We start from the raw sequence: 57,671 nt of genomic DNA on the forward strand, positions 1-57,671 counted from the left end.
AAAAAGAAGCAGAGGGGCTACTATGAGCAGCCACCATGTACTAGAACGAATCGAGTGAAACATTAGGGATTAACTGCAGCGCTAAGGTGAACTAAGACACTCATTCCGGCGCGAAGATTATCAAGTTCCTCGACGGGTTCTAGCTCCACTTCAAAGGTTCTCATATCATAACCCTGACGACTATCAGTGGCCCGCCACATTGCATAATCCCCCATCACCGCTACATGCCGCACTGTAAACTCCTGCTGCGTTAGCCCTAACGCTGGAATATCAGCACTGACCCTAGCGCCACTAACAAATTGGGGAAGCTGATCTTCGCGGACAGCGAGTACCGCATAAGCCTGACTCATATCAATCAAAGTCACTACTGGGAATCCCGGTGGAACGATTTCACCCGGGCGCATGATGATTTCACTCACCTCCCCTGTCATCCAGCTAAATATTCGGGTATCAGCCTGAAACGCACTCACCTCAGCGACCGCTGCATCAGCCATCGAGAGCTCCGCTCTGGCGGCATCAACAATCTCTTCGCGCGTGCCCTCTTGGACCATGTCGTAAAATGCAGCCGCCGAGGTCGCCGTGAGCTTCGCGGCTTGCCACTGTGCATGAGCTTCGTCACGAAGTTGCAGTGCGACCACGCCGCTATCATATAAAGACTGGATTCGAAGGTACGTGTTATGGAACAGTTCTTCCGCTACCTTGGATTTCTCCCACTGTTCCCGTGCTATCGCAATTTCCTGCTCACGAGCCCCCACCTCTGCTTGGCGAGCTAATGCCCCTACGGCGTCTCGCCCGGCCTCGGCCTGTTGCATTTTCGCATCAAGTTCGGGGCTAACGATAGTGAATATAAGGTCATCAACCGCGACCATCTGCCCCTTCTCTACTAGGACCGAACCTATTCGGCCAGGTACTTTGGAGCTGACAATAAATTCACGCGCCTCAATATGTCCCTGTAAAATTGACTCTGTCGGCTGGAGGAAACTCCAAAGGCTGCGCATTACTAACAATAGAACTAACGCGGCTACGACGATTAGTAACGCTCTTACTGGCTTAGTCATCGAGAGTCTCCACTAGTCCTGATAAACTGATCAATTGACGAACTTAGCGCACATAGCTGCGCATACTGAAAAACGAATGCATAAGCTGCCGCGGCTCTGCGCATTTCTACCACGGTTTTGTAGGTGGTGGCGTCCACGAGATCTCTACTGGTTCCCAAGCCCTCTCTGAATGCCTTTTCGCGGAGCTTTATATTCTCGGCAGCTAATTCAAGCGCCGTGGCTAAACGCTGATATTCAAGTTGTGCCTGTTGGGCTTGCTCATAGGCATGGTTGACCAGCAATTGAAGGTCAGTGCGAGTTTGGCGAGACAAATTCTGCACTTCTAGCTGCACATTATGCGCAGCCTGAACTCTAGCTGATCGCCCACTATTGCTTATCAAGGGTACCGATACCCCCACTCCCACTTGCCAATCTGGCGTTATATCAGCGAGTAAACTATCCCCCTCGTAAGCTTGATAATCGCCGAAGAGAAAGACCGTTGGAGCATATTCACTTTTCTGGAGATCGATCGCTGCGCCGCTTTGCGCAAGTTTTGCATCCAACACATCTAAAGCAGGAAAGGTATTCAATGTTGTTTCGATATAATGCGCAGCAGGGGCTAACTCTACGTCAATAAAAAGGTGAGATTGTAGATTGACGAGATCGCTATTGATCAACTGGTGAAGCGCTAATTCAGCCATCGTTACTTGGCTTTCGGCACGAGCGAGCGCAACCTTGGCATCATCCAACGCAACCAAAGCTTGTAGCGTTTCAACTCGGGCGATCTGCCCCTGCTGCTCCAGCAATGCGGCCGCATCCGCATGCCCCTGGATACTTGCAACTACCTGCTCCTGAAGCTGTTGATTATGGCGTGCCAATTGAAGACCGTAGTAACGCTCCACCAGCACCCCAAAACGTTCGGAAACCTTTAGCTGGAATTCGGCCCGAGACTCATCGTATTGAGAATTGATAATATCCTGAGAGGCCGATATTTTCCCACCGGTATAGATAGGCCACATGGCTTGTAATGAGACGGTGGATAGATTGTCGTCAGTAAAGTCGGTAACCGTAGGTATACCCACTAAGCCAGGCAACGAGGTAATTGCGCCGGGTGCCGACGCAAGCGGTTCAAGATCAAGGATATCTAATTGAATAGGGTCGGCCATCTGAACGTAGGCCATGTTCAGATCTAGTCTCGGCCAATTCAAATCATCAGCTACCTCATTGAGGCTAGTTCTACTATCCAGTTTGGCTCGTTCGGCAGCCAAGACACTGTCATTGGCAAGCACTTCTTGCCAGGCGGCACTGAATGATTGAGCTGAAATAGTTGGCGTCCAAGACATAGTTGCCAAGGTTAGGAATACGCCAACAGCAAGTCGTCGAGCGCCAAAGTTAACGAAGGCAGCGATAGCAGGTACCTCACTCTGATTAAATTGCATGGTCTACTGTTTCAGTATAGACCGTTAATTTTTCGAGGAGAGAGGTATTTCTAATCACCCTTTGCCGCTTAGAGCAGATGCTTTAGTCCAAAACTAATTGGAAATAATCCGCGAGACAACGAATTTCAAAAATCTCATGGAGCCCAGTGAACGACGCCTCAGACCTAGACTCCGAAAAATTGTGAGCAGCTCATTCGGAATATCGGACTCATCAGAGCGAAGCGAAGGAGCGTTCATTCACCTTTTAAATGTAATTGAAACCACTCCAAAGCGGCTTGTCGGCTGCTACCGAGGTTTTCGCCATGATACATGTCGTAATGCCCGCCCGGGAAAGTGACGTATCGTGCATCAGCCTTTTTCTCAACCGCTTCGAATAACAATACTCCATTCAGCTGTCGATCAAACATCGTCTCATCTTCGGCATCAATCACAAGTGTTGGCGTAGCGAGGTGATTAACATATGGCATTAAGTTGAAGCGCTTCAACGCCGGCCAGTCTGGAAAACCCGCTAGCGAAGGATCAATTCTGCTCACTGGTCCTGGGAAGGCAGGTAGTTCACCTCGCGCGGTAAGTGTTTCGATCTGCCACATGCCATCCGCTGGGAGCGCCTGAAGATTGTGAGCGTAATTCACCGGCCCCATCTGACTCACAAACGCTTTCACACGTGGGTCCGTTGCTGCGGGAATCAATCCCAAGCCACCGCCCATGCTGGTGCCCCAAACACCCAAATTATTTGGCATTACCTGGGGCTCACCTCCTAGGAAATAGAGCGCCGCTCTCACATCCGCAGACATTGAGTACGGATCTATAATCCCTCGAACATGTTGCGCTTCCAACATAAAGGTTTGGCTTTCGTCAGCAGCGCCCATAACGGTTGACGCTACCAGCGGACCATCGCTTTCACCCCATCCCTTAAAGTCAAAGGTGAGCACCACGAAACCTTCGGCTGCAATCGCTTCCGCGTAATTACGACCAACGTTAGATTTATTACCTCCCCAACCGGCGATCATAAGAACCCCCGGCAGACGTTGTCCTTCCTCAATAGACTTCGGGGTATAAACGTCACCGGCTAAGCGAACACCCTCGCTCCAAATGGTGACACTGCGCCTATCCACATCGCTGGCATGAGAGATTGAAACGATCCCAACTATAGCCGCAACTAAGCCGACAATTAGGGTGCGCGAAAGTACGGTAAGCTTCTGAGCTGACATAGCTATTTCCTTGTTATTATTAGTTATTGTTCTAGATCGTCAATAACTTCTAGAATCTTTAAACTCAACATTAGCATGTCACCTCTGCGACTATTGTCACCTTTGAGTCAACGTTCTAAGCGTAACAAGCTAGATAGATTTGATTGCTCGCTTTACCAGCAATCTCGCCTTACTAGCAATAGAGGTGGGGATACGCCAAATCCAAGAATTTTGAAAAGATTCAATCTTCGTGTTACTCTCGGTCTGTCGCTACGAACTCTGTGGCCAATATTTTAATTGATGCAGGACGCATGCCATGAAAAAATTTGCCGTTATCTCTGCTGTACTTATTACCCTATCCGCTGGGTGCTCTATGGCGCCACAGTATGCAGTTCAACAATTAGACACTTCAACATTTAGTGTCACATCACCTTATACTGCAATGCCAACACAGCTGGAGCGATTCACCGAGAAAGCCTATTCGGTCGCAACTAACTACTGCGTAGCTCAACAGTCTGCCTTGTCCATAAACGACACTGTCAAGCAGACCACAACAAGTAGCTCAGGTAGCCACAGCAGTTGCGGCGCATCAGCCTGTCCAAGCGGCATGTCTAGCTATGATTTAACTCGAGTTCGAGTGGAATTTAACTGTAGCGAAAGCGCCTAATCTTAACGATTCAGTTCGTGGTTAGCGCTTACCATAGAAGTAGAGGGCGGCTTGATTAATCATGCCGCCCTTTTTGCTTTGATTGAAGGTCTAATTTTCACGCTATGTTTCTCTGCCAGCACCCAATTAAGTATGCAAACTCTCTGAATAGTTGAATGAACGAACGATTCGAATAGTGAGAAATTTCGCCCCATAAATGAAAAAAGCCCCAGCTCTAAGAACTGGGGCTTTCGAGTTTCAGCGCTACAACTTAGAAGTTGTAGTTAACACTCACGCCTGCTGTACGCGGGTTACTCCAGTTAGCCTGAAGACTCGCAATTGACGGGCTCTGGCTTGGGTTGAACACCACTACGCGATTTAACTGCGCTTCGTTCTCCAAGTTCATCACGTAACCCTGTACTTCCCAAGTTGCATCAGGAGAAGCCCAGATTAAACGCAGATCAGTACGTGTGAACGAATCTTGCTTAGCGCCATCTACGTTGATGTCGTAAGCATAGTAGTCACCCGAGTAATAGGTTTGCGCGTACGGAGTAAGCGTACCCATATCACCTAGGTAAATATCATAGCTAGCCTGAAGACCTAAAGTCAGCTCTGGTGCCAGCGCCGGACGGAAGCCCTCAAGATTTAGTAGTGACGACGGGTCGTTAAGGTCCTGACGGCCACCCATATCACCTAAGCCCTGAACCTTAGAAACTTCATACTTACCAAACTCTGCCTGCATAATTGACAGGGAGCCAGAGAGGCTCAACTGGTCAGTTGGGTTCCAGCTCAATTCCGCTTCGAAACCCATGCTATCCAGCTCGCCACCGTTTTCGGTGAACTCTGTGACGCCGGTACCCTGAACCACGAAAGACTGAGCCTGCATGTCACGATATTGGTTTAGGTATAGAGCCGCGTTGAAGACCATAGTGCGATCTAACCACGTAGACTTATAACCCACTTCCCATGCGGTCACCGTCTCTGGGTCATAGGTTAGCGGAACAACTGGGTCAACGAAGTTGATACCACCAGCACGATAACCGGTAGACACCTGGCCATAGATCATTTGATCATCATTTAGATCATGTTCAAGCGCGGCTTTGTACAACACATCGTTCCACTCGCCCTTGCTGCCCTGTCCCTTCATAGGAACCGGCGGCCAAACACTCCAATCAAGTGGGTCGCGCTGTTGTTTGGTGTCTTCAGCGTAGCGAATACCACCCACTAGGCGCATTGCTTCGCTAAGGTGTAGCGTACCGTTAGCAAACACACCGAGTGAGGTACTGACGTAATCACCCTGGTTATCCCAATGTGGGACTTCGGTAACACCGCCCACTCGCTCTAACCAGTTCCAACCAGCGGCTTGTTCGAAGTAATAGGCGCCGCCTAACCACTCAAAGGTATCATTAGCCGGAGAAGTGAACTGAATTTCATGCGACGAGGTATCTTGATCGGAATTCCAACCAACGAAGCCAGAGTCCGTTAAACTACCACCGTCACTGTAATCTGGGTCATAGGTCTGTGAACCTTCAAAATTCGTCTGGTTACCGGTGTACTTGATAACCATCCAATCTGCATCCCACTCTGCTTGAAGAGTAAAGAATGAGCTTTCAAGATCTACGCTCGAAGGCATGTTGCGCGAAACCTTCCACGGCCCTTGATCCGTTGCGGAGGTCGCATCGGAAGGGAGGAACTGGTGACCTGGAAGGAAATTACCGTTGTCGTAGGCACCAATCTGCTGGTAGCCCCAAATTGCCGAACCGTTACCCTCTTGAGTTCCCTGGCCTGCGCGAACAATTACATCCAGAGAGTCAGTTGGTTGCCAACGTAAGCTTCCACGGAAATAGGTGTTGTCTGCGTCGTTGAGGTCATCACTTGGACCATCAACGTAGGTATTCTCAATATAGCCATCACGCTGATCCGTCAAACCTGCTAGACGAACCGCAAGCGTATCGGAAATTGGCAGGTTTACCGCGCCTTCCACCTTACGACGGTCATAGGTACCCGCTAGTGCTTGAACGTAGCCGCTAACCTCATCAAATTCTGGAGCACGGGTATGGATGTTGATGGTACCACCGAAGGTGTTACGACCGTAAAGTGTGCCCTGAGGACCACGAAGTACTTCGATTCGCTCAAGATCCACGTAGGAGCCCAAAGCTTGAGTAGTGGTAGGGACGTAAACGCCATCCTCAAAAATACCAACTACCTGTTCGGCTTCAGAACCAACGTTGTTAGTTCGCGTACCACGAATCGCCAAACGGACTTCGCTACCAGACTGACCGTAGCTCATACCAGGAACGAGGTTCTCGATTCGGCTAACATCTTCAATGCCGCCCTTCGCGATATCTTCAGCGCCCAGAGCGGTAACCGCAACGGAAACACTCTGAATGTCCTGAGATCGCTTCGTCGCCGTAACAATAATTTCTTCGACTTGACGATTGTTAGTTGATTCTTGATCAGTCGCTTCAGCTTCCTGCTGAGCTACTACTGAGCCCGACAGGGCCAACGAGACCCCTAGATAAAGTGCATTACGCTTTACTTCCATTTTTTCGCTCTCCGTATACAGATGTTTATTTTTGTTGTCTTGACACCTTATTCTTAATATAAAACCAAAAGTACTTCGGATGCAAAACTTTTTACTGCGAATGCAAACAGGTTAGTTCTAAGGTCAAAAATACGCTTTATCGTTTAGATAAACTCATTGATTGCAAGGCTAAGTTGGGCGTAACATCATTCTAAACAAACCGATATTTCAGAGTAACGATGATGCCCAGTGAAGCTTTAAAACACACCCAACGACTCCTATCTCAAGGCGACACCCTGGGTGCTATTGATTCACTCGAAGCTATCATTAAGGCAGATCAACAGGATCAGGAGTCTCTCGAGCTACTATGCGGGCTACTGCTGAAGTCAGCCCAAATTACCAAAGCTCAGCGCTACTTAAGTTCACTTAATCCTACCGAGATAAAGTCAGCTAATCTCGCCCGAATGGCGGGCTATATCGCCATCCAATTCGGTGATGCACTGCGTTCAATTGAATGTTATCGACTGGCTTCCGAGGGGCTGCCCGCCAACCTTGAAGTGCAAGTTGAATTTGTCACGGCGCTTCGTATTGGCGGTAAATTCGGCTGGGCGAAACAACAGCTACAGCAACTACTCGCCGTCGCCCCAAACAATTCCTTAGTGTTGGATGAAGCGGGATGGCTGGCACTAGCGCAAGCTAAGTTCAAGGTGGCTATTCAGGCGTTTACCAAAAGTATCTCAACGGATGGTCCTACCGAGCAACGACTCAATGGAATCATCCGCGCCTACCTAGAAATTGATGATCTAAAAAACGCCGGCGACCTATTATTAAAAGCTCGCCAAGAATTCCCCAATAGCACTGATCTGTTGCACCTTGAGGCGGTACTACTCACCAAACTAAAGGAGTTCGAAGCCGCCTATGACTGCTATCAGGCTATTCTAGCGGCCACCCCTGATAAGCGTGATAGCCAACTCAATTTGGGCGTACTTGCGGCAAAACGAGGCGAGCTAGATCTTGCTGAATCATTATTTACTCGCATCATTGAACTCAATCCCTCTGATTTTGAGGCATGGTATCAACTCTCGACGATTGATCCAGCTAACAGTCACGCTGGACTAGTTAATCTGTTCGAACAGCATTGCGCACCGTTTCAGTCCTCCGCTAGGTACTGGTTTGTTTTGGCTAAACTCCAGCATCAGCAAGCCAATTACTCCGACTCATTTGCAAGCACGCAGCGGGCACGTGAGCTGAAAATGAAGGAAGAGGGTTGTGGCGTATCCTTTCCAACTCACTATCAGCTCAATAATTTCAGTCTCCCAAACGCTAGCGCCAATCCCTCGGTTATCTTTGTGACCGGTATGCCTCGCAGCGGCACAACTTTGACTCAACGAATCCTTTCACAACATGAGCAATGTACTGCCATGGGTGAAACTGGGATCATTGCGAAGCTAATCAGCGAACTAAAGCTGGACCCGAATAATCCAAGTGAGTGCCTGAGTCGACTATCGCCTGAGCAAAAGCAGCGCACTCGAGATAAGTTGCTGAAGGATCTTCTGCCTGAGCCGGGTGTGGTAGCTGTTGAACACACACCGATCAACATTTTCTATATTCCTCTCATCGCGGCGCTTCTTCCCGAAGCTAGATTTGTAATCTGCGAGCGCGACCGTACTGACAACTGCCTATCCATTTATCAGCAGTCTCTGTCACGGGAATATCGCTTCGCCAACTCGCCAGGTGCTTTGGCTCAAGTATGGGAACATGCCCGGGAGCTTTCGCAGCTACTCTCAAATGGCTGGAGTGACAGAGTGCACCGTGTTAGCTATGAGCAGCTAGTCACCGAGCCAGAGCAAGTTATTACCAACCTGCTGGACTCAGTTGGCCTACCCTTCGACGAGGCTTGCTTACACCCGCAAAGTGGCTCTCAATGGATCCACTCGCCTAATTTACGGCAGGCTCGCCGAGCGATTCATAACGAATCAGTTAATAAACTATCTCGTTATGGCTCGGCCATTCACCCGTTTATTGCTGAACTGTCACAGTAGTCGATGACAACTTCCGACACCGCTCCCCCTCAATCCACTCCAAGGCAGCTGCTAAGGTATCTTGGTGAGATTGAACACGCACGTCTGGAGTAACGCCATCCGGCTGTGAATCGCCATTAGGTCGAATGATTAAAGCCTTAGGAAAACCTACCTGAAGGTTGGTTTCAGAGAGTCTAAAGTGTTCCATCGCACCGTAAGTGGTGGCCAGGTCAGCGGTTTTCTGCCCAATTAAGGTGCCAAAACCATAGTCTTGAATAATGGCCGCCACCGATACTGCATTACTAAAGGAAGTCTCATCGATTAGCGCAATAACCTCACCCTCAAAACGAGTTCCGTCACGAGGCAGGCTTGAATCAAGGGGAAATGAGAATATCTCCCCAGCCGTTTTTTCGGCAAAGAAAGTCTCATATCGATGCGATATATCAGTCTCATCGAACGTGAGTGCTAAACGCTCCAGATTCGCTTCCCTAGCCTGCGAAGACGCTCGCACTCTAAAATCTGAAGCAAAGGCAAAAGCTTGGTCAGCAAACCAGGCAACAAGATGATCGCTGAAACTATTCGAGCCTCCTGGGTTCGACCTCAAATCAATCACCACATACTCTACATCGGCGGTTATAAATGAATTAAAGGCTTCGTCCACCCAGCGTTTAAATGGCTCAGTGTCCCACGGGTTTTCTCCTTCAGCATGATAAAATGGTCCGGGCTTCAGATAACCAACTTGCGGCGCTAAGAGCTGATAGTCTCTTAGTGGTTCTTTTTGAACCTCAGCTTGCGAGGCATTGGCAATTAACGCCTGCTCATCATAGCTCGTTGTTATAGCGCTAACTGTTACAGGGGAGCCATCGTCGGCCATGATAGTTATCTCATAGCTTTCCCTGGCGCCATCAGCCCACCAGAGCATTCCCTGGAGCTGCATACCCAACATCACATTTTTAAGTTGCTGGTTATCTGCCGCGACGAGGACTTCGTAGCGATCGAGCCATTGCCGAACGGGAAGTCCATCTACGGCGATTACCTTAACTCCTGAATATAACTCCGGCTCCGCTCCGAAATAATCGTCAATAACTACTTCATCGGAACTGATGTCCAAGTAAAGTGATAACGTTTTGCCATCACTCTGTAGGTACGATTGATAGGTATCCATGGGGAATTCAACCCGAGTATGAGCGGTTTCGGTTAGCGCCGTAAAGCTCTGAAACAGCGCGCTAGCTTCTCGGAGTGTTTGTGGGCTATTTATCGAACTAGCGAGTTCCTGATAACGTTGTTCTAGTTCCTCGGCGGAGATTTGATGAAAGGGGTCATACTGGGCCTCAAGTAAGCCGCGGTAGAGTTCGTGAAAATCAGAGCGAATTACCTCAGCGCTGAAGTATTCCTCTTCGGCGAAAAGTACAACAGGGATGAACAAGCTGATAAGTAGCAGAAAGCGTTTCATTATGAACCTCATTAGTGATTAGCCCCGCTAGTCTTGGCCAAACTGGGCGCAACGTCCTGATGATTTACTGAGGTATTTCTGATATTTTCCTGAGGAGACTTTCAAATTAAGTAGAGCTATGACGCAAAAACTACAATTGGGTGAAGTGAACGTTGACCTGTCGCTAGGGGTTATCTCAACCGGGCAAAACCCAACCGACGCTACCCGCGTAGAGCCGAAGTGCATCGCAGTGCTAGCCGAATTGGTTAGTGCTTACCCCCTGATGATTAGTAAAGAAGATTTGATTAAGCAAGCTTGGGGTGACGTTATCGTCAGTGATGACGCCTTACTTAGGGTTATCTCGCAGTTGCGAAAGGCTTTGAAGGATAACGCTCGTTCGCCAAAATTCATTAAAACCATACCGAAACGTGGCTATCAATTAATCTGCTCAGTTAAAGCTCTGCCGAATCTTCCAGCTGAAGAGAATATGCCTAATCATCAAGTTGAAGAGAAAAGAGATGCTTCTCAGGGGGAACTAGTCAGCCATCAGCTAAGACATCGAGTCACATTGCTGCTTGCTATCCTCATACTCGCCGCAGTCGCCTTTTCCGCCTGGGCTTGGATTGAACACCGCCGCGGTAGCCAAGAAGAAACGCTATTTACTGAGCAGCTTGAGCGAGCGGATAACTTTTATCATCAAATGCGTCAAGCGGATAATGAGATGGCTATTAGCCTCTATCAACAGTCTATTGCGATGCGCCCTGACAGTGCAGAGGCCCAATCGGGATTGGCTAATGCGATCGTACAGCGCCTGTTGCGATGGTCCCCGGATGTTAGCAACCCTCAGCAGACATCGATGCGTGAGGCGCTTGAGCAGGGACTGTTTGCCACCGATAGCGCAACAGTCTCGTTGGCGAGAGCGCAGTCACTCGCCCTTCGAGCCGTGGAACTTTCTCCCAATAACCCGAAGACCCACAAAGCGCTAGGATTTGTTCTTACGGCACAGGGCGATTTCGCAGCGGCCAAGGAACACTATGAACAGGCACTTCAACTCGACCCGGACGCCTGGGATGTGCTGATAAATTTAGCGGGTATTTACGATATCGAAGGACAACCACAGGCTGCTCTCAACAGCTATCAGCGCGCCTACGCAGCTATGTCGAGACGCTATGACGTTGACATCGCTAAGATTCGACCCTGGCATTCGGACATCGGCACGTTGATCGCCGACCGTCTCGTTCTAATAAATAAGCCTACTGAAGCGGAAATTTGGTACCGCAAGGTGCTTGCAAACGAACCTCTCCATATTGGTGCTACCGTAGGGCTCTCGAACGTCCTAAGGAGCCAGGGAGAGTTGACTGAGGCGAATTCACTTTGCCGGAATATCAATGAGCGACTAGCTGTTGAAGTTAACTGTTATCCCTAGTGGTCATCCACTTTCCGTCGCACATACGGCACACCGTCTCACGGCACTTTTCTTCAATCAAAAAAAAGCCCAACCAAACGGTTGAGCTTCTTTAATATGGCGTCCCCAAGGGGAGTCGAACCCCTGTTACCGCCGTGCATTAAGAGTGCGGTGTCCACACCGTCTCACGGCACTTTTCTTCAACCAAAAAAAAGCCCAACCAAACGGTTGGGCTTCTTTAATATGGCGTCCCCAAGGGGAGTCGAACCCCTGTTACCGCCGTGAAAGGGCGGTGTCCTAGGCCTCTAGACGATGGGGACTTAGGACGATTTCTTTCGAAACCTAAAGCATCTTTCGATACCAACTAAACAAGCCTAGGTGTTTAGCTTTCTTTCCCGAGAGAAAGAGTTTTCATCTTCATGTTACTGAAGATTATACCTTCGGATAAACGAAGATAATATGGAGCGGGAAACGAGATTCGAACTCGCGACCCCGACCTTGGCAAGGTCGTGCTCTACCAACTGAGCTATTCCCGCAATATGGCGTCCCCAAGGGGAGTCGAACCCCTGTTACCGCCGTGAAAGGGCGGTGTCCTAGGCCTCTAGACGATGGGGACTTAGGACGATTTCTTTCGAAACCAAACAGCATATTTCAATGCCGCTAAACAATCGCTTGTTTAACTCACTTCCTCGAGAGGAAGCCTTCTACCTTTGGGCCAACAAAGATAAATTGGAGCGGGAAACGAGATTCGAACTCGCGACCCCGACCTTGGCAAGGTCGTGCTCTACCAACTGAGCTATTCCCGCAATATGGCGTCCCCAAGGGGAGTCGAACCCCTGTTACCGCCGTGAAAGGGCGGTGTCCTAGGCCTCTAGACGATGGGGACCCAGTACAAGCTTGGCAGTTCATTCCTAACCAAAGCGGCGCGAATATTAAAATCCACGCCGTCTTCTGTCAACGTTTTTTTTATAAATTTCAGTAACTTAGTTTAAGGAAAACCACGTAGCCCTAACTTAAGCGCGTTTGGCTAGCTCAGCTTCAATGTCCGCCTCAATAGCTTCAGGCTTAGTCTTAGGCGCGTAGCGGCGAATTACCTGCCCATCGCGACCCACTAAAAACTTGGTGAAGTTCCATTTTACACCCGTTGTACCGGCGATACCTGGCGCTTTAGTTTTTAAGTAACTGAACAACGGTGACTGGGCGTCGCCGTTCACATCAATCTTTTTAAACAAAGGAAACGAAACACCGAAGTTTAGATCACAAAACGAAGCAATCTCACCATCATCACCTGGTTCCTGTTTACCAAATTGGTTACAGGGAAAGCCGAGTACCTCGAAACCTTCAGCTTTAAACTTTCCATAGATCGACTCCAGACCTTTATACTGAGGAGTAAAACCACATTTACTCGCCGTATTAACGACTAGCAGTACCTTACCCTGGTACTCGTCTAGCGTGACTGATTCGCCTTTGTTAGTTTGCACCTCAAAATCATAGACACTCACTGACGCTCTCCTCGTTAATTAGTTGGTTGCTTAAGCTCTTCGCGGATCGCGCGAATTAGAAAGGCACCATAACCAAAATCACGCTGTTGATCTATTGCGACTACCCGCAGGTCTAATCGAGTTCCTGCTGGAACGGCCTTCACTCTAACGGCCAAAATATAGTGATAGCTTAAGGCCCTGGTAGAAACCCGATATAGAGCCTCAAAATCGCGCGGCTGCCCTATCCGCTCCCAATCATCTCGCAACGCAATACTATTTAGCTGCTGTAGGACCTCAGCGGGCTGCTCCTCCGATAGAAGTATCGGCATAACATCTGGGTAGGACTGCTGCTGCACCGAACTTCTAGGCAGATTGTCCCACCCCTCTATCACCAGAGGGTTCGATAAATCTGTACTGACATCGCGCAGAGCGGGGAGCCCCATATTAGTTGGCCCAATCCACAGCCAGACGACGAGTACGGGGAGCGCAACGATAAGGCCTAAGTAGGACCATCGATCAAACTCCTCAACTCTGGCCCAACGAAACAACGTATAGGGAACGAAGATCAGCGACGCTAGTACAAAGAGCCAAAGCGCCGTCGCAAACATCCAAAGCCCTAGCGCATGCGGCAGAAGTTCTACTTGCTGATTAACGAAGCCCAACAACATCAGAGCAAAACTATACGCTAACGCTTTCTTTGCCCAACCCCAAGCACGCAACTTAAACACTCAAATCACCCAAGCTTAGCAATCGGCTAATTTGACACATCGGTCGCCCACCCTGTTCGCTCCACTCCACAAAATGGCGCTGGATTAAACGCCAGTCACGCTGGCTAGTAGGCGCCTTATCCACCAACCCATAGCGAATGAGTTCACGAACGACATCATCGGACAACATGAAAGTGTCTTTGCCGACCATCCGAAGAAAACTGGCTCCAGAGCGACCTCCTAACTGTGCACCGTAACGCTTCATTCTAATCCACAGTTCGACAATACGATGCTGAGGCCAAGCGGCTATGAATGCACCCACACTGCCTGACTCGGTGCGCCAATCCATCAGCAATTTAGCATTGCGTGGTATCGAAGAGAGTTTTTTACGGTGGCGAATGAGCTGAGCATCGATCATTAGTCGATCGATATCATCGTCACTCAACATAGCGCAACTGACTAAGTCAAAGCCATCAAAGACCCGCTCAAAATTAACCCATCTTGCATCAACAACACGGTGGGTCATCCCCGCTCGAAAAACCCGCCTAGTCAGCTGAGATAAGTAATAGCTATCCGGTAATGCCTCAAGCTCTTCATCGCGCTTGGCATCCGGGAGGTTCAATTCAAGCGCTTTACGGTCGCCGGCAAAACGCTGCAGTGCGCGGTGATAGATCGCGTCATAGGTTGGCGTCACGCGTCGTCACCATCATGCCTGAGTGACGCCGAGTTGATGCAATAGCGTAACCCTGTGGTCTGAGGACCATCGGGAAAAACGTGTCCTAAATGGGCATCGCAGGCAGTACAGACGACTTCAGTTCGCACCATATTGAAGGTGGTATCCACATGTTCAGCTAATGCGCCGGCAATGGGCTGATCGAAACTAGGCCACCCACAGCCTGCATCGAACTTGGTGTCCGATTTAAACAACGGCGCATCACAACAAACACAATGATAGATGCCATCCCGCCAGACATCCCAATATCGTCCGGTAAACGGACGCTCCGTCCCCTTCTCCTGAGTCACTCGGTACTGTTCCGAACTCAGTTCGCTCTGTAATTCCGCTTTACTACGCTTCGGCATAAGTCCTATTCCAAAACCCTATTTTTGTATTCATTATAAACACGCTAGCATGGAAATTGGGGAACAATTATTTGTAATGTGCGGAGCTGCCATGCGCTACCAAAAATCTAACCGCCTTAATGACGTTTGCTATGACATCCGAGGTCCCGTGCTAGACGCCGCCGAGCGCCTTGAGCGCGAAGGGCATCGCATCATTAAACTTAACATCGGCAACCCGGCAGCCTTTCAACTGAATGCTCCCGATGAGATTCTGGTTGATGTCATTGCTAATTTACGCAAAGGCGAAGGGTATTCAAGCTCAAAGGGGCTATTCTCGGCCCGTAAGGCTATTTTCCAGAGCTGGCAAGCGAAAGGCCTTGGTGACATTGACATTAATCACATTTGGCTGGGAAACGGCGTTTCAGAGCTGATCAGCTTGGCCACCAGCGCACTTCTTAATAGTGGCGACGAAGTACTCATTCCCGCTCCCGACTACCCACTCTGGACTGCTGCAGTCACCCTCGCCGGAGCAAATCCGAAGCATTATCACTGCAATGAACGCCAGAACTGGGAGCCGGACATTGAGCATATCCGTTCGCTTATTACCCCCAACACCAAGGCGCTCGTACTGATTAACCCCAATAACCCAACCGGTGCAGTCTATAGTCGCCAATGTTTAGCACAACTTGCAGAGCTAGCTCGACAACATCAATTGGTTGTTTTTGCCGACGAGATCTATGATCGAATTGTCTACGATGAGGCCGAGCACATTCCCTTTGCTCATTTTGCCGATCAGTTTTTGTGCCTGTCATTCAACGGCTTATCGAAAAGCCATCGTCTTGCCGGTTTTCGCTCTGGATGGATGGTTGCCAGCGGCTGTATCGACGAGGCAACAGACCTCCTTGAAGGTATCAACATGCTGGCTTCTATGCGGCTTTGCAGTAATGTCCCTGCGCAGCTCGCAGTTCAGACTGCTCTGGGGGGATATCAGACGATTGATGACTTGGTGGCCCCAGGTGGCCGACTCTACGAACAGCGCAACAAAGCTTACGAACTACTCTGCGCAATCGACGGTATCAGTTGCGTCAAACCTAAAGCTGCGCTGTATTTATTCGTAAAAATTGACACCGAGGTGTACCAAGTTCCCGACGATGAGGAATTAGTCCTGCAATTTTTGCTTCAGCAGCATATTCTATTAGTTCAAGGAAGCGCGTTTAATGTTCCAGAGAAACACTATCTTCGCTTCGTATTTCTGCCGCATATTGAGGATCTGATGATTGCCATTGAACGTCTCGAGACGTTTTTGCAGCAATATAAACGCCATGAACGCTAGCATACCCAACGACTTGAACTTCGAAGATTTTTGCCAAGACAGTGCCCGGGTTTTTCTCTCCCTGATGGTCCAATTTCCGCTGCCGGTAACGCTATACATTGAGGATATTGTTGGCCCCGAGCCTGAGGATGAGTTTGGGATCAAGTCTGAGCGCTATTTGCGAACACTTGGCACCATTAGCTGGTTAGCACACGAGGGCTATATCCGTTACTCGCAGCAGGTTAACCAAGAAGCTTTTGACGACACGGTATTAACCGAGAAAGGCCTGCGATTGCTATTGAACCCCATTCAAGGGCATACCACCTTACTTGATCAACTCCGATCTCAATTGAATGAGCCCAGTAAAATACCCCTGACAATGGTTGCCACGCTATTTCGCTAAGCCCAACTGAGTACTTCTTGAAGCGTGTTCTACCTAGCTACCCTGCTGGGTAGACTGAGAAATTAGACCGTCATTAAATGGATACAACACATGATCGCGATAGCCCGTGATAACGGGAATAAGTCCTGACCACTCCGAGTCTAAATCTGGGTCATTACTATCCATGATCAACGGACGATTAGCTAATCCCACCAACTTTGTTTTAGTCATCGCCACAGTTACTGCGGCTTTTCCTACGCGCCTCAACACCTCCGGCGAGAACTGCTGATTCCCCCGGCCGAAAACATGACCTTGACCGCCGATGGCAGTAACCAATACGTGAACCTCGCCCTGCCAATCATCGATCAGAGTCAATAATTGACTGGCCGTAACGTCTAGCGCCACCACTTCGCCACACTGAACCACATCCACCCCTAGTAGGGTATTGTCCAAGTGGTTATAGTCCATAAATGCTCGTGTGGTAGTGCCCGGCCCTATAATCCACAGCGCATCGGGTTCAAAAAGTTCGGTTAGTTCAGCCGAGATCTCGTCCAACACCAATGCCTCGACCTCTACACCCCCTACCTTAGTAGCCTGAACGAATTGGCCGATTTCAGGGACGTTGAGTTCGCCATAGTAGCGTGATTTAACAACTCCCTCGCGGTAGGCCTTTTCATCCAGATCCCGAACTTCTTGTAGCCTTAAATCAACAAGATCAGCTGCATGAAGCCCCTTAATAACTTCTGCCGCTGCGGTCGGCGTGACTGCAAAGCAACCGGACTGCATTTTTACTCCCGAAGGCAACCCCAATGCCGGCAACTGCGTGCCAATGGCATCAAAGACATTACGAGCAGTGCCATCACCCCCCACGAAGATAAGTAAATCCACGCCACTCTCTGCAATGGTGAGCGCCGCAGTGATAGTATCTTCGGCCGTAGAGGGAACACTAGAAACGCCAACTGTCTGAGCGTCAATTCGTGCACTCGCTAAATAGTCTGCGCCCATGCTTCCTCCCCAGGTTACGAACTGCAAATCTAGATTTGCAGCAAGCAACGCAGTAAGGAACTGCTGTGCACGTTGCGCAGCCCGTAGTTGAACTCCAGACATCAAGAGTTGATCTCTCTCAGCGGTATTATCACTGCCCTTTAGCGCCTCGGCTCCGCCGATACCAGCGTACGGGTTTACAATCCAACCTAGTTTTAACATCTCACGTCTCAAAATTTATCGTTCAGTAGCTGCAACTTCAGCTATGCTCCTCTTCTCTAGCTAGCGTACACCATCCGTCGGACTAACCGTTAAGATAGTGGCTGAATTTACTCAACGTCTTCTACGCTGTTCACTAGGAGGAATTAAAACATGGCAGACCAGTTCGATCACGGCTCTTGGATTCAAGAGGATGGCACCGAAATTCCAATTACTGCAGAGATGATTGGCTCAGCGATCAATCATGCTAAGGCTACTTCCGGCGTACTCCCAGATCAATCCTCGCTAACCCTATTCCATGTCATTCCCAGTCGAAACGTGAAAACTCGTTCCTTTCAGGATAATTTTTGCGTAACGCGTCAAAGCTCACTGCGTTATCCTTAGGGCTACCCACTAACCTTTCTCGAAATAGCTTATCATCTCGCCAAATATCGTAACTGGCAGAAATTCGGTCTTGCCAGGACTTCGATGCCGTAGGTGCAGATAATTTTGGGCCGGCTACCATGTCCCACTCAACTAATGGTTTGCCACTAAGCGATGCCCAAGTATTAAAGATCATCCAAGTACCACGCAGCTTGGCTTCGATGGCGTAACCCGCAATATGAGGGGTAGCAATCTCCGCTCTAGCAATTGACGTAACCGCCACGGCCGGCTCGTCATCCCAAACATCAAGTACCCAACGTAAATCATCTCGCGCGAATAACGCTGCGTCTTGAATAACGGGCCCTCGGCCTGCATTAATCACTACAGTTCCGGGCTTTAGTAAGTGAACATTCGCTTCATCCAACAGTCCAATACTCGGGTAGGCACCGCCTCGCACCAACGGAGTATGAAAACAACAGATATCTGCCTGACGCAGTGCCTCTGGCAGTGAAACTAAAGGTACCACCGCGTGGCTCAAATGAGGGTCAACAGCTACTACGTCAGCGCCTAAACTCCTAAGTCGCAGCGCGACGCGAGAGCCTACGTTGCCACAACCAATCACCGCCGCGGTCCTTCCCACTAAGGGTTGGTCGAGTGCAGCCAAGGCAGCCATAACATAGTCGGCAACACTATCTGCATTACAACCGGGTGCAGATGACCATGCAATTTTCTGCTGCTCGAGATAGGGAATATCTAGGTGATCCGTACCAATAGTGCAGGTCCCGATGAATTTCGGCAGAGCGTGTGAAAGCAGGCTCTTGTTGACTGACGTAACCGAGCGAACTACTAAGGCATCGCAACCGATTAAATCATCGCTGGTCATGGTACGCCCATTCAGACGCACAATATCATTGAAGTAGGAACCGAATAGCTGCTCTACCCCGGGAATGTTTTCATCGACGACCAACTTCATAGTATTTCCTTAATCTAATACTTAGCTAATTCAACTCGATACGATCTGGAAGTGAAGCCGAGCAGATAATTTCGCCACCAAACACTGCAGCTAAGGCCTCAGCAATCTGTTGTGCTCGAGGAGGAAAAGCTGTTGCTACGTAATCCTGTAACTGATTATATACGGCGTCCTTCAGAGCAGTTGGGTCATTAGGATGTGCAAGATTATCAGTACTGACGCCAAATTTTAAACCCGCTGCTACCGACAAGAACCACTCTACTGCCTGGGGCTTCGCTTCAACCTCTACGAACTTCTCCTGCTGTTGAGCACATCGACCATCCGGGGTATACCAATACCCATAATCCGCTTGCGATCGGCGTTGCTCTCCAGCAATACACCAATGAGCTATTTCGTGAAGTGCTGAACGTTCATAGTCAAGACGATAGTAAATACGCGCTGGAGAACTATTCTTAGCGGGGAGATATAGCGGTTCATCCGCCCCGCCCAACAATTCAGTATTGTGCGAGAAACTGAAAACCTCAGCGAAAACCTCACAAATACGAAGATCGACCCTCGACGGTACTATCGAGGGAGATAATCGGTTGTCTAACGACACGCGTTACTCCGAATAAAAACTATACTTAGAAGGCGCAAGTTTACTTAACTTGCGAGTCTGAGGCAGTATTATGAACCCTAGCATAAAACACGACAAGTCCGACCCAAATGTCACGGGTATATTCTCTAAGAAGGTGACTAACGACGCCCCGATTTCACCGATCATCAGTATCAGTCCGGAGCTAGCCGGTATTAAAATGATCTACCAATGTGATGATGACGCCCGTTACTACTCACTCCCGATTCTCTGCTGGTCGATACTAGCAAGTGGCCGGATAACAGGGCTAGTAGCCTGGCAAGGCTCGGTGTGTCCCTGTGATAAAGTACAGCTCGCATATGGCGGAAAATGGGTTGGCTATCAAAGCATGAATTCAAAGACCTTAGAGTTCGAAGCACCAGAATCGAAACGGGCCGAGCTTCAAACTATGACCCGACAAACTGAAAGAAACCAACCGCTATTAATTCCTGATATTATCGGTACTCACGCCCTGCTCTTGGCAGATCGCGAAGGTGGATACAATTTGAAACCCGTCGTAGGATGGAGATTCACCAATGGGGAAATTATCGGACTGTTTCACAACCACTACGAAAAGCGAAGTAAGCCGCTTTCAGAGCAACACTTGATGGCAGTAGATACGCCCGGAACAGGCTTCGTTTACTACTTTCACTATGCCATAGCAAAGCGCGTCCATGCCAAGGAACCAAGCGCAATGGCTAGCATGCGAGCGCTAGTATCTAGACTAACGCTGTAAGGGGGAAATAGACCTCAATAATAGTCTTCCCTTAGACAGCCTACGAAGACGGTTAAGACTTTAGCTTGTCGATGCGATCTCGATAACAAAATGAAATTCTTCCTGACCATCAACGTTAACCACTTCGCTGGCAATGAGTGAGTGCTCTAAGAACTGGCAAAATTTTAAGATATCACGTTGCGTAGAGGGATCGGTTGCAAGCACCTGCAAGCGCTCGCCATGATTAGCTTCACGGACTGCGCCATGAAGCATCATAACTGGCTCTGGACAAAACAAACCGCGAGTGTCTAGGACGTGATCAATCTTCATGGCCACCTTCTTGAGCTTGCTGACTAGCTTGCCAAGCATCAGTCGAAACAATATGTGTGCTAGATAGCACGGGGTCAAAAACGATCACCGCCCCACCATCCAGCACCTGTTGTTTAAGTTGATTAATCTTAGCCTTTAGACTGAACTCCACCGCCCCATAATCGGTTCCCTCACGAGTAATAAACTCCTCGAGAACCGCTTCTAATGAGGTGTTAGTCAGCTCACTGGGGGGGATTTCGATCATTGACTATTCAGGGCGACGGAATAGTAGGGTCATACGATCACTCTCACCGATCGCAGTATACTTCTCACGATCCTGATCACCGTGACGAAGCGTTGGTGGCAACGACCACACGCCACCGTCATAATCCTTGGTATCCAGTTCGTTCGCATTAATTTCAAACGCTTCAACTAGTTCGAATCCAGCTGCTTCTGCGATCTGAATAACATAACTCTGGGTGACATACCCACTGCGTAGCATCTCTTCTCGCGTGGCGCCTTCATTAGCACGATGCTCAACGATGCCCAACAACCCGCCTGGTTTTAATACGCTGTAAAAACTATTCAAAACGGTTTGTTCGTTACCACCACGAAGCCAGTTATGAACGTTCCTAAAGGTTAACACCTTATCTACAGACATCTCTTCAACGCCGACTACGCCCTGGTTTGGCACCATCTGTGCTAGCTCAACTTTACCATACACTTCAGAATTCTCTGCAAGCTTCTCAACGAAGTTCATGCGAGAGGTGGTGTAGTAGTTAATCTCTGTATCGGCTGGAAAATGGGCTGCAATGAGTCGGCCGTCGTCTTTCAGCACGGGAGCCAAAATCTCCGTATACCAACCTGAACCCGGCCAAATCTCTACGACCGTATCCGAAGGCGCTAACTGAAACGCAGTCAGCGTTTCAACCGGGTGACGCTGATCGTCACGAACGGTGAATGACTCAGATCGATGCGAAGATTCTACTGAAGTGCGAATTGCATCGGCGCTCACATTGGTACTAGCAATTGCTGCCCCAAGTGCTAAAACACTAAATAATTTCTTCATGGCTCATCCTCTTTGTTTAGAGCAGTTTAGTTACCGCTTCTATTTTTTGTTGATTGGTTTGTGATCGATCAATTCGAGTACCCACCCGAATTGACGTTGAAATCCTTAGAACACCACTTTCATGTAAAAGTTCATGGCATGCTTTAATCGCGGTCATAACCCGGTCCCAATCACCTTCAACATTGGTACCATAGGCGTGAAGCTGGTGAGCGACTCCGTGCTCAGTTAGAATACGCTGAACACTTGCAATATAAGGTGCGATGGAGGCATGATCACCCATAGGGATAAGACAAAAATCTGCGCTAACCTTCATGTATAAATCATCTCCATGAGCCAATCAACAGTAGGACTGTATTATGAACTCAACGCTAGTTATAACCATCATGTCCGATGACCGACCTGGCATCGTTAACGAACTTTCAACCGTGATCGCTCAGCAAAAGGGTAGTTGGTTACAATCGCACTTCGCTGATCTTGCCGGTAAGTTTACAGGGATTATGACGGTCTCCATACCTGACGATAACCGAAAGACATTTATTTCCGCTTTAAGCTTGCTGAAACATGACGGAATCGACATTCGAGTGGAAGAGACAAACATGGCGAGTCAGGCGCCGACAATCATCAGATTTACGGTCATCGCCAATGACAGAGTGGGTATTATTAATGAAATAAGTGCTAGCCTCCGCACTCACAACTTCAGCATTCATAGTCTAACAACTGAAACGCAAAGTGGGTCGATGTCTGGAATTCCAATGTTTTCGGCAAAGTTAAGCGTCATTTCGGAAGCTGGAAAATCGGAAGAAGCGGCTCAGCATGAGCTAGCCGATGCGCTTGAGGCATTATCGGATGACCTAATGATTGAATTCAAATAGAGTATTGTCGAGGAAGTTAGCTTATGAGCGTCTTTAGAAGATGATCTCGTAAGCTATTTCATTGCTAAAGCCTCGATAGGCTAAAAAACGCAGGCATTTTGCCTTATTTTTTTCATCAGAAAATTCTAGACTACCAAATTTTTTGGTAACAATAGCCTCGGCAATATCAAACCAGTTAACGCTGTCGGTCATTTCCTGAAATATTTCATCCACTAAGTCAGCGGAAATACCCTTCGTTCGAAATTCATTGCGAATTCTGATTGGGCCGATACCTCGATTAACCAAAGAGCGAAAAAAACTTTCGCTGAAGCGGCGATCGCACTGAAGAGCATCTTCCTGAAGCTGCGTAATGACACTTTGAATCAAGTCATCATCGTCACTACGCCGTTTTAACTTAGTGAATAATTCTTTAGCAGATTGCTCTCGACGAGCGAGCAAATCCATTGCTGCTCGCCGGAGCTGAGAGGACTCGTTACGCATCTTCCGTAGTAGCGTCTTTCGTTTCCTCTACCGGTGCGTCAAGCAACTGACCACGAACAATTGCCTCTATCTCTTCGCAAAGCGCAGGGTTTTCCTGAAGGAAACGAATAGAGTTCTGCTTACCCTGGCCAATTTTTTCGCCATTGTAGCTGTACCAAGCTCCCGACTTATCTACAACGCCTAGCTTGACGCCATAGTCAATAATCTCGCCATGTCGGTTGATACCCTTCCCGAAGGTGATTTGGAACTCGGTCTGACGGAACGGCGGAGCAACTTTGTTCTTAACGACTTTCACTCGGGTTTCGTTACCAACAATTTCATCACCTTCCTTCACTGAACCAATGCGACGAATATCGAGACGAACACTTGAGTAGAACTTCAAAGCATTACCACCAGTGGTCGTCTCCGGCGAACCGAACATGACACCAATTTTCATACGAATCTGGTTAATGAAGATCACCAAACAATTCGTATTTTTGATATTACCCGTTAACTTACGAAGTGCCTGCGACATTAAGCGCGCTTGAAGTCCCATATGGGAATCTCCCATATCGCCTTCGATCTCAGCTTTTGGCGTAAGTGCTGCTACCGAATCGACGACTAACACATCCACTGCGCTTGAGCGAACCAGCATATCAGTTACTTCCAGCGCCTGTTCACCGGTATCCGGCTGCGAGACAATCAAATCATCCACATTCACACCGAGCTTTTCTGCGTAAATAGGATCTAAGGCGTGCTCCGCATCAATGAATGCACAGGTGCCACCCGCTTTCTGCGCCTCGGCAATAACTTGTAAGGTTAACGTTGTTTTACCTGAGGATTCGGGACCGTAGATTTCAACCACCCGACCTCGAGGGAGGCCACCCACGCCTAGCGCAACGTCCAAGCCTAATGAACCCGTTGAGATAACGGGTATTTGAACGCGCTCTTTATCCCCCATGCGCATAACCGTACCCTTGCCAAACTGACGCTCAATTTGAGATAGTGCAGCACCTAACGCTTTTTCTTTATTTGGATCCATATTATTTTCCTCGGCCATCATGTGACGATCTATATACTGTATAACTATCCAGTAGTTTACACATAAAACTGTATACGCTGCAACAATCCTTTTAGGGCAATTTCCACCGATTGCTCGCGGACCGATTCTCTGTCACCGGTAAAATAGTACGTTTCCGCGGTGACAATTCCATCTACCGCCCAGCCGAAACAGACCGTTCCGACCGGTTTAGTCTCGGTAGCACCTCCCGGCCCTGCGATACCGCTAATTGATACGGCGCAATCAGCATTGCTTGCTAGCGCCGCGCCCAGCGACATCTGCTCAACCACCGGCTCACTCACCACCCCATGCTGTTCGATGGTCGCCTCGAGCACAGCCAACTCTGACACCTTACTGGCATTACTGTAGGTAACATAACTTTGTTCAAACCAGGCTGAACTGCCTGATACCGCCGTAATGGCCGCACTTAGCAGGCCGCCAGTACAACTTTCGGCGGTGGTAACCGTCCAGTCCCTAGCGCCTAGCTCAGCACCCAAGGCCGCGGCTAACTTATCAAATTTCATCGCTAATTCCATCGCCTAATACAGTAGATACAGGTTACAATGTTTCGCTCATCGACACATAATAAGATTGCGAAATCATGACTGATAGTACCGTAAAGCACACCCCAATGATGGTTCAATACCTCAAGATAAAGGCCGAGCATCCAAATGAGATGGTGTTCTATCGGATGGGCGACTTTTACGAGCTGTTTTTCGATGATGCAAAGGAAGCAGCTCGCCGCCTCGACGTAACACTCACTGCTCGAGGTAAATCTGGCGGCGAACCCATCCCCATGGCGGGTGTGCCTCACCATGCAGCGGAAAACTACCTTGCTCGACTCGTTCGTCAAGGAGTGTCCGTTGCGATTTGCGAGCAAATTGGTGACCCCGTCACGAGCAAGGGTCCTGTAGAGCGAAAGGTGGTTCGAGTAGTGACGCCCGGGACCTTAACCGACGAAGCCCTGCTCGACGAGCAGCACGTCAACTTGCTCGTCGCACTCTATCAAGAAGGAGACCAATACGGTTTAGCCACACTAGATATGGCTTCAGGACGCTTTGCCCTCCAGGAAGGACAAAGCAGCAGTGCGCTCAGTGCAACACTCTATCGGCTTAACCCGGCCGAGATACTCTTTGATGAATCGATACCACTTCCGAACGGCGTGAACGCCAAAGCAGGCCGTCGTCCACAAGCACCATGGCAGTTCGACTTAGATTCCGCCAAGGATACGTTAACACGCCATTTTGCAACGCACGACCTCAGCGGCTTTGGTTGTGAGGATATGCCGCTAGCGTTGAGCGCTGCTGGCTGTCTGCTTCAGTACGCACTGGATACTCAGCGCGGTCAACTGCCCCACGTCCAGAATTTAGTGGTGGAGAATCATAGCGATTACGTCGAACTCGACTCAGCCACCTTGCGAAATCTTGAGATTGATCGCAATCTTTCCGGCGGCTCAGAGAATACCCTGTTAGGTGTAATGGACACCTGTCGGACTCCCATGGGAAGCCGCTTACTCAATCAGTGGCTTCACCGGCCATTAGCTCGAATCGAATTGATTCAACAGCGTCAGGACACGCTCAGTGAGGTGCTGCAGGGCTTTATTTTTGAACCAATCCGAGCATCACTTAATCACGTTGGCGATTTAGAGCGCATTCTAAGCCGTCTGGCCCTGCGCTCTGCACGTCCCCGAGACTTAACGCGATTGCGAGATTCGCTCGCCACCTATCCCGAGATACAGCAACTGGGTATAAAATCCCCTCAACTCGTGCAACTTTTCGACCGCGTCGGCGAATTTCCCGAATTGGTGACGCTATTGGATCAGGCCGTCATTGACAACCCGCCCATGCTCATTCGTGACGGTGGAGTTATCGCCAGTGGCTATGACGACGAGTTGGACGAACTGCGCAACCTCAGCGCCAATGCAGGTGAGTTTTTGCTGGAACTCGAGGAGCGTGAGCGCGAACGCTGCAAGTGTAGTTCGCTTAAGGTCGGCTATAACCGAGTTCACGGCTACTTCATCGAGATCGGTAAGGCTCAAGCTGTCGAGGTACCCATTGACTATCAACGAAGGCAGACCCTTAAGAATGCAGAACGTTATATCACCCCAGAGCTCAAAGCCTTCGAGGATAAGGCGCTCTCTGCTAAGAGCCGTGCCTTAAGTCGTGAAAAAGCCCTCTACGAGGCGTTATTAGAAACCTTAAATGAATCGCTCATTGACTTGCAGTGCTCCGCCTATGCCGTTGCGGAACTGGACGTTATCTGCTGCTTTGCAGAGCGCACCGATCAACTCAGCTTCTGCAAGCCGGAATTATCGTGCGAACGCGGCTTAGCCATTCAGGGCGGACGTCATATTGTGGTAGAGGATGTCCTTGATACACCGTTTGTCGCCAACGATACTCATCTAAACGCTAGCCAATCGCTGAGTATTGTTACGGGACCTAACATGGGTGGTAAGTCCACTTTTATGCGCCAAACTGCATTAATTGTTCTGCTGGCCCACACCGGCTGTTTCGTTCCGGCTACTCAGGCAGCTATCGGAGTCGTTGACCGCATTTTCACGCGTATTGGCTCTTCGGATGATCTTGCCGGGGGTCGCTCTACCTTTATGGTTGAAATGACGGAAACTGCGAATATTCTGAATAATGCGTCCGCAAAATCGCTCGTGTTGATGGATGAAATTGGTCGTGGCACGTCAACCTACGATGGGTTATCACTTGCTTGGGCCAGCGCATTGCAACTCGCAGAGATTGGCGCCCTCACGTTATTCGCGACCCATTACTTTGAGCTGACCGAGCTGTCACAACAATTCAGTCAGGTGTTCAATCAACACCTAGATGCCAAAGAGCACCAAGGGCAGATCGTCTTTCTTCATCGGGTCAAATCCGGCCCTGCGAGTAAATCCTTTGGTATTCAAGTAGCGAAGCTTGCGGGCCTACCCAAAGCGGTTTTACATGCCGCAGGTACTAAGTTAGCACAACTTGAAAGCAATTTGAGTAACGACAATGTCGCCTCACCTCAAGTCAGTAAGGTCACGCAAAGTTTTCCAGCTCAAGCGGATCTATTCAACAGCGAACCCTCCGCACTGGAGCAACGGTTTGACACGATTGATCCTGACTCACTGACACCTAGAGAGGCACTCGAATTACTCTATGAACTCAAAAAGCTCTAAGATGCTGGAATTGGTTCATATAACCAGTTGAAATAACCTTAAGACCAAATATATACAGACAGCTTTATTCGAATTTTGCTAAAATGGAGCATATTCGAAATTTACTGAGTACATAGGAGACTCTCGCGATGACATTTATTGTTGGTGACAACTGTATTAACTGTAAGCACACTGATTGTGTTGAGGTTTGTCCAGTCGACTGCTTTTACGAAGGTCCCAACTTTCTGGTTATTCACCCAGACGAGTGTATTGATTGCGCGCTATGCGAGCCGGAATGTCCTATCGGCGCTATCTACTCCGAAGATGAAATCCCTGACGGTGAAGAGGCCTTCCTAGAGCTCAATGCCGAGCTTGCTGAGGTATGGCCTAATATCACAGAAATGAAGGATGCGATGCCCGAAGCGGAAAAGTGGGATAGCGTTCCTAACAAGCTTGAGCACCTTGAGCGCTAAATAGTTAGGTTTAACAGTCTCTTTAAAAACTCCCTATCGTGGAGTTTTTTTGTGTCTAAACAAAGGTATTGAGCTCACTGTATCGCACCTGTTGATGACGGATCAGTATTACTGATACAAAAAAAAGCCCCTTTAAAAAAGGGGCAATAGAGAGACTAAGGGGGGTAACTCAACTGTATTCGCCAAAAATCTGTGCCGCGGAAAGCCCTTGGCTTTCCATTTTGTCCTTGAGTCGGCGCAGAGCCTCAACTTGAATTTGTCTGACTCGTTCACGCGTAAGACCAATTTCCCTACCAACATCTTCGAGCGTCATCATTTCGTGACCACGAAGGCCGAACCGACGTGATAGTACTTCGCGCTGTTTTTCCGATAATTCGTCTAACCAGCGAGAGATCGAAGAATTCATATCTTCCGACTGAAGATCTTCTTCAGGAGTGGTAATAGAGGTATCAGCAATGGTCTCTAAAATAGATTTGTCAGAGTCAGGGCCAATCGGCGTATCAACCGAAGATACTCGCTCATTCAACCCCAGCATCCGCTTGACGTCTTTAACTGGGCGATCCATCAAATCAGCGATTTCTTCAGCGGTGGGTTCGTGATCGAGCTTTTGAGTCAGCTCACGTGCCGCGCGAAGATAAACGTTAAGCTCTTTAACCACGTGAATAGGAAGACGAATAGTACGAGTCTGATTCATAACCGCACGTTCAATCGTCTGACGAATCCACCAGGTTGCGTAAGTTGAGAATCGGAAGCCTCGCTCAGGGTCAAATTTTTCCACTGCGCGAATTAAGCCTAAGTTACCCTCTTCTATAAGGTCGAGTAAGCTAAGGCCGCGATTAATATATCTGCGTGCAATTTTGACAACGAGACGTAGATTACTTTCGATCATCCGCTGTCGACCCGCTTCTTCTCCACGCTGCGCCATACGAGCAAAGTGGACCTCGTCTTCCGCTGAGAGTAGCGGCGAAAAACCAATTTCGTTGAGGTAAAGCTGAGTAGCATCCAGAGCTCGTTCGCTTCCCGCGTCTTGCGATCTTGCGTGCTTACGCGCCTTAACGAGTTTCTGTTGCTTACTGAGTTTTTCAAGCGGGATGGCGTCAAATTCTACTTCATAAGCGGTCATATCAACCTGTTCGGTTGATTGAGCCTGTTCGCTAGTATTCATCGCTGTCATATTAAGCACTCCAGTTCCGTGAGCGTTTGGCTATAAGAAGCCTCTTAAGTCTGACCTAACTGCGGGGCACCGTAACTTCTGTGTTCCCATCGGTCGCTAATTACTAAAATTCCTTTCTGGGTAAGTAACTGAGCGGGTCAACTGGGCTGCCATTCTTCCGAATCTCGAAATGAAGCTTCACCTGCGTCGCGTCGCTATTTCCCATTTCGGCTATGGGCTGGTTAAGCTGAACTTCCTGCCCTTCTTGAACCAGTAGTTGCCTGTTGTGACCGTAGGCGGAGAGAACTTCTTCAGAGTGTTTTATGATAACTAAGTTACCGTATCCCTTGAGGGCACTCCCTGCATAAACAACCGTTCCCGCCGCTGCTGCACCTATAGAATCCCCGAACTCGCCACCGATATCAATACCCCGCCTTTGACGGTCCGAGGTGTTAAAGCTTGATATCAGAGGCCCGCCTGCCGGCCAGCCCCAAATGACGCTAGTAAAATTTGACTGCTCGGTATGTTCATTTAACAAAGTGGACTTTCTAGTGGACTGAGGCGAATTTGAACGAGCGTTAGTCAAATCATCATCATTGAGTGTTTCAACTAATGCTTCATCACTAGTTGATAAAGCAATTGATCTATTCCCGATTTGCTCATGCTTGACACTATCGCCGCGGCTCACCAGCCATAGCTTCTCGCCTACTTTAAGTACTCCAGGCTGCTGTATATCATTGGCCTCGAGCAATTGCGTAACCGTCAAACCGTATCTCCAGGCTATGGAATAGTAGGTCTCGCCTTGATCAACATAATGATAATCAATTGTATCGGGTGGAGGTTGAACAACTTCAGAAACTGGCGCTAATTGCGGTGCCCCACCACAAGCGGTAAGACATAGTCCAAAAAGGATTAGTACGTAATTAACTAGACGACCGTTCAGTTTTTTCAAAACTACACTCCAACCACAACCTGTGACACAGGTTTATTTTTAGAATCTAAAAGGAATAAAAATATTATTTTATATTCCAAATGGTTCTATTTACTCGTTTCTTTAGTTGTGCTGAATTCTAGAAAGAGAACCAAAGTGACTCCTAAAATCATCATCCCGACACAAATCATCGAATCTGCGCCCATTCCAGTCTGCGATTCATAAGTAGCAGGCATCACTCTATTCTGAATAATAGGTACCCATTCACCTTTGCGATTCATCATGCTCTCGACCGTTACCTTCCAAGGCCAAAGGGAGTTAAGTGAACCAATAAGGAAGCCCGTTAGAACCGCTAAGGTCTGCGACTCGAAACGGTTAAAGATGTAGGACACCCCCTTCACAAAAGTAAGTAGCCCTAAAATAGCGCCACCAACGAAATGTCCAATCACTACAAAGTCACCGTAACCAATCGCTTCAATTACCACTGGGTATACGCCTAATAGCAACAGGATAAAACTTCCCGAGATACCAGGTAATATGGTTGCACAGATAGCAATACTCGCCGCAACAAAGATAAACCAGTTAGCAGTCGGTGCGTCGACCGGCGTTGCTACAGAAATCGAGTAAGCAATGAATGTTCCAGTCAAAAGTAATAGCCAGCTACTGACACCAGGGGACGAAATTTGGCGCCAGATATGTGCCACACTCGCTACCACTAACCCAAAAAAGAAACTCCAAACCCAAAGACTATGATGCTCTAAGGCAAAATGGAGTACTCGCGCTAGTAGTGCCATGCTCGTCACAATCCCGGCCAGCAAAGCGGCCAAAAAATTACCATCCACCTTTCGCCAAACTCCCACTACGCCTTCGGCCTTAAGGGTTGCAATCAAACCTAGGTCAAATGCCGCAATCGCCGATAACAGTCGCTTATAGATACCAGTTATGAAGGCAATCGTACCGCCCGATACGCCAGGCACCACATCAGCCGCTCCCATAAGCAAGCCCTTTAGATAAATCATTAGAGAGTCTTTCATCACATTTCCTTGCGAGTTAACTGTGGACGAGTTCGCCGGCAACCAGCGGCACAAAGTGTACGGGTTCAATAACACTGGCTACAAACTGATCACTGTCACCATCTCGATAGACGAAGTGCAGCTGCTGTTCACTAGCACCTACTGGAATGACAAGGACACCATCTGGAGCCAATTGATCTAACAAGCTTTGCGGAATTTTCTCTGGAGCGGCGGTGGATATGATGGCGTTGTAGGGGGCCTCTCGCGACAAACCAAACTCTCCATCACTGTGATGGTAGCGAATGTTATTACATTTGAGGTCATAGTGACGTTGGCGAGCTCTGCGCTGAAGCGGTGCGATTCTTTCCACCGTTACGACTCTGCCGACCAGAGGGCTTAGGACTGCTGTTTGGTAACCCGATCCAGTTCCGATCTCCAGTACTTTCTCGGGGCGACCTAAACTCAGCAACAACTCCGTCATCCTGGCCACCACCCAAGGCTGAGAAAGCGTTTGCCCATAGCCAATCGGTAGACTTACGTCGTCGTAAGCGCGATGCCCCAACGCCTCATCCAAAAAAACATGACGAGGCACTTCCGCCATCACTTCGAGAATTTTTTTATTTGTAATGCCTTTATCACTAAGACGATCAACCATGCGCTGACGCGTCCGACGTGACATCATGCCGAGACCTTGTATACGGCTCACAATTCCCCCGAATCTAACGAATTTTTACCAGCTCACGCAGTACCGAGGTAGCATACGTACCCGCAGGTAGTGAGAACTCTATTATTAGGTTTTGCCGTTCAATCGTCCAGCTAAAGTCTTGGGGAATCAAAGAGGACTCACGACGCTCCTGCTTTAAGCCTGTAAATTCGAGTGCATCACACAGCTGGACCCAAGGCTCAAGTAGTTGCCGGTCCGAATCACTGGGCCTACCTCGCCCCCATAATGGTGCGGTTTCAGTTTGCCACGTTTGATTTTCGACTTGCATCGATACAACTTGGTTAAAGAGGTAACTTCGGGCGGCCGATAAATAGATATCGTTGCCTCTAGCGGTGAGCTTACGCCGATTAGCAAGCATCAAAGCGTGTGGAACATTATTAAAATCCCTGCCAAAACGCTGATCCCCAAAATAATTGGGAACGCCAGCGCTTTTGATCTTCGCTAGACGAGGAGTTAATAACGACGGATCATCAAGGTCTCGCAGGGTAATTCTAAAGCTATTACCTTCCAGTTGGCCCCGCTTTAGCTTTGCCTTATGGCGACATTTCTCTAGCAATTCCACACCCGGTATCAACAGCGGTCGAATCGGATCCGCGACACCGGGCAAGTAAACCGAGAACCACTGAGTGGTCACCGCGTGCCGATCTTTACGCCCGGCAAACCCTACGTCACGAACAGCTACGCCAGCCCACGAAGCAAGTTGCTCCGCAACCCAAGCGGTATTCTGAGAGGTTTTCTTGACCAGCAGATAGAGGTGCTCGCCCTCCTCCGTTAACACTTCACTGCGACATTCCGTCACAACGAAGTCCTCAGGTATTGACTTGAAAGTTGCCTGTTGCTCGGGCTCGCCATGCGCAAATGCCCAGTTATACTCGAATTCCACTCGTTAACGCTCCAACAGAACAACCGCGTGTACCGCGATTCCTTCTTTTCGACCTTCGAAGCCCAACTTCTCCGTGGTGGTTGCCTTGACGTTGACCTGCTGAATAGTGCATTCAAGAATATCCGCCAGACGTTGTTCCATGGCGGTAATATGCGGTGCCATCTTAGGGGCTTGAGCAACAATAGTCAGGTCGACGTTACCAATTTTATAGCCTTCTAACAGAAGAGGCTGCCAGATAGTGCAGAGTAACGCTGCTGAGTCCGCATTCGCCCACTGCTGATCAGTATCCGGGAAATGGCGACCGATATCGCCGAGCCCAGCAGCGCCTAAGATTGCATCCGTAAGCGCGTGGAGCGCAACATCACCGTCCGAGTGAGCCTCGAATCCGTGGGTATGAGCAATCTGCACGCCGGCCATCATGATGGCAGACCCTTCATTGAATCGGTGGACATCATATCCATGGCCAATTCGAATCGGCATAGTTAGTCCCTCTGAGAGAAGATTGCGCGAGCGATTTCAAGATCGCTCGGCGTAGTAATTTTAAAGTTAATGGGGCTGGATTCGATCAGGTGAATTCGTCCACCCATGAGCTCGGCAGCCGAGGCCTCATCGGTGATCGTTGCCCCTGAATCCAAAGCCGAACTTAGGGCATCTAACAGAAATTTACGATGAAACATTTGTGGCGTCTGAGCCAACCATATTTTCTTTCGATCTAGAGTCTGCGTTCGCCCGTGATCGAATTCTCTCAGCGTATCCCGTGCTGGGAGCGCTAGAATTGCTCCTTCGTTTTCAGCAATTGACGTTGTGATCAAGGAATCCAGTAAAGCAGTGGATAAAAGTGGTCTGGCGGCATCATGAACCAGAACCAAAGCATTGCCCGTTAATGAAGAAAGGCCTGCCAGAACCGTATCGGCACGCTCTTCGCCGCCCAAGAAGAATTTCAGCTTGGGGTGATTCGCATAGAGAGACTCCCTTGCAAACTCATCACTATCGGAAATGCCAACTAAGACTTGCTGCACCGCAGGGTGATCTAAAAAGACACCTAGAGTGCGGTCGAGAACCGTTTCTGAGTTAATTCGAAGATATTGTTTCGCAACGTTAGCGTTCATTCGCGAACCGACACCGGCCGCAGGAATAATGACGTTAACGAGGTTCATGTTGGAAGTCACGTTCAGTAATTATAAGTACTAACGTCTCGCCAGGTTTAATCATGCCGAGCTCTCTTCGCGCAATCGCCTCGAGAGGCTGGCCACCACTGCGAATTGCTTCCACTTCTGAAGCGAGTAATGCGTTGATTGACGCGAGTTCTGCGTTTCGGTCGCTCAAGGCATCAATCTGAGTCTGTAATGCCTGATGTTCAAGATAACTACCATCGCCAAACCACACTCGATACTGCAGTAACAGCAGTACGACTGTGAGAATGGCGATGATAACTTTCATCCGTATTTAAGCTTTAAATTCCGCGCGTCCACGATATGGCGCTACGTCAGTACCTAGTTCAGCTTCAATACGAAGTAAGCGATTATACTTGGCAACTCGATCAGAGCGACATAAAGAGCCAGTCTTGATCTGTCCTGCTGAGGTTGCTACTGCTAGATCAGCAATGGTGGTATCTTCAGTTTCACCGGAGCGATGCGAGATAACCGCGGTAAAGCCAGCAGCCTGCGCCATACGGATCGCTTCAAGTGTTTCGGTCAATGAGCCAATTTGATTGAATTTAATCAAAATAGAATTAGCAATGCCTTCGTCAATACCGCGCTTTAGGATCTTGGTGTTGGTAACAAATAGGTCATCGCCCACAAGCTGAACCTTGTCACCCAATTTCTTAGTAAGTTTCTCCCAACCGTCCCAGTCGCTCTCGTCCATACCATCTTCAATAGAGATGATTGGGTACTTGTCGGCCCACTCTGCAAGGAAGTCAGTGAAGCCCGCTGAATCGTAGACTTTTCCTTCACCGGCTAAGTCGTACTTACCATCTTTGTAGAACTCGGTAGAGGCGCAATCCAATGCGATGGTGATATCGGTTCCCAGCTCGTAACCTGCAGCGGCCACGGCCTCAGCAATGACTTCAAGTGCCGCTTCATTACTTGATAGATTAGGAGCGAAGCCACCTTCGTCACCAACAGCGGTATTAAGTCCACGTGCAGACAAGACTTTCTTAAGATTGTGGAAGATTTCCGCACCCATTCGCAACGCTTCGGTGAAGGTTGAAGCAGAAACTGGCTGTACCATGAATTCTTGAATATCAACGTTGTTATCAGCGTGCTCGCCACCGTTAATGATATTCATCATCGGTACGGGCATGCTATATACACCTGAGGTGCCGTTCAGATCGGCGATGTGCGCGTACAACGGGATGTTCTTACTGATCGCAACGGCCTTCGCCGTCGCTAGCGATACCGCTAGAATAGCGTTAGCGCCAAGAACCGATTTAGTGTCAGTACCATCTGCTTCAATCATCAGGGCGTCGATACCCGCTTGATCCGCCGCGTCTTTGCCAACTAATAGGGTTTTAATGGTGGTGTTAATATTTTCAACCGCTTTTAAAACGCCCTTGCCAAGATAGCGCGACTTATCGCCATCACGCAGCTCCAATGCTTCACGCGAACCTGTAGATGCGCCAGATGGTGCGCAGGCTGAACCTACCGATCCATCAGCTAAAATTACATCGGCTTCTACAGTAGGGTTACCACGAGAATCCATTACTTCGAAAGCCTTAATATCGGCAATTACGGTCATTTCTTAACTCCAAGTTAGTTCGATTGTTATTTAGTATCTAAGTCCGGCAATGACTTAGCGAGATCATCCATTGCTTTCATCTGTTCTAAGAATGGTTTCAACGCGTCAAGACGCAGAGCACAGGGTCCATCGCACTTTGCAGTGCTTGGATCTGGATGCGCTTCAAGGAAGAGACCACCTATTTTTTGTGACAAACCAGCTTTTGCTAGTTCGGTAACCTGCGCACGTCGGCCGTCTGCTGAATCTTCGCGTCCACCTGGGCGCTGAAGACTGTGAGTAACATCGAAGATAATCGGGTAACCGAACTTCTTCATCTCACCAAACGCCAACATATCGACCACCAAATTGTTGTATCCGAACATCGTACCGCGTTCACATAACATTAACTGGTCATTACCGGCTTCTTTGCATTTTGTCAGGATGTGCTTCATTTCGTGTGGAGCAAGAAATTGAGCTTTCTTAATATTGATTGCGGCTTTGGTCTTGGCCATGGCCATAACTAAATCGGTTTGGCGCGACAGAAAAGCAGGCAGCTGAATAATATCACACACTTCAGCAGCCGGTGCCGCCTGATCGGGCTCATGAACGTCGGAAATGATCGGCACCTTAAACGTCGACTTAATCTCCTCAAGTATCCGCAGGCCTTCCTCTAGACCAGGACCGCGAAACGAGTTGATTGACGAACGATTAGCTTTATCAAAGGATGCCTTAAACACATACGGCATTCCCAGCTCAGTGGTCACTTCAACGTACTTCTCTGCAACCTGCATAGCCATATCACGTGATTCGAGGACGTTCATGCCACCGAACAGAGCCATTGGTAAATCATTAGAAACGTCGACATTGCCAACAGTAATTGTTTTTTGCTGCATTATTTAGCGTCCTTTTCTTGGCGAAATTTCAGCGCTTCGGCGATGAAACTTCTGAACAACGGATGTCCATCTCGTGGTGTAGAAGTAAACTCTGGGTGAAATTGCGACGCCACAAACCAGCGGTGGTCCTTTAATTCGATCATCTCAACCAATGCATCGTCAGCGGACCAACCACCCACTTTCATACCGGCTTTTTGCATACGATCAACATAATTATTGTTCATTTCATAGCGGTGGCGGTGACGCTCAGTAATCAAATCCTGGCCGTATGCCTGGTGAGCTTTGGAGTTGGCCACTAAGCGACAACCCTGAGCGCCTAGTCGCATAGTGCCACCCATATCAGACTCTTCGGTACGCTTCTCGACATTACCTGATTCGTCCTTCCACTCGGTGATTAGACCAATGACAGGATGCGGAGTGTTAGCGTCGAGCTCCGTTGAGTGAGCGCCTTTTAAGCCAACCACGTTACGAATGAATTCGATCACTGCAACTTGCATGCCCAAACAAATACCTAAATACGGAACGTTGTTCTCACGCGCGAATTGTGCGGCCAAGATCTTACCTTCCACACCACGCGGCCCGAACCCACCCGGAACCAAGATGGCGTCAGCGTTTTCTAGCGCGCCAGTGCCTTCGCTTTCAAGTGATTCAGAATCAATATAATCCACATTAACCTTCGCCAACTCGGAGATACCAGCGTGAGTCAGTGCCTCGTTAATTGACTTGTAGGCATCTAGCAGGTCCATGTATTTGCCTACCATGGCAACGCGAACTTCATGCTCTGGGTTAAGCTTACCGTTAACAACGCGATCCCAGTCGGAAAAGTCTACCGGCTTCAGTTCAAGGCGAAGCTTGTCAGCGATAATTTCGTCAAGTCCCTGCTCGGAAAGCAAACGCGGAATCGCGTAAATGGTGCTCACGTCAGGAAGCGGCACAACTGCTCGTTCTTCAACGTTGGTGAAGAGTGAAATTTTGCGACGTGAATCGTCATCGACTTCCACTTCTGAACGACATAACAGCACGTCAGGCTGGAGGCCGATAGAACGTAATTCTTTAACCGAGTGCTGAGTAGGCTTAGTTTTAATTTCGCCGGCGGTACGAATATACGGAACCAAAGTGAGGTGCATTAAGAGCGCTTTGCTTGAACCAAGTTCGACTCGCATTTGGCGAATCGCCTCAAGAAACGGCTGGGACTCGATGTCACCCACCGTGCCGCCAATTTCCACTAATACGACATCATAACCTGCTCCACCTTCGTAGACGCGGCGCTTAATTTCGTCAGTAATATGGGGAATAACCTGAACGGTACCGCCTAAATAGTCACCGCGGCGTTCCTTTCGCAATACGGTTTCGTAGACGCGACCAGACGTGAAGTTAGAACGCTGAGACGTCTTGCTACGGAGAAAGCGTTCATAGTGACCGAGGTCGAGATCAGTTTCCGCACCATCTTCGGTAACGAATACTTCGCCGTGTTGTAAGGGGCTCATAGTGCCTGGGTCAACGTTGATGTAGGGATCGAGCTTCATTACGGTACAGTTTAAACCGCGAGCTTCTAAGATAGCACCAAGAGATGCTGACGCAATTCCCTTACCTAGAGAAGAGACTACACCGCCTGTTACAAATATAAATCGAGTCATGAAGAGCCTTGGAAGTTCCATTCGTTATGATGAGAGGTAACGCTTTCGCTATTACCATTACTGCGTTCAATTGTAGACGCAAATAACGGTTTTTACCCCGTACTAGAATGGGAGATCAGCTTACCAGAATATCCATGAATTCTCAATCGAATTCATGGTGCAGTAGCCACCCCACTTCGCCCTCCTTCGCTTGATATCCCTCACAGACCAAAATGTCAGCAATGGCGGCGAGTTCACCCTGATAAAAAAGTCCTGGAAGACGCCCACGAGCGAACCATGGTACGCGAATGTCCTGATAATACTTCTTCAGCTTCCTGCGCCCTCTTCGACCCGCAGGCAAAATCTTTCCTGCTGCTTCAACCAAGCGAATCTCGTAGGTATTTGGTAGCAGTCTTAAACCCGAGGTGGTGGCTTCAATTTGGTAATTTTCGCCGTGTCCCGCTATGCAAACGGGGAGTTCGTTAGTCCAATTACTTGAATTAGCCTTCACGAAATAGAGCCGGCCGCCGTAGGAGTAGAAGCAACCTGAAGTGCCCAGTCGAACCTCACCGCGACGATCTACATCCAAGTAAAGTAAATTTACAATCTCGCGAACTAGCTTTCCGGAAATCGATAACTGCAGAACCGATGAGATCCAATGGTGAATCCAAACACTCTGTTCACTCATCGCCTCAATCGGCTTACACCACCATCCCCACCTATCGCGGCCGATGTGTTCCTCGTGATAAACACAAAGCAATTCTCGCATTGCCTCACCACTTTGTTGGAGGTACTTAGCTGACGCCGCCGCATGCTCTGCTGCCATGGATTCAAAGGCTTTTAGGGCTGGAATAACATCATGACGAATCCGATTCCGACTGAATTGTCGACTATGATTAGAAGGGTCATGAATCACGGTTAACGCCTGTGCCGCCACATATTCCTCAATCTCCGCGCGAGAACAGAATAATAACGGCCGAAGGAGCCTCGCTTGGCCTATCTCACGCTGCTCGGGAATCCCCGACAACCCAACTAAACCCTCACCGCGGAGTATCCTGAATACCAGTGTTTCCAGTTGATCATCAGCATGATGGCCTTGTAAAAGCATATCACCCGACTCAAGCAACACTTCGAAGGCATGATAGCGAGCCTCTCGCGCCGCCGCTTCAACACCCTTGCCCGACGCGACAACGGCCACGTCCACAGCATGAAAATCTACTCCCCACTGGGCAGCCATCCGACGGCATTGTTCCGACCAAAGCGAGCTATTGGCTTGTAATTGATGATTGACGTGAATTGCCAGAATTGGCTGAGGGAGATTAAGTTGAATGAGCGCATGCAGCAGTGCCGTTGAATCGGCACCACCAGACCAAGCGACAACCCAACGCGACGCGATGACCGAAGCCAGCGCAGCCTTGAGTTGCTGCCTAATCACCATTGCTTAGTTGCCGTAAGACATTAAGCGCTGGTAGCGTTTTTCCAGTAGCTTTTCGGTTGGCATGGCTTCTAATTCTGCAAGCTGTTTCACTAGGTGCTCACGAATATTCGCTGACATAGCGTCAACATCTCGATGGGCGCCGCCCATCGGCTCAGGAATAGTCGTATCAACAATACCGAGCTCTTCCAATACCGACGAAGTCACACCCATTGCTTCCGCAGCATCGGGGGCCTTCTCGACAGTCTTCCAAATGATATTGGCACAGCCTTCTGGAGAAATCACAAAGTAGGTGGAGTACTGCAACATATTTAGTTGATCGCCAACACCAATTCCCAACGCGCCGCCCGATGAACCTTCCCCGATCACAGTACAAATAATTGGCGTACTGAGGCGAGACATCACCGCGAGATTTTGCGCAATAGCTTCGGAGATACCACGTTCTTCAGAATCGATTCCAGGATAAGCTCCAGGTGTATCGATTAGCGTAATGACAGGTAGCTTAAAACGTTCTGCCATTTGCATAAGGCGCAGAGCTTTACGATAACCTTCGGGCTTTGGCATACCCCAGTTACGCTTAACCTTCTCGCCGACCGACCGACCCTTCTCCTGGCCGATCACCATTACCGGTTTACCTTCAAGACGGGCTAGGCCACCAATGATAGCTTGGTCATCACCAAAGTGACGGTCACCATGTAACTCTTCGAAATCCGTGAAGATACGTGGAATATAATCGGAGGTATATGGGCGAAGCGGGTGACGAGCCACCTTCACAATCTGCCAAGAATCTAACTTCTTGTAGATATCTGAGGTTAGCTTCTCACACTTGCCACGAAGCTTACTCACTTCATCGGTAATGTTTACCTCCGAATCGTGGCCAACAAACTGTAATTCTTCAATTTTGGCTTCAAGCTCAGCGATCGGCTGTTCAAAGTCTAGGTAATTCGGATTCATATATTATCTCGTCTTTTGGACTTTCCTAAGCATAGCCTAGGGATACTAAATTAAGAGCGGCGCCACACCCTGGGGCATCTTCGCAATAAAACGGTGCCTATAATACGATGTCGTGACTCATCAGTCGAGTAAAGTTAACGGTAATTTAACACTACCGCCGATTCGCCAAAGCGTTGACGCAATGATTGCAACAGTTCATCCGTTGGCGTCACCCAACAGGATTGATCAATACTGACTTCTCCCACCGCACTACTCGTACTATATCGGAGGACAACGGGACACTCTCCAGGAGATTCGCAAAACAGTGACTTCAAATTCTGTTTTATCACCGTTGCCTGAGAACTTGAGAGCTCAATGGATATATTAGCCAATAGTTTGGACCGGGACTCATCCCAACGCATCACATCGTGAGCTCGGGCTTTTAAACCTCCGGTAAAGTTGTCCTGACTAACCTCGCCCTCAACCACGATAATAGAGTTCAACTGAATTTTATTGCGGTTACTTTCCACCAAATCAGAGAACATGGCGATATCTATCTGCCCAGTTCTATCATCGAGTTTAACGATAAGCATGGTATCACCGCGCTTCGTTTTAATCGCACGGATGTCCACCACCAGCCCAACGAGGCGCTGCTTATTCTTGTCGGCACGGAGATCTCGCAGGCGGTATCGCACTACCCGTCGAAGTTCATCCTCGTATTCATCAATGGGATGACCCGTTAGATACAATCCCAGCGTATCGCGCTCGTGATCGAGACGCTCTCGTAATGTCCAAGGCAGTTCACTCGTATACTTCTCGTAGACATTTTCGTCACCGAAGCTATCGGGACCTACTCCACCAAACAAATCATCTAACCCTGCACTCACAGATTTAGCCGTCTGATCCGCCGCCTTGACCGCTTCAGGGACCGCCGCTAAAAGTGCGGCGCGATTGGCGCTGATGTTGTCACTCTGCGGCCCAATGGAGTCAAATGCACCGGAGTAAATCAGCGCCTCGATTGCCCGTTTATTTACCCGCTTGGGGTCAGTTCGCGAGCAAAAGTCGAATAAATCTTCAATCGGCTGATCCTTGCGCGCGTCAAGAATACTTTCTACTGGACCTTCACCAAGGCCCTTAATAGCACCTAAGCCGTAAATAATTCGCCCCTGTTCATCAACCGAAAACTTCAGTTCACCGCGATTGACATCGGGAGGCAGAATTTCAAGGCCCATATGTCGGCATTCTTCAATGAAGGTTACAACCTTCTCTGTCTTATCCATATCCGATGACATGGTCGCAGCCATAAACTCGGCCGGATAGTGCGCCTTCAGCCATGCCGTCTGATAGGAAACAATCGCATACGCCGCCGAGTGGGACTTGTTAAAGCCATAACCCGCAAACTTCTCTACCAAGTCGAAGATACGAATCGCCAACTGGGGGTCAATCCCCTGCTTTGCGGCACCCTCTTCAAAACTCGAACGCTGCTTGGCCATTTCTTCGGGCTTCTTCTTACCCATAGCTCGACGGAGTAAGTCAGCCTGACCCAGCGAGTAACCGGCGAGCTCCTGAGCAATCTGCATGACCTGCTCTTGATAGACAATAACGCCATAGGTTGGTTCTAGAATTGGCACCAGACATTCGTGCTGATAGGTTTTATCGGGGTAGGCGACCTCAGCTCGACCATGCTTACGATTGATGAAATCGTCAACCATTCCCGATTGCAGAGGCCCTGGGCGAAACAGCGCCACCAAGGCAATCATCTCTTCAATATTATCCGGTTCTAAGCGCAGAATGAGTTCTTTCATACCACGCGATTCCAACTGGAATACCGCCGTAGTTTCAGCCTTTTTCAACAGGGTGTAGGTGGCTGGGTCATCCAAGGGGATCTTCGAGATATCAACCGGAGGCTCATTATTTAGCGCCCGGCGCCGATCGATCATTTCAATCGCCCAGTCGATAATAGTAAGCGTTCGCAAACCTAGGAAATCAAACTTTACTAAACCCGCTTCCTCTACATCGTTCTTATCAAACTGAGTAACGAGACCTGATCCGTCCTCATCAGAGTACAGTGGTGCAAAATCAATCAGCTTAGTCGGCGCAATCACTACACCACCGGCGTGTTTACCCACGTTGCGCACGGTACCCTCAAGGCGGACCGCCATATCCCAAATTTCCTGCGCATCCTCATCAGTTTTTAATAACTCGCCCAGCTGAGCTTCTTCCTCGAGCGCCTTCGCCAAGCTCATACCGGGGTCGGCAGGAATCAGCTTCGATAATTTATCGGCTAGACCATAGGACTTCGCCAGGACCCTTGCAACATCACGAACCACCGCCTTTGCCGCCATAGTACCAAAGGTAATAATCTGAGACACTGCATCGCGACCATAGTTGTCGGCCACATATGAGATCACCTTGTCACGGTCTTCCATGCAGAAATCGACGTCGAAATCGGGCATCGAAACACGCTCTGGATTCAGGAATCGCTCGAACAGGAGATCGTACTCTAACGGATCCAAATCCGTAATCAACAGCACATAGGCTACTAGTGAGCCGGCACCAGACCCTCGACCTGGTCCCACTGGAATAGCGTGATCTTTAGCCCACTTAATAAAGTCCATGACGATTAAGAAGTAACCGGGGAAGCCCATCTGAATAATGATATCGAGTTCGAACTGCAGTCGCTCCGCATAGCGAGCATAAATCTCATCCCATTCTGGGTGATCTTTACCGAAGAGAAAGTCCAAGCGGTCAGTAAGACCCTCGTAGGAAATTTTGGTAAAGAATTCGTCCTGTGTCATGCCCTCAGGAATAGGGAAATCCGGTAGATAATAGGTGCCTAACTCAATCTCTACGTTACAGCGCTGCGCAATCACCACCGAATTGGCGAGGGCCTCGGGTAAATCCGCAAAGAGCGTCTCCATCTCTTTGGCGGAACGAAGGTATTGTTGGTCTGTATAGATCTTTTGCCGACGTTTATCTCCCAGTGTGTAACCGTCATGGATACACACGCGCGCTTCATGAACATCAAAGTCTTCGCTCTTCAAGAAACGAACATCATTGGTGGCTACCAAGGGAATCTGCTTATGGTGTGATAGCTCTACGGCGGCATGTAAATGCTGTTCGTCACCAATACGACCGCAGCGATTAACTTCTAGATAGAATCTATCGGGGAAATGAGTCGTCCACCAATCACAGCGTTCTTCAGCAACCTCGGGATGCCCCTGAAGCAAGGCCTTACCTACATCGCCGAAGATACCACCAGAAAGTACAATTAAGCCCTCTGACAGCTCTTCAATCCATTCGCGCTTCACGGCAGCAACACCTGCCCTCTGCCCCTGTGTCCAAGCTCTGGAGATCAGTTCCGTTAGATTCTTATAGCCCTTTAGAGTTTGCGCAAGAAACGGTAGTTGAAAAACACTGCCATCTTCATCACGGAGCAATAAATCGGCCGCAACAATAGGCTTGATACCTGCATTCTGACAGGCTTTATAGAACTTCACCTGACCATACATATTATTTAGGTCAGTAATCGCAACTGCCGGCATATTCGCCGTAGCTGTCTCCGCAATTAATGGTTTGATTTTAACAATGCCATCAACGAGGGAAAATTCGGTATGTACACGAAGGTGGACAAAACTCTGTGACACGTTAGCTACCTTATTTATTCTTATTAGACGCTTCTAGCGCGCGCTTTACTGGCGCGAAGCTTGTTCTATGTAATGGTGTTGCCCCCAACTTAGTTAGCGCCTCTAGATGCGCAGCAGTTGGGTAACCCTTGTGTTTCGCAAAGCCGTAACCGGGAAAGCGCTGGTCGAACTGCGCAACTTCGCGATCTCGAGTGACCTTCGCCAAAATAGACGCGGCACTGATCTCGGCAACCTTGGTGTCGCCTTTGACAATAGCTTCACTAGGATAAGGCCACTTCGGCACTCTATTCCCATCCACTTTAACGAAGCTAGGCTGAATACTCAAAGCTTCCACCGCACGATGCATGGCGAGCATCGTGGCTTGAAGAATATTTAATTCGTCTATTTCTGCTACTGAACATCGTCCAATTGCATAGCAAAGGCTGTTCGCGATAATTTCGTCATACAACGCATCACGCTTTGCTTCGCTCAGTTTCTTCGAATCCGCCAGGCCAGCGATGGGTCGCTTGGGATCAAGAATCACCGCTGCAGTAACGACATCTCCGGCTAGCGGTCCCCGCCCTACCTCATCTACTCCAGCAATCAACTCCTCAGCTAGAGTTGGAGCAAACAAATCTAATGACTGCATAGCGAAACTATAGCTTGTGCTGCTTTAGCACTACCGCCTTGCTGAAGTATTTGAGTTAATGCTAAGAAACGCTCGCTCTGTTGATCGTTCCGAAGTAGCGAAGAGACTTCGCTTACTAGTCTATCGACGCTAACCTCGGATTGGATAACCTCAGGCACTATCTTCTCACCGGCAATCAGGTTGGGTAGTGCAATAAATTTAATATCAACCAACCTGGACATCACGAAGAAAGTTACGGCGCTAGTGCGATAAGCCACCACCATTGGCCTATTAAGTAACATGGCTTCCAATGCCGTGGTACCGGAGGTCAATAAAACTACCGATGCTGCCGACATTGCCAACTGTGACTGTCCGCGGATTAATTTAACGGGTAGCTCGGGGTAGTGACAAAGCAGTTCAGCTAATTGACGATAGCGGGCGTCATTCGCGGCAGGAATAACAATATTCTCTATTTCGCCTCGCTCGAACAAAACCCTAGCTGCGTCAAAGTAATCGCGACTCATCATAGACACCTCGCTTTCACGGCTTCCAGGCATCAAGGTTAGCACTTCAGAACTTACGTCTAACCCTAATTCTCTACGAGCCTCAGCCGCGGTGATGGGCTCTATTTGATCTGCTAAGGGGTGTCCGACAAAAACAACTGGGACGTCATGTTGGCGATAGAAATCTGCCTCAAAGGGAAGTAATGTCAACATGAGATCATCAGCGCGTTTTATCTTGTGAATACGCCCCTTTCGCCAAGCCCAAACCGATGGACTGACATAGTGGACTGTCTTAGTACCAGCGGCTCGAAGTGCTAGCTCAATATTAGTGGTAAAATCCGGAGAATCGATACCAATAAAGACGGTTGGGGGGTCTTCACGATAACGGGTTATTAATGACTTCCTCATTCTCAGTAACTCGGGGAGACGTTTAAGCGGCTCTACCAAGCCCATGACCGCTAAACGATCCATATCGAAATAGGACTCGAAGCCCTCGGCGATCATTTTCGGGCCGCCTACGCCCTCGAAAGTAGCGTCTGGCCAGTGAATACGAAGAGCGCGGATTAAATCCGCGCCCAATATATCTCCACTCATCTCGCCACATACAATCGCTACTCGCTGTCCCATTAGCGCATGATTCCCCGCTTTGACGATAATATCGAGTTGATAAACACGCCTAACGCTTCACAGTTTGGATCAAGCGCTCGAATCTCAGCGAGCGCTTCGTCGAGCTTCAACTTGCGTCGATAAAGTAATTTATATGCCTTGGTAATATTGGCTATTTGTTCAGTGGTATAGCCGCGGCGCTTGAGCCCCTCGGAATTAATACCTTTAGGTTCTGCACGGTGCCCCGAGGCCGTCACGAAAGCTGGCACATCCATACTGACACCCGTCCCAAAACCGGTGAAGGCATGGGCGCCAATTTTCACCCTCTGATGAACAAGGGTGTAGCCTCCAAGGATTGCCCAATCACCAACCCAAACGTGTCCTGCCAGCGCGGAGTTATTCACCAAAATACAGTGATCACCTATTACGCAATCATGACCAACGTGGGCATAAGCCATAATGAGGTTATCCGAGCCGATGCGTGTCTCACCCAAATCTTGGACCGTACCGCGATGGATCGTAGCACCTTCACGAACTACATTGCGATCTCCCATTTTCAACCAAGTTTCTTCTCCTTGGTACTTCAGATCAGGAGTTGCCTCGCCCACTGTTGCAAACTGAAAGATATGACAGTCCTCACCAATGATACTCGGACCCTTAATCACGGCGTGGGATTCAATCCGAGAACCTTTGCCTATGGTGACTCGCTCACCAATGATCGCGTAGGGGCCAACGATTACATCTTCGGCAAGACTAGCACTGGGATCAACAATCGCGGTGGGATGTATATTTTTCGTCACAGTGAAACCTTCTAATTCAGTGAAGTACTTTGAGTATAAAGTTGATTAAATCGTTCGCTCAGCACTGGTAATACTCGCCCGGGCAACGACTTGGCCATCAACCCTTGCCTCGCATTCAAACTTCCAGATCCCGCGCTTATGAACTACATAGTTCGCGTGTAAATGCAGTTGATCTCCCGGCACCACGGGCTTTTTGAATCGCACATTATCTGCTCCGGCAAATAGATAGAGGGAGCCGTTAGTCGCTTTTTTTCCTGCGGACTTAAACCCAAGGATACCTGACGCTTGGGCCAGAGCCTCCACGATTAACACCCCGGGAAAAATTGGAGCATGGGGGAAGTGACCATTAAACTGAGGCTCATTAATTGAAATATTTTTGATGGCGTGGATAGACTCCATGGGCTTAACTTCAAGCACACGATCAATCAATAGAAATGGGTATCGATGAGGTAAGTAGTCCTGAATTTCACGAATATCCACTACTCAATTCCTTCCTTATTTATCCAGTTTCTTGATGACGAGCGCTAAATCCTTAAGCTGACTGAATCGAACCGCGTTCTTGCGCCACTCAGATGTTGGCATCATCGGCGTTCCAGACGAATAAGAGCCTGCTTCAGTGATAGATTTTGTCACCATTGTACTTGCCGTAATGTGGACATTATCAGCAATCTGTAAATGTCCCACGATACCAGCACCACCAGCCAAGGTACATCTTTCGCCTACGACAGTACTTCCAGCAACACCTGCAGCACCGGCAATCGCAGTATAGCGTCCAATCTTAACGTTGTGAGCAATTTGCACTAAGTTATCAATAATAACGTCGTCGGCAATTTCGGTATCATCCAAAGCGCCTCGGTCAATGCAGGTATTAGCACCAATATCAACGTTGTTACCAATAATTACACCACCCAACTGACAGATTCTAAACCAACCATCGGGCATTGGGGCGAAACCAAACCCATCAGAGCCGATCACCGAGCCACTATGAATTCGTACTCGATGACCTAATCTGACCCCATGATAGAGGACGACGTTTGGTTTAATTTCACAGCTATCACCTAAAACAGATTCATCGCCGATAACTACGTTAGCTCCCAAAACCGTGTTCTCACCGATGACAACATTTTCGCCAACCACAACATTTGGACCGATGAGTGCCGACGGGGAAACCTTAGCACTGCCCGCAATAACGGCCGAAGGATGTACACCGCCACTTGAGCTACTCTTCTTTTCGAATATATGAGTAAGTTTCGCAAAGGCAACGTAGGCATCGTCCACCACGAGAGCATTGCCGACAAAACTCTCCACTGACGCAGGATTTAAGATCACCGCACCAGCCGAAGTAGAGGCTAACTGAGAGGTGTATTTAGCATTAGCCAAAAATGAAAGATGACAAGGGCCGGCACTCTGAAGAGTAGCCAGCCCCTGGATAAGGTAACTATCGTCACCCTGAACTGATCCGCCTACGATCGAAGCGAGTTGTTTTAAGCTATATTCCAAGCCCTATTACCTCTTAACCTTGGTTAAGTTTCTCTGTAACACGAGGAGTCAAATCAAAAGACGTGTCGACATACAGCACAACTGGCGAACCCTGCTGACGACCAACGGGGTAAACGGCTGACTTGTCTAACAATAAACCAATGCCTTCAGACTGAATTAAGTCCTGAACCGCTTGGCCCGCACGCGGACGAAGCTCTTGCATCAACGTACCCACTACACGATTTTGTGCGTCGTTCAGCTTAGTCTGAGCTGCTTGAAAATCTACACTCTTACTCTGAATGGCAGCTTGCTGCTCCTGTAGGCGCTCTGCACTCCATGTTACCGAGTTAGCTTGCCCCTCTTCCTGAAGTGCACGAATATCAGCCATCAATGTCTCTGCTTCAGTGATAACTTCTTGAACATCAGCTTGAGCTTGAAGTTCTTGAATACGCATTTTTGCGACATCGGTCTCCATGATAGCGGCATTCAAATCGACAACGGCGACCTTACCCTGAGCCAGAACAGATGTTGATAAGACAACGGCCAACATAGAAGCTGCTAATTTAACTAGAAAACGCACGGTAACTCTCCAAATATCAAAAAAACGTTATTGTTTATATTATTTTAAAATGCTTGTCCCATCGAGAACTGGAAGCGCTCGATAAAGTCATAACCTGAGCCCTCGAGAGACTTATCATAATTAAACGGCAAGGCATAACTAAAGGTCAATGGGCCAAAGCCTGAAATCCAAGTTAGGCTCAAACCATAAGAACCACTAAGTTTGCTCACATCAAAGTCGTAACAGTTTAACTCACCATTCTCACAACTGGTACTAAAAACGTTACCGGTATCAATAAAGAAGGACGATTGCACACTTCGCTGGTCTTTAACAAACGGTGTTGGGAAAATAAATTCTGCCCCGGCTGTTACGAGAAAGTTACCACCAAACGCATTGGTGCGCTGGCTAGTACCCGACAACTGAGTCACAAGTTGGCCATTCGCATTCACTAAGGTTCCTTCACCAAACCCGTCTGAATTGATTACCTGCTGACCTGCATAGTATTCAGCTGATGAGGTTCGCGGCCCAAGCACGTTTCGGTTATATCCGCGAACCGACCCAAGACCACCTGCATAGAAATTCTCAAAGAACGGTAATTCATCAAGATCACCGTAGCCATTACCATAACCTAGACGAGTGTGAAGGCGAAGGGTCAAGAAACTTGTCAGCGGTTGAAAGATTTGCCCCTCATAATTCACCTTGTAGTAGCTAAGGTCAGAATTTGGAGTTGTCGCCGAGAATACAAGACTTTGACGATAACCACGATTAGCCAAAATACCTCGGTTCAAGGTTGACTGCATCCATGTTACTCGAAGCGTAAAGTCATCGTACTCTTCGCCATATTCATCAATAAAACCAGGAGGGTTATTAGTAAGCTGGCTATCCTCCACCGTGCTGATGTCATTTAGCGCACAGGAATAATAAATAAAGCTAGAGCCTGTAATGGAGCTCGTACCCAAGTCATAACAATCATTGGGATCATCTTGATACATCTGGCCGAATGTAGGATTGCCGTCGTCATCCAATACAGGATCACCATTATCATCTAAAATGGGGTTATCTGGGTCATCGACAAAGGAACCGCCATCATTTAAGAGATCCGACTGTTCGGCCCAATACTGATAACCACTATCGTTGATATCGCCCGGTGTAGACTGAATTTGCTGAGCTGGACTGAATCCTGGCGTAATCAGCGAGTGATTGTAAGTCAATCCAAGGGAGATTCGTTCGATCTCGGATATCGGCCAACCTAATGTTACACCAGCACCGTACTTATCCACGCCAAACGGAGTAAAACCGCTACTTCCGTAGTCCCGCTGACTATAGAAAACATTAAAGCCACGACTTACACCATCAGGAGTGAAATATGGATCGGTATAGTTAAGGCTAGCGCTCTTGTAGTACTTTGAAGAGCTCAAGTTGATACCAAACGCATTACCGGTACCAAGAAAGTTGTTCTGTTGAAGGTTTGCCTGAAAAATCAAACCATAGCCATCCGAATAGCCAACACTACCCCCCACGTTACCTGATGGCTGTTCCTCTACGGTATAGGTAACATCTACTTGGTCTTCAGTTCCAGCGACTTCAGTGGTTGCCACTTCAACGCCTTTAAAATAACCCAGTCTCTCTAGGCGAACCTTACCTTGATCGATCGCAATATTCGATGCAGTTGACCCTTCCATTTGCCGCATTTCGCGGCGGAGTACATCGTCGGCAGTTTTGGTATTACCACGAAACTCAACTCGCCTAACGTAGGTTCGCTCTCCAGGCTGGACAAAGAAAGTAATATCAACTTTACCCTCTTCATTCACCTCGGGAACACCATTGACTTCGGCAAAGGTGTAGCCTTCATTGCTAAGTCGCTGGGTCATATAGTCTGCTGATGTTGTCATCAAAATTTGCGAAAACGTCATACCTGGCTGAATAAGTACTAAGCGAGACAATTCTGACTCATTGACTACCAACTCACCCACGATATTCGTTTCGCCAATTTGGTATTGCTCCCCTTCTGTCATATTGAGGGTTACAAAGATAGATTCGTTATCATCAGAAATAGTGACCTGAGTTGAATCAATCTGAAAATCCAAATAGCCACGATCGAGATAGTAGGAGCGAAGTCGCTCGATATCACCCGCTAGTTTTTCTCGAGAGTATTTATCCTCACTGCCCATCCACGACAGCCAATCAGACTCCTTCATCTCGAAGTCTTCCATCAAGACTTCGTCAGTGAAAAGGGTATTACCGACAAGATTAATATGTCGGACTGAAGCGGCACTACCCTCATCAATATCAATGTTGATCTGGACACGATTACGTGCGAGCTCTACGATTTCCGCTTCGACCGTAGCGTTATAGCGCCCCTGAGAGATGTACTGTCGCTCTAGTTCTTGCGTAATACCATCGAGCACAGAACGCTTAAAAATCTGCCCCTCTGCAAGCCCTGAATCCGACAAACCCGCTAGGAGATCTTCCTCAGCAATCGCTTTCTCGCCTTCAATTTCAATCGAATCGATTGCTGGTCGCTCGACAACGTGTACAACCAATACACCATTATCTTCTTCAAAGCGGACATCATCGTAATAGCCACTGGCAAACAGGCTTCTCGCAGCAAGACGAAGCGCTGAAGAATCAATAGTATCGCCAATGTTGATTGGTAACGAAGCAAATACAGTCCCTGCAGAAAGACGCTGCAGACCTTCGAGTCGGATATCTGAGACGCGGAATTCAGACGCCATGGCCGCCGTAGGTAACAGCGCCACCGCTAATAAATTTCTGGCAAATCGTTTCATAATGACCTTGTAAGTAAATTCTCTTGCGCTCTATGTGATGAACGCTAAATTCTTGTTATTTTTTATCGGTTTTAGAGACGTAATATATCGTTATAAATTGCTAGTAACGTCACCAAAAGCACCAAAGCCATCCCTGCCTGCATGCCATACTGCTGCACGCGTTTGTCCACTGGCGAACCCTTTACAGCCTCAATGAAATAAAACAGTAGGTGACCACCATCGAGAACTGGTATCGGCAGCAAATTCAGCACCCCCAAACTTACACTTAGCAAAGCAAGCAAACTAAGCCAGCTGGCGACGCCATTCGCTGCAGAATCGGATGCCACTTTAGCAATCGTTATCGGCCCACTCAAGTTTTTGGTCGAAATATCACCCGTAATCATCTTCGCAATCGACTTAACGATAAAAATCGAAGTGTCAACGGTTCTATCTACCCCGTTCCACAGTGCCTCAGGAATTGAATAGTGATAGCGACGAACCATCTCTTCTGGCCACGTTTGCTGTAATAATGAGACACCGAGAAGCACACGACGTTCATTATTTAGTTCACTTTCTTTCGGTACGATTGTTAACGTTAGTGATTCGCTATTACGGAGCAAACCAAGGGCTATTTCCTGATCGGCACGATCTTGAATGTAATCTGACCACTGAGTGAAGCGCTCAAAAACTATTCCGTCTGTGGATTCGATGACATCGCCTACCAAGAGTCCTGCATATTCAGCAGGACTGCCCACTTGCACCGAGCTCACCTCGAGCCTTAGAGGTGGTAGCCAAGGTTCAATTCCCAGCTCTTGTATTGGATCGCTAACCTCACCCTGTGACAGGAAACCTTCAATTGGAACGCTCACATCGTACGTCAAGGTTGACTCGGGGTAACCTACTGTGAAGCTTACGATCCCCGAGTCACCGACTCGATCGAGTAGCGCCAATGAGACCTCGCGCCACGTACTAGTCTGCTTACCGTCAACGGCATAGATTTCCTGACCTGAACTAAGATCTAGACTTGCAGCGGGCGACGTCGGCTCATAATTGCCAATAACGGGTGCAAGCCCCACTTCACCGCGAAGTGAAAGCCCAAAAAACACAACTACTGCGAGTAGCAAGTTAATCGCCGGCCCCGCACCAACTATTGCAATTCGCTGCCAAACTGTCTTAGCGTCAAACATTTCATGTGGTTCAGCATCACGAGATTCATCGTCGTCCTCTCCCGCCATCCGAACGTAACCGCCTAAAGGAATAGCTGAAAACGAATAGACGACTCCGTCTTTAGCGGTATAACGGAGTAGGTCAGGACCGAAGCCAATGGAGAACTTGATCACTTTCACACCGCAGCGGCGAGCTACCCAAAAATGTCCAAACTCATGAATTGCAACCAAAATACCTAGCGTTACCAAGGCGATTAACACTGTTTGAAGCAATTCCACTATCACGACCTCTGATTAATCAATGCTTGAGCCGCATTGCGGGCGACTAGATCTATACTTAGAATTTCATCTAACGACGCGACAGAACCACAGAGCTCTTGCTCCAATACATCTTGGCAGACCTTAGCAATATCACTAAATGCTATTTCACCGACAAGAAAGGCTGCTACGGCTACTTCATTTGCCGCATTAAGGATTGCAGGCTTAGCACCACCAATCTCGAAAGCTTCTCTAGCCAACCATAAACATGGGTATCGCTGTTGATCGGGAACATCGAAATCCAAGCGTGCAATGTCAGTGAAATTAAGGGGTTTCACGCCACTCGTTATGCGCTCAGGATAGGATAAACCGTAGGCGATTGGTGTCCGCATATCGGGATTACCCATTTGCGCGATGACCGAACCGTCAATGTAACTGACCATAGAATGGATAATACTTTGCGGGTGAAGCACAACATCGATATCAGCTGGCGTAACATCAAACAGCCAACAGGCTTCGATTAACTCCAACCCTTTATTCATCATGGTGGCCGAATCCACTGATATTTTAGGCCCCATACTCCAGTTTGGGTGAGCCACTGCTAGTTCTGGCGTGATCGTAGCGAAATCGACCAATTCAGTCGTCCTAAATGGGCCACCAGAACCTGTGAGTAGGATACGAGACACCCCGCCACGCTCTCGATCAAACTTACCCGCATCTAGACACTGAAATATGGCGTTATGTTCACTATCAATCGGCAACAGGGTTGCACCGTTCTCGCGAACCGTGCGCATGAATAACTCCCCCGCGACCACAAGTGATTCCTTGTTTGCCAGCAGTACCTTCTTACCCGCTTTTGCTGCAGATAAAGAGGCTGGAAGTCCAGCGGCTCCTACAATTGCTGCCATAACAATATCGACAGACGACGTCTCGCTCACGTCAATCATAGCCTGAAGCCCGGACTGAACTTCAATTTTGGTAGCCGAAAGCGCTTCACGTAACTTAGCAGCGGCTGACTCACTCGCCATCACAATAACTTCGGGATTAAAGCGCTTCGCGTCCAGTAGCATTTGCTGCCAATTCTCGCCCGCGACCAATGCAAAAACCTGATATCGATCAAAATGTTGGGAAATGACGTCTAGCGTGTTTTGGCCGATCGAACCGGTAGAGCCAAGAATCGTTACTTGCTGAACCGGCATCAGTAAAACTCAAAGAAGTAAACGAGCGCGAACAGAGGAAATGCAGCAGAGAGTGAATCCAAACGATCTAAGAAGCCGCCGTGACCCGGAAGTAAAACACCCGAATCCTTCACACCGGCCTGGCGTTTAAACATACTTTCGGCTAGATCTCCAATTACAGATCCCGCAATGGCTGCCAACGTCGCTAACATCCACCCACGCCAATCCGAAGCAGGAAGCTCCATGAGGTAGGCAATGACGAAACCCACAATGGCGCCCAAAACAACGCCGCCGAAAAAACCTTCCCAAGTCTTCTTAGGGCTGACTTCCTTGGCAAGTTTGTGTTTACCCATTGTTTTACCCACTGCAAAGGCACCGGTATCATTACCAACCGCCATCAATAGCACTGCGATGAGTATCAAAGCGTAGTGATGTTCGAATTTTAACAGCACCATTGCGTACCAAGCAGGCACTAAAATCAACACTCCGAGCAATAGAACTATCAGCGGATGACGCCAAATGGTCGCTGACGAAGGGTAACCTTGAACCCACAGGAAGAGAACTCCCCATACGATACTAGCGACTATAAAGACATTGCGAACAACATCGAGATTAAAGGCAGTAAGACCGTCGAAAGTAATCCAATGCAACACCATCATTACAACCGCTACGACAGCAACGTACAGCGCCTTAACCCAACGATTGACAATAGCCGCTAATTGCGCCCACTCCCATGCCCCGAGCAGCCACACCAACGCCAAAAAAAGTGTTCCTTGCAGAGGGGTCGAGTAAACCACTCCCGCAATAAATAAAGCTGCAATAACCACTGCGGTTATAACTCGCTGCTTAAGCATATTAAGACCCTTGCGCCGTTATTTGTTCGGATGTTTTACCAAAGCGACGCTGTCGCCCTGCATAATCCGCCAATGCCTGCTTTAGACTTTCGCCATTGAAGTCAGGCCACAATTCAGGCGTAAAATAAAATTCAGTATAGGCACATTGCCAGAGTAAGTAGTTACTAATGCGTTTTTCCCCGCCCGTTCGAATCAATAAATCCGGGGCGACAATGTCGCTCAACTGACATGCTTTAGTAAATAACTCTTCAGTAATGTCTTCTACCATAAGCTTGTTAGCCTTAACGTCAGAAGCTAGTTTTTTTGCTGCCTCGACAATATCCCAACGACCACCGTAGTCTACGGCAATATTTAAGCGATATTCTCCGCCCGCGGTTAAGCGTTCAGCTTCATCCATGACTGCGTTTAGTTTTTTCGAAAATCGCTCTCGAGAACCGATTAAATGCAATCGAACGTTCTTCTTTGCCAACGACTTAGCTTCTTTCTCTAGATACCGTTGAAGGAGACCCATTAGGCCCTTCACTTCTGTGGCCGGTCGCTGCCAGTTCTCACTTGAGAAGGCATATAAAGTGAGTACTTTTACCTCTGCAGCAATCGCCGCCTCTAAAACTTCACGTACTCGCTCAACACCCTCTTGGTGCCCAGCTATGCCAAACTTTCTTCGCGCCTTGGCCCAACGATTATTTCCATCCATAATAATGGCAACATGCTGGGGGATAGAATTTCCACTCAAAGTTTGGCACCCTCGGTATGACAATCAAAACAACTCAGCGACTATAACAAAATTTTGACCGTTAAAAAAAGAAATGCCGGACTCAGTGGGCTGAATCCGGCATTGAAGAACTAAGATTGATTAAATTTCCATCAAATCTTTTTCTTTCGCCTCAAGCATTTCGCCAATTTTGGCCACATATTGATCAGTCAGTTTCTGAATCTGATCTTCGCCGCGGCGCAATTCATCTTCAGAAATCTCTTTTTCCTTGAGCAAGTCCTTAAAATCCGCGTTCGCATCGCGACGCGCATTGCGCACTGACACACGAGCCGTTTCCGCTTCTCCACGAGCTTGCTTGGTGTATTGCTTACGAGTTTCTTCCGTTAGCATCGGCATTGGCACGCGAATCAAGGTACCTGAGGTAGCTGGGTTCAAACCTAAGTCGGATGCCATAATTGCCTTTTCAATGACGGGCGTCATTGGCTTTTCCCATGGCGAAACGGTTAGCGTTCGCGCGTCCTCAACTCCGATATTAGCAACTTGCTTCAACGGTGTTGGCGTTCCGTAGTAATCAACGAAAACGGTATCTAGAATGGCTGGATGTGCACGACCGGTACGAATTTTACTAAAAGCACTCGTTAGCGCGACCAAACTTTTCTCCATCCGAGCCTTAGCATCGGACTGAATTTCATTCATCATTATATGTTATCCCTCTATCAAGGTGCCTTCGTCATCGCCCACAACAATATTGAGCAACGCACCTGCTTTTGACATTCTAAAAACGCGAACCGGCATTCCGTGATCACGTACTAGGCAGATTGATGTTAAATCCATCACACCAAGCTTTTTATCAAGCACTTCATCATAGCTAAGACGGTCGTACATCACTGCTGTTGGATCCTTAATTGGATCTGCAGTGTAGACGCCATCTACTTTAGTAGCTTTTAGTACGATATCGGCTTCAATCTCAATACCACGTAAAGATGCTGCTGAATCAGTTGTAAAGAACGGGTTACCTGTACCCGCGGCAAAGATAAGCACTTCATTATTTGCCAGGCAGCGAACGGCCTGACGACGGTCGTAGTGATCTACAATACCGCTCATGGGAATCGCCGACATCACACGACTAGAAATATTCGCTCGTTCAAGCGCATCACGCATCGCTAAAGCATTCATAACGGTCGCCAGCATACCCATATGGTCACCTGCTACGCGATCGAGACCGGCTTCGCTTAGCGCCTTACCTCGAAATAGGTTTCCTCCACCTATCACGAGACCAACCTGAACGCCGATTCCGACAAGCTGCCCAATCTCCAGCGCCATTTTATCAAGCACCTTGGGATCAATACCGAACTCACCATCACCCATTAGCTCTTCGCCGCTAAGCTTTAATAGAATCCGTTTATATTTACGATCTTTAGCCTTCTTTTCAGTCACACCCATAACTCTCCCAAGAATCTCGACATAACCATAGTATATACAAAAACGGCGAACCGAGGTTCGCCGTTTTCTTCAAAGTTGCAATTACTTGCTACCTTGAACCTGAGCCGCTACTTCTGCTGCGAAATCAGTTTCATCTTTCTCAATACCTTCGCCAACTTCAAAGCGAATGAAGCTGGTGATATCTGCACCGGCTTCCTTGAGAAGCTTACCAACTGTTAGCTCAGGGTTCTTAACGAACGCCTGCTCTACCAAGCTGTTCTCAGCTAAGAACTTACGGATACGACCAACCATCATCTTCTCAACGATTTCTGCTGGCTTACCTTCCATATCAGGCTGAGCCTTAATGATGTTCTTTTCAGTTTCAACAACATCTTCAGGCATATCTTCTGGCTTTGCAACACGCGGGTTTACCGCTGCAATGTGCATTGCTACGTCACGAGCTAGCTCTTCAGAGCCACCCTCTAGACCAACCAACACACCGATACGACCTGTTGAATGCAAGTAAAAACCAGTAACCGGAGCTTCAAGACGACCGATACGACGAACAGAAATGTTCTCGCCAATCTTCTGAACAAGCGCTTCACGCTGAGTTTCAATACCATTAGCAAGCAAAGCTGCTACATCATCAGAACCCTGGGCTTCAGCCGCAACGCATACATCGCTTACGAAACCTTTGAAGCCATCGTCACGCGCTACAAAGTCAGTTTCTGAGTTTACTTCTACCATCGTTGCAACTGATGCTGAACCACGAACAGCCAAAAGACCTTCAGCCGCTGTACGACCTGCTTTCTTAGCTGCTTTCAGACCTGACGCCTTACGTAGATCTTCAATTGCCTTCTCGACATCACCGCCGGCTTCTTTAAGTGCTTTTTTACACTCCATCATGCCGAGACCTGTGCGATC

At 48.5% G+C, this 57,671-nt stretch carries 57 protein-coding genes and 5 tRNA genes (2 of these 62 cut by a window edge); 9 read left to right on the forward strand and 53 right to left on the reverse strand.

The genetic code is table 11. The features are described 5' to 3' along the window. From Q0698_RS04430 to Q0698_RS04445, 4 genes are all read right to left on the reverse strand, one after another. On the reverse strand, positions 1-63 hold the beginning of the coding sequence (locus Q0698_RS04430; RefSeq protein ID WP_298634127.1) for an ABC transporter permease. It extends 1,047 nt beyond the left edge of the window; the window shows 63 of its 1,110 coding nt (coding positions 1-63); it begins with the start codon at positions 61-63; its stop codon lies beyond the left edge, outside the window. Then, positions 63-1,058, reverse strand: a complete 996-nt coding sequence (locus tag Q0698_RS04435) for an efflux RND transporter periplasmic adaptor subunit (RefSeq protein ID WP_298634129.1) — start codon at positions 1,056-1,058, stop codon at positions 63-65. Before Q0698_RS04435 ends, Q0698_RS04430 begins: the two co-directional genes overlap by 1 nt. Beyond that, entirely contained in the window at positions 1,055-2,476 is a 1,422-nt protein-coding gene (locus Q0698_RS04440) for a TolC family protein (RefSeq protein WP_298634131.1), read from the reverse strand. The genes Q0698_RS04435 and Q0698_RS04440 overlap by 4 nt, the downstream gene beginning before the upstream one ends. Positions 2,477-2,709: 233 nt before the next feature. Continuing rightward, a complete protein-coding gene (locus Q0698_RS04445; protein WP_298634133.1) occupies positions 2,710-3,687 on the reverse strand; it encodes an alpha/beta fold hydrolase in 978 nt (325 codons plus the stop codon). A 295-nt stretch (positions 3,688-3,982) separates the two neighbouring features. Between Q0698_RS04445 and Q0698_RS04450 the strand changes: the two genes are divergently transcribed. Further along, entirely contained in the window at positions 3,983-4,333 is a 351-nt protein-coding gene (locus tag Q0698_RS04450) for a hypothetical protein (protein ID WP_298634135.1), read from the forward strand. Between the two features lie 250 nt (positions 4,334-4,583). Here Q0698_RS04450 and Q0698_RS04455 read toward each other — a convergent pair whose 3' ends face one another. Beyond that, the gene (locus Q0698_RS04455; RefSeq protein WP_298634137.1) at positions 4,584-6,857 is read right to left on the reverse strand and encodes a TonB-dependent receptor; all 2,274 of its coding nucleotides are present in this window, start codon (positions 6,855-6,857) and stop codon (positions 4,584-4,586) included. A gap of 218 nt (positions 6,858-7,075) precedes the next feature. Here Q0698_RS04455 and Q0698_RS04460 point away from each other — a divergent pair, with 218 nt between their 5' ends. After that, entirely contained in the window at positions 7,076-8,878 is a 1,803-nt protein-coding gene (locus Q0698_RS04460) for a sulfotransferase (RefSeq protein WP_298634139.1), read from the forward strand. Here the strand turns inward: Q0698_RS04460 and Q0698_RS04465 are convergent. After that, positions 8,856-10,310 carry a S41 family peptidase gene (locus tag Q0698_RS04465; RefSeq protein ID WP_298634141.1) on the reverse strand — a complete coding sequence of 485 codons (1,455 nt, stop codon included), beginning with the start codon at positions 10,308-10,310 and terminating at the stop codon, positions 8,856-8,858. The genes Q0698_RS04460 and Q0698_RS04465 overlap by 23 nt on opposite strands. A 118-nt stretch (positions 10,311-10,428) precedes the next feature. Here Q0698_RS04465 and Q0698_RS04470 point away from each other — a divergent pair, with 118 nt between their 5' ends. Beyond that, complete coding sequence (locus Q0698_RS04470; RefSeq protein ID WP_298634143.1) at positions 10,429-11,715, forward strand: tetratricopeptide repeat protein; 1,287 nt, start codon at positions 10,429-10,431, stop codon at positions 11,713-11,715. A 223-nt stretch (positions 11,716-11,938) separates the two neighbouring features. On the opposite strand, the gene Q0698_RS04475 is transcribed toward Q0698_RS04470, so the two are convergent. From Q0698_RS04475 to msrB, 9 genes are all read right to left on the reverse strand, one after another. Next, a tRNA-Glu gene (locus Q0698_RS04475) sits at positions 11,939-12,014 on the reverse strand. 140 nt (positions 12,015-12,154) lie between these two features. Further along, a tRNA-Gly gene (locus tag Q0698_RS04480) sits at positions 12,155-12,230 on the reverse strand. 4 nt (positions 12,231-12,234) lie between these two features. Then, a tRNA-Glu gene (locus tag Q0698_RS04485) sits at positions 12,235-12,310 on the reverse strand. A 114-nt stretch (positions 12,311-12,424) separates the two neighbouring features. Continuing rightward, a tRNA-Gly gene (locus Q0698_RS04490) sits at positions 12,425-12,500 on the reverse strand. 4 nt (positions 12,501-12,504) lie between these two features. After that, positions 12,505-12,580: transfer RNA gene (locus Q0698_RS04495), tRNA-Glu, on the reverse strand. 127 nt (positions 12,581-12,707) lie between these two features. After that, a complete protein-coding gene (locus tag Q0698_RS04500; RefSeq protein WP_298634145.1) occupies positions 12,708-13,196 on the reverse strand; it encodes a glutathione peroxidase in 489 nt (162 codons plus the stop codon). Positions 13,197-13,210: 14 nt separating this feature from the next. Next, positions 13,211-13,903 (reverse strand): hypothetical protein, encoded by a 693-nt coding sequence (locus Q0698_RS04505; protein ID WP_298634147.1) that lies wholly within the window; start codon positions 13,901-13,903, stop codon positions 13,211-13,213. Beyond that, the gene (locus Q0698_RS04510; protein ID WP_298634148.1) at positions 13,896-14,576 is read right to left on the reverse strand and encodes a DNA-3-methyladenine glycosylase I; all 681 of its coding nucleotides are present in this window, start codon (positions 14,574-14,576) and stop codon (positions 13,896-13,898) included. Before Q0698_RS04510 ends, Q0698_RS04505 begins: the two co-directional genes overlap by 8 nt. Then, the gene (msrB, locus tag Q0698_RS04515; protein ID WP_298634150.1) at positions 14,573-14,962 is read right to left on the reverse strand and encodes a peptide-methionine (R)-S-oxide reductase MsrB; all 390 of its coding nucleotides are present in this window, start codon (positions 14,960-14,962) and stop codon (positions 14,573-14,575) included. The genes Q0698_RS04510 and msrB overlap by 4 nt, the downstream gene beginning before the upstream one ends. A 91-nt stretch (positions 14,963-15,053) precedes the next feature. Between msrB and Q0698_RS04520 the strand changes: the two genes are divergently transcribed. Together Q0698_RS04520 and Q0698_RS04525 are read left to right on the forward strand one after the other, a co-directional pair. Continuing rightward, positions 15,054-16,274 (forward strand): pyridoxal phosphate-dependent aminotransferase, encoded by a 1,221-nt coding sequence (locus tag Q0698_RS04520; protein WP_298634152.1) that lies wholly within the window; start codon positions 15,054-15,056, stop codon positions 16,272-16,274. Further along, on the forward strand, positions 16,264-16,656 hold the full coding sequence (locus Q0698_RS04525) for a hypothetical protein (protein ID WP_298634154.1): 393 nt from the start codon (positions 16,264-16,266) through the stop codon (positions 16,654-16,656). The genes Q0698_RS04520 and Q0698_RS04525 overlap by 11 nt, the downstream gene beginning before the upstream one ends. 33 nt (positions 16,657-16,689) lie before the next feature. Here the strand turns inward: Q0698_RS04525 and Q0698_RS04530 are convergent, their stop codons facing one another. From Q0698_RS04530 to Q0698_RS04540, 3 genes are all read right to left on the reverse strand, one after another. After that, entirely contained in the window at positions 16,690-17,841 is a 1,152-nt protein-coding gene (locus Q0698_RS04530) for an ATP-NAD kinase family protein (protein WP_298634156.1), read from the reverse strand. Between the two features lie 298 nt (positions 17,842-18,139). Then, positions 18,140-19,174 carry a 4-phosphoerythronate dehydrogenase gene (locus Q0698_RS04535; protein ID WP_298634158.1) on the reverse strand — a complete coding sequence of 345 codons (1,035 nt, stop codon included), beginning with the start codon at positions 19,172-19,174 and terminating at the stop codon, positions 18,140-18,142. A 25-nt stretch (positions 19,175-19,199) separates the two neighbouring features. Then, positions 19,200-19,769 carry an elongation factor P hydroxylase gene (locus Q0698_RS04540; RefSeq protein ID WP_298634160.1) on the reverse strand — a complete coding sequence of 190 codons (570 nt, stop codon included), beginning with the start codon at positions 19,767-19,769 and terminating at the stop codon, positions 19,200-19,202. Between the two features lie 70 nt (positions 19,770-19,839). Here Q0698_RS04540 and Q0698_RS04545 point away from each other — a divergent pair, with 70 nt between their 5' ends. Next, a complete protein-coding gene (locus Q0698_RS04545) occupies positions 19,840-20,520 on the forward strand; it encodes a hypothetical protein (RefSeq protein ID WP_298634161.1) in 681 nt (226 codons plus the stop codon). A gap of 60 nt (positions 20,521-20,580) precedes the next feature. On the opposite strand, the gene tusA is transcribed toward Q0698_RS04545, so the two are convergent. From tusA to Q0698_RS04565, 4 genes are read right to left on the reverse strand one after another with little or no spacing between them, the layout of a single operon-like run. After that, complete coding sequence (tusA, locus tag Q0698_RS04550; RefSeq protein ID WP_298634164.1) at positions 20,581-20,829, reverse strand: sulfurtransferase TusA; 249 nt, start codon at positions 20,827-20,829, stop codon at positions 20,581-20,583. Further along, positions 20,819-21,073, reverse strand: a complete 255-nt coding sequence (locus Q0698_RS04555) for a YheU family protein (RefSeq protein WP_298634166.1) — start codon at positions 21,071-21,073, stop codon at positions 20,819-20,821. Before Q0698_RS04555 ends, tusA begins: the two co-directional genes overlap by 11 nt. A 3-nt stretch (positions 21,074-21,076) precedes the next feature. Continuing rightward, positions 21,077-21,877 (reverse strand): methyltransferase, encoded by an 801-nt coding sequence (locus tag Q0698_RS04560; RefSeq protein ID WP_298634168.1) that lies wholly within the window; start codon positions 21,875-21,877, stop codon positions 21,077-21,079. A gap of 16 nt (positions 21,878-21,893) precedes the next feature. Continuing rightward, on the reverse strand, positions 21,894-22,190 hold the full coding sequence (locus Q0698_RS04565) for an MTH1187 family thiamine-binding protein (protein WP_298634170.1): 297 nt from the start codon (positions 22,188-22,190) through the stop codon (positions 21,894-21,896). Between the two features lie 43 nt (positions 22,191-22,233). On the opposite strand from Q0698_RS04565, the gene Q0698_RS04570 reads away from it, so the two are divergent. Further along, complete coding sequence (locus Q0698_RS04570) at positions 22,234-22,749, forward strand: ACT domain-containing protein (protein ID WP_298634172.1); 516 nt, start codon at positions 22,234-22,236, stop codon at positions 22,747-22,749. Positions 22,750-22,782: 33 nt separating this feature from the next. Here the strand turns inward: Q0698_RS04570 and Q0698_RS04575 are convergent, their stop codons facing one another. Genes Q0698_RS04575 through Q0698_RS04585 form a run of 3 tightly spaced genes read right to left on the reverse strand, consistent with a single transcriptional unit; the run spans position 22,783 to position 24,792 of the window. Further along, on the reverse strand, positions 22,783-23,193 hold the full coding sequence (locus Q0698_RS04575; protein ID WP_298634174.1) for a regulatory protein RecX: 411 nt from the start codon (positions 23,191-23,193) through the stop codon (positions 22,783-22,785). A 28-nt stretch (positions 23,194-23,221) separates the two neighbouring features. After that, complete coding sequence (recA, locus tag Q0698_RS04580) at positions 23,222-24,250, reverse strand: recombinase RecA (RefSeq protein WP_298634176.1); 1,029 nt, start codon at positions 24,248-24,250, stop codon at positions 23,222-23,224. 56 nt (positions 24,251-24,306) lie between these two features. Further along, a complete protein-coding gene (locus Q0698_RS04585; RefSeq protein WP_298634178.1) occupies positions 24,307-24,792 on the reverse strand; it encodes a CinA family protein in 486 nt (161 codons plus the stop codon). 77 nt (positions 24,793-24,869) lie between these two features. Between Q0698_RS04585 and mutS the strand changes: the two genes are divergently transcribed. Both mutS and fdxA read left to right on the forward strand, forming a co-directional pair. Then, positions 24,870-27,437 carry a DNA mismatch repair protein MutS gene (gene mutS / locus Q0698_RS04590; RefSeq protein WP_298634180.1) on the forward strand — a complete coding sequence of 856 codons (2,568 nt, stop codon included), beginning with the start codon at positions 24,870-24,872 and terminating at the stop codon, positions 27,435-27,437. 128 nt (positions 27,438-27,565) lie between these two features. Beyond that, positions 27,566-27,889: a ferredoxin FdxA gene (fdxA, locus tag Q0698_RS04595; RefSeq protein ID WP_298634181.1), complete on the forward strand. Its 324-nt coding sequence runs from the start codon at positions 27,566-27,568 to the stop codon at positions 27,887-27,889. Positions 27,890-28,058: 169 nt separating this feature from the next. Here fdxA and rpoS read toward each other — a convergent pair whose 3' ends face one another. The 28 genes from rpoS to tsf all read right to left on the reverse strand — a co-directional run. Continuing rightward, on the reverse strand, positions 28,059-29,063 hold the full coding sequence (rpoS, locus tag Q0698_RS04600) for an RNA polymerase sigma factor RpoS (protein WP_298634184.1): 1,005 nt from the start codon (positions 29,061-29,063) through the stop codon (positions 28,059-28,061). Positions 29,064-29,166: 103 nt separating this feature from the next. Beyond that, positions 29,167-29,994: a peptidoglycan DD-metalloendopeptidase family protein gene (locus tag Q0698_RS04605; RefSeq protein WP_298634186.1), complete on the reverse strand. Its 828-nt coding sequence runs from the start codon at positions 29,992-29,994 to the stop codon at positions 29,167-29,169. 86 nt (positions 29,995-30,080) lie between these two features. Next, positions 30,081-31,007, reverse strand: a complete 927-nt coding sequence (locus Q0698_RS04610; RefSeq protein WP_298634188.1) for a DUF368 domain-containing protein — start codon at positions 31,005-31,007, stop codon at positions 30,081-30,083. Between the two features lie 16 nt (positions 31,008-31,023). Next, positions 31,024-31,668: a protein-L-isoaspartate(D-aspartate) O-methyltransferase gene (locus tag Q0698_RS04615; protein ID WP_298634256.1), complete on the reverse strand. Its 645-nt coding sequence runs from the start codon at positions 31,666-31,668 to the stop codon at positions 31,024-31,026. 37 nt (positions 31,669-31,705) lie between these two features. After that, positions 31,706-32,593, reverse strand: a complete 888-nt coding sequence (locus Q0698_RS04620) for a tRNA pseudouridine(13) synthase TruD (RefSeq protein ID WP_298634191.1) — start codon at positions 32,591-32,593, stop codon at positions 31,706-31,708. Positions 32,594-32,596: 3 nt separating this feature from the next. After that, positions 32,597-33,073 carry a 2-C-methyl-D-erythritol 2,4-cyclodiphosphate synthase gene (ispF, locus tag Q0698_RS04625; protein WP_366140271.1) on the reverse strand — a complete coding sequence of 159 codons (477 nt, stop codon included), beginning with the start codon at positions 33,071-33,073 and terminating at the stop codon, positions 32,597-32,599. 2 nt (positions 33,074-33,075) lie between these two features. Then, positions 33,076-33,750, reverse strand: coding sequence for a 2-C-methyl-D-erythritol 4-phosphate cytidylyltransferase (gene ispD / locus Q0698_RS04630; protein ID WP_298634193.1), 675 nt, complete (start codon positions 33,748-33,750; stop codon positions 33,076-33,078). Beyond that, positions 33,737-34,033, reverse strand: a complete 297-nt coding sequence (locus Q0698_RS04635) for a septum formation initiator family protein (protein WP_298634195.1) — start codon at positions 34,031-34,033, stop codon at positions 33,737-33,739. Before Q0698_RS04635 ends, ispD begins: the two co-directional genes overlap by 14 nt. A gap of 6 nt (positions 34,034-34,039) precedes the next feature. Continuing rightward, positions 34,040-35,332 carry a phosphopyruvate hydratase gene (gene eno, locus Q0698_RS04640; RefSeq protein WP_298634197.1) on the reverse strand — a complete coding sequence of 431 codons (1,293 nt, stop codon included), beginning with the start codon at positions 35,330-35,332 and terminating at the stop codon, positions 34,040-34,042. Positions 35,333-35,358: 26 nt separating this feature from the next. After that, the gene (gene kdsA / locus Q0698_RS04645; protein ID WP_298634198.1) at positions 35,359-36,204 is read right to left on the reverse strand and encodes a 3-deoxy-8-phosphooctulonate synthase; all 846 of its coding nucleotides are present in this window, start codon (positions 36,202-36,204) and stop codon (positions 35,359-35,361) included. Beyond that, a complete protein-coding gene (locus Q0698_RS04650; protein ID WP_298634200.1) occupies positions 36,204-37,841 on the reverse strand; it encodes a CTP synthase in 1,638 nt (545 codons plus the stop codon). The genes kdsA and Q0698_RS04650 overlap by 1 nt, the downstream gene beginning before the upstream one ends. A 142-nt stretch (positions 37,842-37,983) precedes the next feature. Next, complete coding sequence (tilS, locus tag Q0698_RS04655; RefSeq protein WP_298634202.1) at positions 37,984-39,258, reverse strand: tRNA lysidine(34) synthetase TilS; 1,275 nt, start codon at positions 39,256-39,258, stop codon at positions 37,984-37,986. A 3-nt stretch (positions 39,259-39,261) separates the two neighbouring features. Beyond that, positions 39,262-40,209, reverse strand: a complete 948-nt coding sequence (locus Q0698_RS04660) for an acetyl-CoA carboxylase carboxyltransferase subunit alpha (RefSeq protein ID WP_298634204.1) — start codon at positions 40,207-40,209, stop codon at positions 39,262-39,264. A gap of 134 nt (positions 40,210-40,343) precedes the next feature. Continuing rightward, positions 40,344-43,835: a DNA polymerase III subunit alpha gene (gene dnaE, locus Q0698_RS04665; RefSeq protein WP_298634206.1), complete on the reverse strand. Its 3,492-nt coding sequence runs from the start codon at positions 43,833-43,835 to the stop codon at positions 40,344-40,346. A gap of 10 nt (positions 43,836-43,845) precedes the next feature. Next, on the reverse strand, positions 43,846-44,463 hold the full coding sequence (gene rnhB / locus Q0698_RS04670) for a ribonuclease HII (RefSeq protein WP_298634208.1): 618 nt from the start codon (positions 44,461-44,463) through the stop codon (positions 43,846-43,848). Beyond that, the gene (gene lpxB / locus Q0698_RS04675; RefSeq protein ID WP_298634210.1) at positions 44,451-45,572 is read right to left on the reverse strand and encodes a lipid-A-disaccharide synthase; all 1,122 of its coding nucleotides are present in this window, start codon (positions 45,570-45,572) and stop codon (positions 44,451-44,453) included. The genes rnhB and lpxB overlap by 13 nt, the downstream gene beginning before the upstream one ends. Beyond that, the gene (gene lpxA / locus Q0698_RS04680; RefSeq protein WP_298634212.1) at positions 45,572-46,351 is read right to left on the reverse strand and encodes an acyl-ACP--UDP-N-acetylglucosamine O-acyltransferase; all 780 of its coding nucleotides are present in this window, start codon (positions 46,349-46,351) and stop codon (positions 45,572-45,574) included. The genes lpxB and lpxA overlap by 1 nt, the downstream gene beginning before the upstream one ends. Positions 46,352-46,396: 45 nt before the next feature. Beyond that, positions 46,397-46,831 carry a 3-hydroxyacyl-ACP dehydratase FabZ gene (gene fabZ / locus Q0698_RS04685; RefSeq protein WP_298634215.1) on the reverse strand — a complete coding sequence of 145 codons (435 nt, stop codon included), beginning with the start codon at positions 46,829-46,831 and terminating at the stop codon, positions 46,397-46,399. Positions 46,832-46,846: 15 nt separating this feature from the next. Beyond that, complete coding sequence (gene lpxD / locus Q0698_RS04690) at positions 46,847-47,851, reverse strand: UDP-3-O-(3-hydroxymyristoyl)glucosamine N-acyltransferase (protein ID WP_298634217.1); 1,005 nt, start codon at positions 47,849-47,851, stop codon at positions 46,847-46,849. A gap of 13 nt (positions 47,852-47,864) precedes the next feature. Further along, entirely contained in the window at positions 47,865-48,410 is a 546-nt protein-coding gene (locus tag Q0698_RS04695) for an OmpH family outer membrane protein (RefSeq protein WP_298634219.1), read from the reverse strand. Positions 48,411-48,454: 44 nt separating this feature from the next. Further along, positions 48,455-51,178: an outer membrane protein assembly factor BamA gene (gene bamA, locus Q0698_RS04700; protein WP_298634221.1), complete on the reverse strand. Its 2,724-nt coding sequence runs from the start codon at positions 51,176-51,178 to the stop codon at positions 48,455-48,457. Positions 51,179-51,249: 71 nt separating this feature from the next. Then, positions 51,250-52,602 carry an RIP metalloprotease RseP gene (gene rseP / locus Q0698_RS04705; RefSeq protein ID WP_298634223.1) on the reverse strand — a complete coding sequence of 451 codons (1,353 nt, stop codon included), beginning with the start codon at positions 52,600-52,602 and terminating at the stop codon, positions 51,250-51,252. Positions 52,603-52,604: 2 nt separating this feature from the next. Beyond that, the gene (gene ispC / locus Q0698_RS04710; protein ID WP_298634225.1) at positions 52,605-53,780 is read right to left on the reverse strand and encodes a 1-deoxy-D-xylulose-5-phosphate reductoisomerase; all 1,176 of its coding nucleotides are present in this window, start codon (positions 53,778-53,780) and stop codon (positions 52,605-52,607) included. Then, on the reverse strand, positions 53,780-54,613 hold the full coding sequence (locus Q0698_RS04715; RefSeq protein ID WP_298634226.1) for a phosphatidate cytidylyltransferase: 834 nt from the start codon (positions 54,611-54,613) through the stop codon (positions 53,780-53,782). Before Q0698_RS04715 ends, ispC begins: the two co-directional genes overlap by 1 nt. A gap of 1 nt (position 54,614) precedes the next feature. After that, positions 54,615-55,346 carry a polyprenyl diphosphate synthase gene (gene uppS, locus Q0698_RS04720; protein ID WP_298634228.1) on the reverse strand — a complete coding sequence of 244 codons (732 nt, stop codon included), beginning with the start codon at positions 55,344-55,346 and terminating at the stop codon, positions 54,615-54,617. A gap of 120 nt (positions 55,347-55,466) precedes the next feature. After that, a complete protein-coding gene (gene frr / locus Q0698_RS04725; protein ID WP_298634230.1) occupies positions 55,467-56,024 on the reverse strand; it encodes a ribosome recycling factor in 558 nt (185 codons plus the stop codon). 6 nt (positions 56,025-56,030) lie between these two features. Further along, positions 56,031-56,762 (reverse strand): UMP kinase, encoded by a 732-nt coding sequence (pyrH, locus tag Q0698_RS04730; protein ID WP_298634232.1) that lies wholly within the window; start codon positions 56,760-56,762, stop codon positions 56,031-56,033. Between the two features lie 87 nt (positions 56,763-56,849). Then, positions 56,850-57,671: the 3' portion of a translation elongation factor Ts gene (gene tsf / locus Q0698_RS04735; protein WP_298634234.1), read on the reverse strand. Its footprint extends 36 nt past the window's final position; 822 of the gene's 858 nt are visible here — the last part of the coding sequence; its start codon lies off the right edge, out of view; the stop codon is at positions 56,850-56,852.

This window comes from uncultured Umboniibacter sp. (assembly GCF_947497555.1).
Taxonomy (GTDB): Bacteria; Pseudomonadota; Gammaproteobacteria; order Pseudomonadales; family DSM-25080; genus Umboniibacter.

Excerpts from the sequence above, each read along its gene's own strand:
- Q0698_RS04470 (WP_298634143.1), top strand. The coding sequence starts at position 10,429 with ATGACGCAAAAACTACAATTGGGTGAAGTGAACGTTGACCTGTCGCTA.
- Q0698_RS04585 (WP_298634178.1), bottom strand. The coding sequence starts at position 24,792 with ATGAAATTTGATAAGTTAGCCGCGGCCTTGGGTGCTGAGCTAGGCGCT.
- ispF (WP_366140271.1), bottom strand. The coding sequence starts at position 33,073 with ATGCCGATTCGAATTGGCCATGGATATGATGTCCACCGATTCAATGAA.
- Q0698_RS04545 (WP_298634161.1), top strand. The coding sequence starts at position 19,840 with ATGAACCCTAGCATAAAACACGACAAGTCCGACCCAAATGTCACGGGT.
- Q0698_RS04535 (WP_298634158.1), bottom strand. The coding sequence starts at position 19,174 with ATGAAGTTGGTCGTCGATGAAAACATTCCCGGGGTAGAGCAGCTATTC.
- rpoS (WP_298634184.1), bottom strand. The coding sequence starts at position 29,063 with ATGACAGCGATGAATACTAGCGAACAGGCTCAATCAACCGAACAGGTT.
- ispC (WP_298634225.1), bottom strand. The coding sequence starts at position 53,780 with ATGCCGGTTCAGCAAGTAACGATTCTTGGCTCTACCGGTTCGATCGGC.
- Q0698_RS04615 (WP_298634256.1), bottom strand. The coding sequence starts at position 31,668 with ATGATGTCACGTCGGACGCGTCAGCGCATGGTTGATCGTCTTAGTGAT.
- lpxB (WP_298634210.1), bottom strand. The coding sequence starts at position 45,572 with ATGGGACAGCGAGTAGCGATTGTATGTGGCGAGATGAGTGGAGATATA.
- Q0698_RS04525 (WP_298634154.1), top strand. The coding sequence starts at position 16,264 with ATGAACGCTAGCATACCCAACGACTTGAACTTCGAAGATTTTTGCCAA.
- Q0698_RS04660 (WP_298634204.1), bottom strand. The coding sequence starts at position 40,209 with ATGAATCCGAATTACCTAGACTTTGAACAGCCGATCGCTGAGCTTGAA.
- Q0698_RS04635 (WP_298634195.1), bottom strand. The coding sequence starts at position 34,033 with ATGAAAGTTATCATCGCCATTCTCACAGTCGTACTGCTGTTACTGCAG.
- Q0698_RS04440 (WP_298634131.1), bottom strand. The coding sequence starts at position 2,476 with ATGCAATTTAATCAGAGTGAGGTACCTGCTATCGCTGCCTTCGTTAAC.
- Q0698_RS04520 (WP_298634152.1), top strand. The coding sequence starts at position 15,054 with ATGCGCTACCAAAAATCTAACCGCCTTAATGACGTTTGCTATGACATC.
- Q0698_RS04455 (WP_298634137.1), bottom strand. The coding sequence starts at position 6,857 with ATGGAAGTAAAGCGTAATGCACTTTATCTAGGGGTCTCGTTGGCCCTG.
- Q0698_RS04530 (WP_298634156.1), bottom strand. The coding sequence starts at position 17,841 with ATGTTAAAACTAGGTTGGATTGTAAACCCGTACGCTGGTATCGGCGGA.
- tusA (WP_298634164.1), bottom strand. The coding sequence starts at position 20,829 with ATGAAGATTGATCACGTCCTAGACACTCGCGGTTTGTTTTGTCCAGAG.
- Q0698_RS04575 (WP_298634174.1), bottom strand. The coding sequence starts at position 23,193 with ATGGATTTGCTCGCTCGTCGAGAGCAATCTGCTAAAGAATTATTCACT.
- recA (WP_298634176.1), bottom strand. The coding sequence starts at position 24,250 with ATGGATCCAAATAAAGAAAAAGCGTTAGGTGCTGCACTATCTCAAATT.
- Q0698_RS04465 (WP_298634141.1), bottom strand. The coding sequence starts at position 10,310 with ATGAAACGCTTTCTGCTACTTATCAGCTTGTTCATCCCTGTTGTACTT.
- tilS (WP_298634202.1), bottom strand. The coding sequence starts at position 39,258 with ATGGTGATTAGGCAGCAACTCAAGGCTGCGCTGGCTTCGGTCATCGCG.
- Q0698_RS04435 (WP_298634129.1), bottom strand. The coding sequence starts at position 1,058 with ATGACTAAGCCAGTAAGAGCGTTACTAATCGTCGTAGCCGCGTTAGTT.
- Q0698_RS04565 (WP_298634170.1), bottom strand. The coding sequence starts at position 22,190 with ATGAAGGTTAGCGCAGATTTTTGTCTTATCCCTATGGGTGATCATGCC.
- Q0698_RS04450 (WP_298634135.1), top strand. The coding sequence starts at position 3,983 with ATGAAAAAATTTGCCGTTATCTCTGCTGTACTTATTACCCTATCCGCT.
- rnhB (WP_298634208.1), bottom strand. The coding sequence starts at position 44,463 with ATGCAGTCATTAGATTTGTTTGCTCCAACTCTAGCTGAGGAGTTGATT.
- kdsA (WP_298634198.1), bottom strand. The coding sequence starts at position 36,204 with ATGCAGCAAAAAACAATTACTGTTGGCAATGTCGACGTTTCTAATGAT.
- Q0698_RS04460 (WP_298634139.1), top strand. The coding sequence starts at position 7,076 with ATGATGCCCAGTGAAGCTTTAAAACACACCCAACGACTCCTATCTCAA.
- msrB (WP_298634150.1), bottom strand. The coding sequence starts at position 14,962 with ATGCCGAAGCGTAGTAAAGCGGAATTACAGAGCGAACTGAGTTCGGAA.
- Q0698_RS04650 (WP_298634200.1), bottom strand. The coding sequence starts at position 37,841 with ATGACTCGATTTATATTTGTAACAGGCGGTGTAGTCTCTTCTCTAGGT.
- Q0698_RS04555 (WP_298634166.1), bottom strand. The coding sequence starts at position 21,073 with ATGATCGAAATCCCCCCCAGTGAGCTGACTAACACCTCATTAGAAGCG.
- Q0698_RS04715 (WP_298634226.1), bottom strand. The coding sequence starts at position 54,613 with ATGCTTAAGCAGCGAGTTATAACCGCAGTGGTTATTGCAGCTTTATTT.
- Q0698_RS04570 (WP_298634172.1), top strand. The coding sequence starts at position 22,234 with ATGAACTCAACGCTAGTTATAACCATCATGTCCGATGACCGACCTGGC.
- eno (WP_298634197.1), bottom strand. The coding sequence starts at position 35,332 with ATGACCGTAATTGCCGATATTAAGGCTTTCGAAGTAATGGATTCTCGT.
- frr (WP_298634230.1), bottom strand. The coding sequence starts at position 56,024 with ATGATGAATGAAATTCAGTCCGATGCTAAGGCTCGGATGGAGAAAAGT.
- bamA (WP_298634221.1), bottom strand. The coding sequence starts at position 51,178 with ATGAAACGATTTGCCAGAAATTTATTAGCGGTGGCGCTGTTACCTACG.
- ispD (WP_298634193.1), bottom strand. The coding sequence starts at position 33,750 with ATGAACCTCGTTAACGTCATTATTCCTGCGGCCGGTGTCGGTTCGCGA.
- Q0698_RS04560 (WP_298634168.1), bottom strand. The coding sequence starts at position 21,877 with ATGAAGAAATTATTTAGTGTTTTAGCACTTGGGGCAGCAATTGCTAGT.
- fdxA (WP_298634181.1), top strand. The coding sequence starts at position 27,566 with ATGACATTTATTGTTGGTGACAACTGTATTAACTGTAAGCACACTGAT.
- Q0698_RS04445 (WP_298634133.1), bottom strand. The coding sequence starts at position 3,687 with ATGTCAGCTCAGAAGCTTACCGTACTTTCGCGCACCCTAATTGTCGGC.
- Q0698_RS04610 (WP_298634188.1), bottom strand. The coding sequence starts at position 31,007 with ATGAAAGACTCTCTAATGATTTATCTAAAGGGCTTGCTTATGGGAGCG.
- mutS (WP_298634180.1), top strand. The coding sequence starts at position 24,870 with ATGACTGATAGTACCGTAAAGCACACCCCAATGATGGTTCAATACCTC.